A 56,244-nucleotide genomic window follows, 5' to 3' on the forward strand; every position below is an offset into this window, starting at 1 on the left:
ACGGTGACGACGTCGGCATGGACGGGCTGCCGGGTGATGAGGGTGACTTCCTCGTCTGCGCGTTCTGGCTGGCCAAGGACCTTGCGATGATCGGCCGCTACGCCGACGCACGCACCCTGTTCGAGCGCCTTCTCAGCCTGAGCAACGACGTCGGGCTGCTGGCCGAGGAGTGGGACTCGAAGCTGCAGCGGCAGCTCGGGAACTTCCCGCAGGGCTTCAGCCACCTCGGCGTCGTGGAGGTGGCCCTCGAACTGGAACTCTGTGACCAGCGTGCATCGCTCCCCGCGCTCGAGGGAGCGGCCCGATGAGTCGGAACGCTCTTGCCGAGGGCTCGCCCCCAAGGGGCGCCGCTCCCGTGCCGGGTTCCGCAGGCGGCAGCTTCGTGGCCCCCCGGGACGTCGTGGTCGTGACCGCCGACCGCATTGATCGAGCCTGCCATGACGCTCTGAAGTCCCACTACGAGCGCCACCCCAACGTCCCGGTCGTCCTGATGGCCGACCTCGTCGGTGCTCACGACATCGTCGCTGTCGCGCCGTACGGCGTGGCAGCGGTGGTGCGCACCGCCGAGCTGCACGGCGACCCGGACCTCCTCCAGCGCGTGAAGGCCCTGGCCGCCGAAGGCGGGCACCGCCTCCCGCCTGGACTGGGAAGCAGCATTCGGACCGCCGCGGCCGAGCCGACGCGTCAGCAAACGCTCGGGCAGCCCGGCATCCTCTTGAAGCCCTCGGAGGTCGACGTCCTACTCCTCGTGGCTGAGGGGCTGACGCGTATGGGCATCGCCCGGCGGCTCGGGCGAAACCCCGAGCAAGTCCGGTCCACGCTCAAGAACATCTTCGTTCGGCTGGGCGTACACCAGCGGGCCGAGGCAGTCGCTTACGCCGCCCGAGCGGGCCTTTTGTGGACCATGTCCGAGCGGGAGGCACGGTGAGTCCTCTGCCCCCTCAGCCGGCACGCGTCGATGCTCCCGTTGCCCCTTCCTCGGCACCGGCGCCCTCCCTGCGCGGACACCGCAGCTTCCGGACCTACTGGCTGGGCGAGGCAACAGCCCTGGCCGGCTCGTCGGTCTCCGCAGTCGCGCTCCCGGTGATCGCAGCGATGGAGCTCGACGCCGCCCCGGGCCAGGTCTCCATGCTCGCCTCCGCCATGATGGCGCCCGCGTTCCTCCTCGCGCTGCCCGCCGGCGTCGCGGGCGACCGCTTCTCCAAGAAGCGGCTGATGGTGGGCACCGACCTCGCGGCGGCCGCGGTGGTCACGGTGGTCCCCGCCTGCTGGGCCACCGGCACGCTGTCCATGCCGGTCCTGTACTGCGTGGCGCTCCTGCTGGGGGCGCTGACGGTGCTGCACCAGGCCGCGGCGATCGCCATCGTGCCCGAGCTGGTGGAACCCGAACTCGTGCCCGATGCCAACGCCCAGGCGATGGCGGCCTTCGCCGTCGCCGGATCCGCCGGAACCTACGTCGGGACCGCCGCGGTCAGTCTGCTGGGCGCCGCCCGCTGCCTGCTCCTGGACTCCGCGTCCTACCTGATCAGCGCCTGGTACGCCTCACGCATCTCCACCATCCACGCTGACCGGCATTCAGCCGTCCCGCGCACCGGGATGATCACGTCGATCCGTGAGGGCATGGCGCACGTACTGCGAGATCCGCTCCAGCGGCCCCTGGTCCTGACGATGGCCTACCACGCGTTCGCCGAGGCCATCGTCACGACGTACTTCGCGTACTACCTGCTGACCGAACTCGACTACGGCGACATCGGTCTCGGACTGGTGCTGGGCGCGGTCGGGGTCGGCAGCCTCGTAGGCGCCCTGGTCGCCAGCCGGATGGTGCGCCTGCTGGGACCCGGAATGGTCCTGCTCGTCGGCTTCGCCGCGTACCCCATATGCGGGATTCCGCTCCTTCTCGCCCGCTCCGGACACGGGTGGTTGATCACCTTGGTCGCCGCCAGCGCCGTCAAGGCGGTAGCGGTCACTGCGGCCGCCTCCACACAGCGGTCGCTCCGCCAGCAACTGTGCCCATCTCACCTTCAGTCCCGTGTCCAGCAAACCTCCGTGTGGCTGGTTGCCGGGGCCCGGCTCCTGGCGACCCTGGCGGCCGGCGCCGTCGCTGCCGTGGTCGGTGTGTGGGCCGCGCTGCTGACCGGCACGGTGCTCCTCCTCAGCCCAGTAGCGCTGCTGTGGGTCTCGCCCGTCCGCCATTTGAAGGTCATGCCCGACGGCGCCACCACAGTGCTGCCCGCTCAGATCAGTCGACCGATGGAAGAAGGCGCAGACCGTGTCCACTGATCGCGCTCGGTACGACGCCGCCTCTTCCCTCGTGCGGCTGCAGAGCCCTCGCCAAGCCTTCCCCACGTCCTGTGTCCCCGCCTTGAAGGAATCTCCCGTGAAGGTCTCGATTCCACCAGACCGCATCCCCCTGGGCCGCCAGCAGCAGGCCTTCGTTCCGCGACAGCGTGCGCGCGCTGAACGCCGTGGAGATGTGTCGGCGGCACTTGCCCTGCGCGATCTGTCCTTACGCATCTCGGTGGCGGTGGCGGGCCTTCTCCTCGCCGTGCGTGCTCCCCTGCCGGGGCTAGCCCCGACTGGGCAGTACGCCGTCTTCCACACCCCCTCCGCACGGCCCCAACCGGTTCGGCCGTGGGCTGAGTTCACGGTCGCTGGGGGCCTGGCATGACCACGGTGACGACTGCTTTGGACCGTGACGCCGCAGCGTCTCGCCTGGGCTTGCTGCGTCGCGTGCAACTGGAGACGGTCCTGCGACGTGAATCGGGCGACAAGCGGATCGCTCTGTACGTACTGGTCGGCTCCCGGCAGGATCCCGCTCCCCGTCTCGCCGCCGCGCAGGCCCTCGCGACCCGCCTGGGCTGGACGGTCGCCGATCGCACCTTCGACGTCACGGGACCGACCGACCCGGCCACACGCCCACAGCTCGCCCGGCTGCTCGCCGCGGCCCGGCGCCGGGAGATCCACGGCATCCTCGCCGCCTCCCGGGTCGATATCAGCGACGACGACAAGGAGTACGAGGCGATGCTCGAGCACATCCGAACCCTGGGCGCCGGACTCGCCCTCGCGCGCGAGGAGAACGTCCTGTGACCGCACCGAGAATGCTCGCGGCGGAGGTGACGACAAGGAGCCCGGAGACGATCCCTCCCCCCGGACGCCTCGATCTGCCCTTCATCGAGACAGGTAAAAAGCTCACCGGCGCCGCGCGGGCGGAGTTCGCGAAGAAGGTCGTGGCCGCCTACCGCACCCCGGGCCGCACGGTCACCATCCGGGAGATCTGCGAGGCGACGAACCGGTCCTACGGAGCTATCCACTCTCTCCTGAACGAGGCCAAAGCCACCAAGCGCGGGCGCCGCACCGCCGGCACGGAAGAGCAGGTGAGCTCGTGAACGAGCCCCACCCGTCCGAACCGGGCTACCCCGCTCTCGCGGAGGACTTGCTGGGCCGCGCGCAGCGGGCCAAGGAGCACTGGCGTAAACCCGGCGCCGAACGTTTCGATCTGTCACCGCATGCGCTCGCGGCCCTCGCCCAGACCCAGCACGACAATGCCGCCGGGCTGAAGCGGATCGTCGAACGGCTCGGGCAGTGGCCGGGCCGCAGCACCGTGGGGGCGGACGCCTGCCAGGCCGCCGTGGACATCGCGGTGCACAGCGACCACAACCCGGCGCTTCAGCGGACGCTGCTTGGTCTGCTCCGGAGAGCCGTGGAAGCCGGTGACGCCACCAGCGCCCAACTTGCTCACCTGCACGATCGCTGCTTGGTCAACGTGGGGCAAGCCCAGCTGTACGGAACCCAGCACTGGTACCGCCCCGACGGGCTCCTCGAACCGCACCCGATCGCCGATCCCGAACAGCTCGACACCCGCCGAGTCGGCGCGGGCCTGCCGCCGTACACCGACCAGGCCCGCCGCCTGCGCGAGCGACACGGGCCGATCGCCTCCTTATCCGCCCCCGCCGCGGTGAGGCCCACTCCTGCACCCGACACACGCGCGGCGTGACCGCGCCACGAACCCAATCCACCCGAACCGTTCCTGCGTGCCGCCACCCGTCCAAGGAGATGCCCCCTTGTCCCTTGCACAGCCCACCTTCGACAACGAAATCCGCGTCGTGTGCTGGAACATCGAGCACAACGGTCGCGGCCGACACGGAGGGGAGGACCACCGCGAGCTGGCCCGCGACATCCTCGCCTCCATCAAGCCGCACGTGGTGCTGCGCCAGGAGCTGACCGGCGCTTGGGACCGCGGGAAGGCGGACCTGTACGCCGAGGCCAACCGGCTCGGCGGCCTCGCGCCGTTCATGTCCGCCCCGCGGGAAGGACGCAGCCGCAACCCGGTCGGCGTGATGGTCGACCCCAACGTGTTCTTCGTCGACGGCGACTTCGAACACGACATGCCGTGGAAGCCGATCTGCAATCCCCGCGTCCGCCTCAAGGGCTACCCGAAGCCGATCGACCTCGCCTCGGCACACCTGTGCCACTTCGACCCGGACCTGCGCGCGACCGAGGCACGGCGGCTCACCACCCTCGCCGACAACAGCCGCAGTGCCCTGTTGGGGATGGACGCGAACAGCTACCCGCACCGCACGGACCTGGAATCCGTGGCGCTCCCGGACTGGGACAGGGTCGAGGACCGCGTGCACTACCAGCACCGGACCATCGAGCGCGCCGGCCGACGTGTCTCGGACACCCGACCGGACGAGATCCTTTCCGGCGGAAACCCGGTCTTCACCGACCTCGGCCTGCACGCCGCCACGGTCCTCGGCCAGCCCGGCGCCCTCGCGGCTACGGCGAGCCTGAAGCGCACCGACCAAGGACCCGCCCAACGCATCGACCGCATGTACTGCACCCCCGACCTCGTGTCGGCCCTGACCGCCTTCGAGGTCCTGGCAACCGACGACGTCCGAGCGGTCTCCGACCACGCCCTGCTCCTCGCGCGATTCGACCTCGACGTCCTGCGCCGAGCCCTCACACCCACCCGCTGACACCTCAACCTCTGGGGGGACCTTCGTGCTCATCAACGCAGCGATCTGCAACTTCGAGAACAACGGCGGTGGCGACCGCGACCTGTGGCAGCGCATGCACGACCGCCTGGCCTCGCTCAACCTGCATCTGCTCCTGCGGCAGGAGATGTGGAACGCACAGGACAACGGCAACGAGCTCGCGGACGCGGCCGAAGCCGTGCTGGGCATGCCCGGTTTCATCGGCCGTGAGTGCTGCACCGCCGTCTACCACGACCCGGACCTCTTCACTCCGGTCAGCGAGTACCCGAAAACCGGCCCCGTGTGGGCGCTCCCGCCGACCGTGTGCAGCTTCCAGCTCGCCGGAACGGCCCCCGGCGCCGCCCCGCTGATCGTGGGCTCCTACCACCTCAACTACTGCTCCACCACGACGCGCCTGGCGGAGGCCGAGTGGTTGACCAAGTGGAACGACCAGTGGGTGAAGGACGGCGACCGGTACGTCCACTACCCGGCACTGCTCGGCGGCGACAACAACAGCTACCCCGTCGTCGGCACCCCGGGAGACCCGGCCCTGCCCGTTCTGGAGGAGATCCGGGACGAGCCCCACCGGGCGCATCGCTCCTACCTCGGGGCGGACGGCGTGCGCCGGATGGACGACCGACCCGACGACACCCTGCGCACCGCCGGCCTCCAGGACGTCGCCCGCCATCTCGTCGCGGCCACGGGTGACACCAGCGCGGTCGCGCCCACGGTCGACGCCTGCGACACCCACGGCCCGAAGGCGCGCATCGACCGGATCTACGCCAGCCAGCAGCTCCTGCCCGCCGTCCGCGAGGTCGAGGTCGTCGACATGACGGGCCTGTCCGACCACCACACGGTCGTGGTGCGCCTGGACCGGGACACCCTCAGCGAGATCCTCAACCACCCGCTCACCCGGGTGGCGTGACCGATGTCCACCTCCCAAGGAAGGACCGCGGCATGAGTGACCCTCGTCCCGTGCAGATCGATCTGCTCCCGGACCTTGATGGCGATGTGTGTGAGGAGCTCGCGCTTCTGGCTCAGCGATGCATTAGCGGGTATAGCGACGATCGGCCGGTCAGCGCCTCCCTGGTGCGCTCGCGGCTGACGAACGCGCTGACCGGCGTGCCGCCCGTCCTCGCGGTGGCCCGTAACGGGCAGGGCCTGGCCGGCTGGTGTGCCGTGCGGCGCCCGGAGCCCGGTGAGGCGAGGGCGCGGCTGTGGGGTCCGGTCGTGGAGCCGTCGGCGCGCCGAGCACATCTGGGTCGGAGGCTGCTGCAGACGGTGGTGGACGCGGTGCAGTGGCCGCTGGTGACCACGGACGTGCCCGTGGACCGGGATGGCGCCGGCATGTTCTTCACCAGGTCCGGGTGGGAGGTGCTGCACACCATCACGGTGTTGCACGGCGCCCCGTCCGCCGACGGGCCCGGCGCCGTCACCGCAGTCGGCCTCACCGGGCTGGAGGCGTACGTCGCCGCGGCCGGCCGCCGGTTCGCCGGTCTGGAGGCGTCGTTCGCCGAGGCGACGCTGCCGCGGTGGCGGGACGACGCACGCTTCAGCGCCGAGACGCTGCTGCTCGACCCTCCGACCGGGTCGCTGCTGCTGGCCCTGGTCCAGCGAAACACCACCGGCAGTGAGCTGCTGGTGGCCGAGGTGTGGGCCGCCGATACGGAGGTCCGCAGGCGGCTCATCGCCCAGGCGCACGCCCTGGCCGCCGAACGACAGGTCGCGACGGTGCGCGCGGTGACGCGGCAGGACCCGGCCGACTTCACCGCCAGCGGCATGCGCGTCACCGGCCGCTGCCACACCTACACCCTTCCCGGCGAGCGTTGAGCCCCGGGCATCCCCTACCCCCTGACAGGAGGGCGTCCATGTCCACATCCGTGAAACCGCCGCTCGTCCACGCGGTCGACATCATCGGCACTCAGGATGAGGCCCGGCATCTGGCCGGTGAACTCGCCGCCCGCCTCGCTCTCACCACCGGCGTGCAGAGCATGGACTGGGACGAGACCTCAGCATCGTGGCAGTGCACACTCGCCGACGGCGGCCGCGGCCGGTTGACGCTGGCCGCCCCGGCGGACCCGGCCGCGGCCGCCGCTCACACCCACCGGATCGTGGCGACGTTCGAACAGGGCTCCCCGGCCGCGGCTGAGGCGTTCTTCACGGCCGTACGCCATCTGCCGTTCACCGCCACCGAGGTCGCCGCTGCCGTGACCGAGCTGCCGCTGACGAGTCACCTGGCCGACCGGTGGGCCGACAAGCCGCTCTCCGGCGTCGGTGTGCTGCTGACGATCCACCACATGCGCGACTTCCTCGTGCTGGTCGACAGTCTGCTCGCCCTCGGCGTGGACCCGGGGCACATGACCGTGATCGACAAGGAGTACCCCTACGCGCACACCCACCGGGTGGACGCGCACCTGGTGCAGCGGCACGGCATCGCCGTGTGGCGATACCGGGACCTGCGGGCGGGGATCGAGGACCACACCGCCCGGGTCGCGGCCGCAGGCAAACGCACCGTGGTCATGGACGACGGCGGCTACGTGATGCCCACCGTCCTTCGCGAACTGCCCGCGCAGGCGGACCACTTCGTCGGGCTGGTGGAGCAGACCACCTCCGGTATTCGCAAGGTGGAAGGGCTCGACCTGCCGCTGCCGCTGCCGCTGTTCAGCGTGGCCGAGAGCGACATGAAGTCCATGATCGAGTCGTACGGCATCGCCGACGCGGCCGTCCGCAACACCCTGCGGCTGCTGCCGGACGAGAAGCTGGAGGGTCAGGCCGCGCTCGTGCTCGGCTTCGGCCGGATCGGGCACGAGGTCGCCCGCGTCCTGGAGATGCGGCGGATGCGGGTCGCGGTGTTCGACTCCGACATCACCCGCCTGGTCGCCGCGCATGAGGAAGGGTTCCTCACCGGTAAGTCGCTGGAGCAGCTGGTGCGTACGCACCGGCCGAGGCTGGTCATCGGCTGCGTCGGCAGCCGCAGCTTCGGCGCGCGCGAGGCCCGGCTCCTGCCGGAGAGGTCCTTCCTGGTCAGCACCACCAGCCGGAACTTCGAGTTCGCCCTCGACGAGCTGCGCGCCGCGAGCACGGCGGTGACGGACCGGGGCGTGCTCGGAACCGGCTACCAGCTCGCCGGCGGCCCCGAGATCGTCGTCCTCGGGCACGGCATGCCGATCAACTTCCACTACGCCGAGTCCCTGTCCAACCGCTACGTCGACCTGGTCCTGGCCGGACTCGCGGTCGGCGCGGTGGCCCTGGCCCGCGGCGACGAGCGGCTGCAGCCCGGACACAACGTCGCCGCGACCAACCTGATCCTCGCCGAGTCGGGCATCGTCGATGACTACTACCGCCTCTACGGCCCGGCCGCCGGCGGCGGACGTGGCTGAACGGATCTTCACCCTCGACGACCTCACCGGAGCCCACTCCCGGTGCGGCTGCCTGGCCTGCAACCTCAGCGCCGTGTTCGCCGAGCACCTCACCGCCCTGCGCACCGGCTATCCCGGCGCCGTCATCACCCTCGGCCACCGCGGCCCGTCGCCCGGGACGACCGCGGTGCCGCACTTCCTCGCTGTACGCCTGGGCAGCGGGATCGCGGACGTCGTGGTGTGGGAGGAGATGCGCCCGCACCAGCTGACTGCATGGCTGCCGGCCCCGGATGCCCGGGCCCGGGTGCCGCAGCTGGCCGCCCGGATCCCACGCCTGGTCCGTATCCGCCAGGCCATCCGCACCGGCACCTTCACCCCCTCCGGAGCGGCCGGAGATGCCTTGTCCGCCGGAGGCCGTTACCCCTCGTTCCGCTTTCTCGTCGAACACTGGCCCACTCTCAACAAGGAGTTCACCTCATGACCGCTGCTTCCTCCTCCACCAGCCCGGACTTCGCGACCGTCGGTTCCGGTTACGCCGCGTACTCCGGCGGCGGCCGTGGCCGTCTGCGCCACGACATCACCGCACGCCGCGTCCTGACCGAGCTCGGTGAGCGCCCTGCCCGCGTCCTGGACGTCGGATGCGGCGACGGGGAGATGGTGCTGCGCCTCGCGGCCGCCGGACACCACGTGTCCGGCGTGGAGAAGTCGCCCGGCATGCTCGAGGCCGCCGCCAAGCGGATCGCCGCCGTCCCCGAGATCGCCGAGCGAGTGACCCTGAGCGAGGGCGACATCTACACCCTGCCGTTCGACGACGCCGCGTTCGACGCGGTCGTGTGCCACGGCGTCGTGATGTACCTGGCCGACTCCGTCGCCCCCGTCGCCCACCTCGCCCGGCTCGTCGCCGACGGCGGCATCCTCAGCGTCCTGACGAAGAACCGGCTCGCCGTGGGCGTGCGCGAGGCGCTGTCCGGCGACTACGCGTCGGCCCGGGCGCAGATCGAGAGCGGGCAGGCAGCCAGCGTCGGCAACCTCGGCATCACCACCCGCGGCGACACCCCCGACCACTTGGACGACCTCGCCCGCGCGAACGGACTCACCCCCCTGCCGTGGCAGGGCGTGCGGATCTTCCACGACCACCGCACCGACTGGAAGCCCACTGAGGACGAGTACCAGGCGGCGCTCGAGACCGAGTGGGCCGCCTCCAGCCGCAGCCCGTACCGGGAGCTGGGCCGCCTGGTGCACGCCGTGGCGCGCCGCGAGGCCACCGCATGACCAGCGGGGTCATCCGGCCGCTGACCATCGCCCACCTCGCCCGGTCCCTTGAGGCCCGGGCGGGGCAGCCGATGGAGGCGCTGCGCTGCTACGAGTCGCTGGCCGCGCTGTGGATCCGCTGCTGCGACACCGCCACGCCGGGGGCCCGGGCGCTGCGGGAGATGACGTTGCGCGCCGCCCGGCGGCTCGCGGCCGGCGAGACCGCCCTCATCACGCCCGAGTTCGACCGCATCCCCGACCGGCTGACCAGGGACGCTTCCCTCGTGCGCCTGCCGGCCTCCCTTGCCGTCCAAGGTGTGGAGTGCCCAGACGCCCTCACCCTGGCCGAAGCATGGCTGGGAGCCCGGCGGGACGCCGGGCCGGTTCTCGTCGCCGGGGTGCGCACCGGCGGGGCGTATCTGGCGCCGCTGGTCGCCGCCCGGCTGGAGGCCGCGGGCCTGGATGTCCGGGTGACGAGCGTGCGGCCCGGCGAGGACCTGGACGTCCGGGACCGGCGGGTGCTGCTCGTGGACGACCCGCCGCTGACCGGCCGCACCCTGCTCTCCCTCGCCCAGAGCGTGCCGGGACCGGCCGGCGGCGAGGTACTGGTGCCCGTCTTCGACCCCGCCGACGTGCAGGGACTGCGTCAGGAGGGGATCACGGTCACCGTGCTGCCGCGCGAGCGGTGGCAGTCCACCCGCCGCCTTCAACCGGACGCCCTGTCCGCCTACCTGGACGCGCACGCCGATTGGCAGGACGCCGGGCCGGCGCCGGTAGTGGAGGGTCTCGTGCCCGGGCGGGAGAACTCCGCCCTGACCCCGTGGCCGGGCGTGCGGCGTCGTTCCCCGGCCCGGGCCGCCGTCCGGCTGACCACCTCTGGGGGCCTTCGGCACGCGGTCGCCGGATGGGTGCCGCCCGGGATCTTCGGCGACACCGCCCGGGCCGCTGCCACCTCGGTGCGCAGCCCCGTGGTCCCGGCCACGCTCGCCGTGGCGCCCGCGATGGTGGTCAGTGAGGGCCTCGCCCCCGCCGCTCCCCTCGGTCCCCAGCCGGCGCCCGGGAAGCTGGAGGAGGCTGTGGACTACGTCCTTGCCCGCGCCCGGCAGCTCCCGGTGGAATCCGCGGTCCCCGGCGGGCCCATGCCCGCGGTTCTGCAGGCGGTGGCCGGGGCCCTGACCGGAACGGACGCCGCGGTGGCGGCGCCGGCCGCCGCGCGGATGCTGCAGCTGCTGTCCGCGCTGGCCCCGGCGCTGCCGGACAACCGGTGCGAGGCGGAGAAGTGGTTCCTCGACGACGCCGGACGCCTGCGCAAGACCGGGCACCTCGCCCACGCCTACCGTCGCGACAACGAGCTGCTCACCCCTCTGCTCGATCTGGCCGCGCTCTGCGTCGCCTTCGGCAGCAACCTGGACACCGTCGCCGACCGTCTCGCCCGCCGCCTCCCTGGCAGCAGGCCCTGGTATGCGCCGCTCGCTGTGGCGCTGCTGTGCTACGGGACGGCACGGGGCGCGCAGCTGCCGCGCACCTACAACCCGCAGCGGGCGGCCGAGACCGCCGTGGAGGCGTACCGGCTTCAGCGCGGCATGTCGAAGGCGGCTGAGGCCGTACAGCGCGTCCTGAGTGACCTGGTCGGCGGTCCGGAGACGGCCGTGCCTGGCGTCGTGCACCGGTGGCAGGAGCCGCCCGGGGCTCTGGTGCAGCCCCGGCTACCGTTCGGCGGCACCGCCGCCCGCCCGATCGGCCCCGGCCCGACGGGCGAGGAGACGCAGATGGCGCTGAAGGCCGTCGCCCGCTGGGCCGAGGGCCGCGCCCAGGCCGTGCGCGAAGGCGACGTGCTGCTGCTCGCCCCGCTCCAGGCGCCGTCGGCCTGGGACCGGGCCGCGCTGGAGGACCTCGCCCGGCTGCTGCCCCGCCCCGGACTGCTGGCCTGGTGCGGTGTACCGGTCGTAACGCTGGGCGAGGTGAGCTGATGCTGGTGTTCGACTTCGACGGTGTCCTGCACGACTCCCGCGCCCGGGCCTGGCGCTGCTATCAGGACGCCCGCGAGGAGATGGAGCTGTGGGAGCTGCCTGACCTGGCCGGGCCCGGCGACCTGCCGGTCGTCTACCAGGGCGTGCTGAGCGCTTCGTTGACCCGCTGGATCGACTTCGAGATCGCCGAGCGGTTCTGGAAGCGGCACGCCGAGCTGACCGCCCGGGCCGCCGCCGGCGAACCGTACGGCGTCATCCCCGAGTTGGCCGGCCCGCTGGCCGGCCTGGCCGCCGGGCCCGGGTACGCGGTGGTCACCGGAAGCCATCACACCACCGTCCGCACCCTGCTCGCCCGCACCCTCGCCCCGGAGGCGATGCCCCGGATCCTGCTCTCCCGCGACGAGCCGGGCAGCAAGACCGACAAGCTCCGTGACCTTCGCACCCGGTGGGAAGCGACGGCGTACGTCGGCGACACCGGCAGCGATGTCCGGCACGCCCACGCCGCCGGGCTGCGCGCGATCGCCGTCGCCTACGGCTACGCGAGCCGTGAGGACCTCACCCGAGCCGAACCTGACCGGCTGCTGGGCACTCCGGCCGATCTGGCCGCCTGGTGCCGGATTCAAGCCGCCGGCCCCACCACCGCATCGGAGCCGTCCACCGCCACCTGACCGTATCCCGAACACCGCCCGCCCTCCCCTGGGGACCGCCTGCACACCCCGGGGGCCGGCAGGCCCTACCCAAAAGGACCCTTCCCCATGGCCGACACCACCACTGCGGCACTGGACCGGCTGGCCCGCGCCGTCACCACCGCACACCCCGCCAGCCGCCCGCTGACCGATACCGACAGGGCCGCCCTCGCCCCCCTGCTCACTTCACCCAACGACCTGCGGGCCCGCCTGGAGGCCCACCTGGAGGGCGCGCCGGGGCGAGTGAGGGTGAGCGGCACCCTGGACCGGCGCCTGCTGCTCCTGGAACGCCCGAACGACGGGTGGGTCGCGGCCGACCTGTCCGGCGCCGAGCACGCCTCCCGCCACTGGCCGCGGTGGAGCGAGGGGCACATCCGGCTGGACACGCCGGACTCCTGGCTGTCGCACGCCGAGCTGACCGAGACCGCCGCGTACCGGCTGACCCGGCCGGACGTGCACCTGATGGCCCTGTACCACCCGGAGTTCTTTCCGCTGCCGCGCTTCCCTCTCGGGATCAGCGACGTGGCCCGCGCGGCCCGCTCCACGCTGATGGGCACGGTCACCCTGTCCGACATGCAGTTAGGCGTCACGCTGGAGGACCTGCTCAAGCAACTCACCACCCAGGCGCCGGACATCGTCGGCATCTCGGCGACGTTCGGCCAGCACGACCTGATGCTCCAGCTCCTGGACGCGGCCTTCGCCCTGCCCACACCACCGCTGGTGGTGGCCGGCGGAAGCCTCACCGCCCGCAACGAACGGCTGCTGCTGGAGCGCTACCCCGACCTGCTCGTCGCCCGCGGCGGCGGCGAGGCCACCATCGAAGCTGTCCTGGCCCACTGGCACGGCGACATCCCGCGCCAGGAGATACCCGGCATCGGCTACACCGGCGCCGCCCGCGGCGGCGGCATGACCATCGGCCGGCGCCGCACCGCCAAGCCCGTCGCCCGCGACACCGCCAACGACATCCTGCCCGAGCTCGACCTGCTGCCGGCCACCTTCGCCCACCACGGTGTGGCCCAGCTCGAGACCAGCCGCGGCTGCACCAACACCTGCTCCTTCTGCCCGCGCGGCCACAAGGGCCTGTGGGCCGGCGCCGCCCCCGGGCAACTGCCGTGGATCCTCGACGAACTGGGCAAGGTCTTCGACCGCCACCCCGACATCTCCCGCACCCTCTACCTGGTCGACGAGGAGATCATCGGCGCGGGCGACGACGCCGTCAGCCGGGTCCTGGAGCTCGCGCGCACCCTGCACGAGGCCGGGTTCGCCTGGGAGTCCAGCTGCCGCATCGACCAGACGGTGCGCACCGACCAGGACGAGGCGTGGCACGTCGAGCGGGCCCGCATGTGGCGCACCCTGGTCGCCCTGGGCCTTCGGCGGATGCTGTTCGGTGTGGAGTCGGGCGTCGACTCGATCCTGACCCGCTTCAACAAGGAGACGACCGCCGAGCAGAACGCCCTGGCTATCCGGACCCTGTCCGCGCTCGGCGTCCCCACCCGTTACACGTACATCACCTTCGACCCGCTCATGAGCCTGGACGAGCTGAAGGCCACCCACGCCTTCCAGGGGCGCACCGATCTGCTGCTGCGTCCCGAGCCCGGCCTGGGGGCGCGCCAGATCGTCCGCGGTGTACGCGACGAGGAGTGGGTGGCCGCGCACACCACCGGCCGGCCGCTGCACACCGGGATCAGCTACATGCTCGTCAGCATGGAGTGCCTGATCGGCGCCGCCTACACCCGGCAGGCGAGCGCTGAAGGGCTCACCGGGCAGCCGGAGCCGCTCATGGGCCGCGTCGCCTGCCGCTACCGGGACTGGCGCATCGGCGTCGCCAGCGGGTGGGCGCAGCGGTGGGTGGACCGCCACTTCGCCCTCGACTACACCTTCAAGAGCCTGGAGAAGGTCCTCGACGGCCCGCCCAGGCACGCCGTCCGGCAGGCGCGCGTGGTGCTGAAGGACGCCGCCTACCAGGTCCTCGGCGACATGATCCACGCCATCGAGCAGCACGACCTCGAGCGGCCCGAGCACGAGGCGGCCCTGTCCGCGCGCATCGAGACGGCGCTTCAGGCGCGGGCCGGGCTGCTGCGCGACCGGATGGCCGCCACGGCGGCGCAGGTCGGCCGCCATCTCTCCGGTGAGCACGCGGCCACCCTCGCCCGGGAGCACGAGCGGTGGACGTCGGCGACGAGCTGGGAGCTGATCAACGCGGGCGAGTCCTGTGCGTGAGCGTCCGGCCAGGGTCCGGGTACCCCGTCACCGCGTTGCGGTCGGGGCGCCCGGCACCCCGTGCTCAGGCGCCGGTCTTCTCCGGGATCGGCACCCAGTTGAACTCCGGGCAGAAGCGGGCGTACGTCGTCAGCTTCCACGTCGCGTACTCGTCGGTGCGGCCCGAGCTGCGCAGCAGGTGCTTGACCCAGGTGTGTGCGATGCGCTCGTCCAGCGTCATGGTCGTGTCGATCTGGTCGAGCATCCGGCAGGCGACGGCGTAGTCCTCAACCGTCAGCGCGCTCAGATCGATCTCGATGCCGTCCAGGGTGAAGGAGAACACCAGCCGCGAGGTGGAGAAGCGGGTCTTGCGCTCGCCCAGGAACGCAGTGTGGGGCGCCAGGACCTCGCGCAGGCGGTCGCGGTCCTGGACCGGGTAGCCGATGCCCAGGTCCAGGTCGGAGCTCTCCAGGTTCAGCCGGGTGCCGAAGGAGCCGACGTCGCGCGGCTTGTGCCCGGTCCACTCCATGATCATCGCGGACGCGTCGGCGCGCACCCGTTCCAGGCGGTCGTCGTGGACGCGCATCTCCTCGTAGAAGGCGCGGGCGCGGTCGAACTCGGCGTCGGTGAAGTCGCCGCGGTCGACCCAGCGCCGCTCAGTGATCGCGTTCAAGTCAAGTTCGGTGAAGGGAGGTTGTGTCGTCACGCGAGGCACCATACTCACTCCCGTACACGATTCATCAGTGTTTGCTACTAATTGAGAGGTAAGAGGTACTTCCTGTGAGTGCTCCGACTTCCCCCGCGCGCCGCACGCTCGCCCGCGGCTTGTCCGTTCATCCGATCGGGATCGGCGCCTGGGCCGTGGGCGGTGCCGACAACAACCTCGGGCTGCCGATGGGCTGGGGCACGGCCGACGACGCCGCCTCCCGCCGCGGCCTGGAGAGGGCCTACGAACTCGGCGCGAACCTCATCGACACCGCGGACGTGTACGGGCACGGGCACTCCGAGCGGATCATCGGCGACTTCGTCGCCACTGTCCCCCGCGCCACCGTGGTGCTGTCCTCCAAGGTCGGCTACCACCGCGGCACCGCCCGGCACGCCTACCTGCCCGCTGCCATGCGCCGCCAGCTCGAGACGAGCCTGGAGAACCTGCGCACCGACCGGCTCGACATCTACTTCCTGCACAACGCCGACTTCGGGCCCGACGACCGCTACCTGGAGGAGGCCGTCGCCCAGATGCGCGACTTCCAGCGCCAGGGCCTGGTCACCGCCGTCGGGATGCGCGGCCCCCACCGCCACGCCACCGAACGGGTCACCGTCGCCAGGGACCAGCGCGGCGACAAGTACGCCCGATTCGCACACCTCGCCGAACAGATCCGCCCCGACTACCTCGCGGCCCGCTTCAACGCCCTGACCCCGCCGCCCGCCGCCGGCCGGCCGGACATCTTCGCCCTCGCCGCCTCCCTCGGCGCCAGCGTCCTGATCAACAAACCGTTGGCCCAGGGCCTGCTCACCGGCAAGTACGACCCCGACCACCCGCCCGTCTTCGCCCCCGGCGACCACCGGCTGCGCAAGGCCTGGTTCACCCCCGAGGCACTGCGGATCATCTCCGAGGGCCTGCGCCCGCTCCGCGAGCGCTTCGGCGACAGCCCGGCCGCGCTGACCCGCGTCGCCCTCCAGGTGTGCCTGCAGCGAGCCGAGAACGCCGCCGTCCTCGTCGGCTTCACCCGCCCCGAGCAGGTCGAAGCGAACCTGACCGCCGTCGGCACCCCGCTGACCGACGACGAGCTCGCCTTCGTCCGCACCACCCTCGGCCGCCTCCAGCAGAACCTGGACGCCAACAGCGAGGTCTTCCTGGACGAGAAGGAAGCCGGCCGATGAACCCCGCCTCCGAGCAGCTGTCCCTGCTCGCCGCCGACGAGCCCGCCCACCAGCCGGCCACCGACGCCGTACGGCTGCTGTTGTTCAACGCCCAGCATGCCTCCCCGGAGCGCTCGCGCCGGCAGGCCGAATGGATCGCCGGCCGGGAGGGCGCCGATATCGCCGTCCTCACCGAGGTGTCCTCCACCCAGGGCGGCGACGCCCTCGTCACCGCGCTCACCGAGCGCGGGTATGCCACCGTGATCGCCCCCCAGCCGTCCACGCCCGACTACCGCACGGTCATCGCCTGCCGCACCAGTGCCGTCCGGACCGTCCCCAGCCCGGTCACCGTCACCCCCCATCGCGCCCCGGCGGCCCGCGTCACCGTCGGCGGCCACGACATCGGAGTGCTGGGCCTGTACGTGCCCTCCCGCGGCCCGAAGGACCAGCGCAACGTCGCCAAGCGCGCCTTCCAGGAGTCGGTCACCGAGAGCCTGCCACGGCTGCTCGCCGCCTTCCCGGACATGCCCGTCATCGTGGCCGGGGACCTCAACGTCATCGAGCGCGGCCACCGGCCACCGCACAAGGTGTTCGGCGACTGGGAGTACGACTTCTACGACTCGTTCCAGGCCGCCGGCCTCACCGATGCCTTCCGCCACCTCCACCCCGACGAGGTCACCCACTCCTGGTTCGGACGCAGCGGCAACGGCTTCCGCTTCGACCACCTCTTCGTCTCCACGCCCCACACCGAGCGCCTCCTGGCCTGCGACTACCACCAGGAAGCCCGTGAAGTGGGGCTGACCGACCACGCGGTCATGACGCTGCGCCTCGGCCTGCCGCCCGCCCCGGGCGAACAGGATGAAGCCCCAGGGAGGGGGGCCAGCTGACAGCTGGCCGCCGCAGCGATCGAACGTCGGCGTTTCGGCCAACCTCCCCCGAGCCGCAGGCCCTTGCGTGGCAAGGGTCGATGCACTGCGCACCCTCGGAGAACCGCTGAATTACAGGGTGCGCAACGCGTCCGAAAGGAACAGGTGCTCGAAATCGTGCGGCGTCGTTGAGCACGGCGACGCCACCGACACGTCCACGAGAGGGGAACACATTGACGCCAGTCGAACCAGGCGGCGACAAGACCCACGAGGACCTGATCTCCCGTAAGCGCGGCGCGTACCGGGGCGTGTGCACCGCCGAGGCCCCCCAGTACGAGATCGCGCCGTCGACTGGCGGCGCACCCGGCCCCCGAGGCGCCAAGCCGTCCGGCAACGGAACGGCGACCTGAACCACTGGAGCTTCCTTCCCCCCGCCTCCCCTCCCCCGACATCGAAGGCGAGACGACGTCCATGCCACCCAGCTCCACCGCGATCCGCAAGACCGTCCAGGCGTACCTCGGCCGCCACCCCGGCGAGCGTGACGCCCTGGCCGAGCTCCTCGCCGCGCTGGACCGGCCCGTCGACACGACCGCCCGGACGACGCTGCCCGGGCACGTCACGTGCAGCGCCGTCGTCATCGACCGGCAGGCCCGGGTCCTGCACATCCGGCACCGGGCCACCGGCGGTCTTATGCTCGCCCCCGGCGGCCACATCGAGCCCCAGGACCGCACACTGCTCGCCGCGGCGCTACGCGAGGTGACCGAGGAAGCCGGAATCCCGCCGGACGCCCTGTGCCTGACCCGGCAGCTGCTCGGTTCTCCGATCGACATCGACGTCCACGACATTGACGCCAGCCCTTCCAAAGGGGAACCGGCCCACCGCCACTACGACGTCCGCTACGTCTTCTACCTCTCCGGCGAGGAGTCGCCGACGATCGCGCTGCAGGACGAGGAGGCCTCCGGCGCCCAGTGGCTCCCGCAACCGGAGGTCACCTCGCCGACACTGCGCGCCAAGCTCCTCGCGGCGGGCCTGGACGGCCGGCCGGAGCCGGTAAACGCTTCCGCCCTGATCCACGACGGGAACGGCCGGTACCTGCTTCATCTGCGTGACCACAAGCCCGGCGTTATCTGGGAGTCGGGGGCGTTCGCCCTTCTCGGCGGCGGCCGCACGCACGACGACCAAAGCCTTGAGGGCACCCTGCTGCGAGAACTGTCCGAGGAGGTGCCCGACCTCCGCCTCGAGGACGTGAAGCCCTACGCCGTGGAGGCCGCGACCAGCATCGACGGCCTCAGCGTCCCGGTCCGGGTCTTCGCCGGCCGGTGGCGCGGCAACCCCGACCGGCTCGCGCTGCACGAGGGGGTGCTGCTGCGCTGGTTCACGCCCGAGGAGCTGGACCGGTTGCGCCTGAGCCCCGCCACCCGGGACCTGATTCGCCGGCATGCGGCCGAGAACCCCCCGGACAACCAGCCGGCCGCGGCCCCGCCCGTGTGGGACGGGGGCAGCCGGACCGTACTGAACGGCGTCGGAGTCCATCTCCACCTCGAAGACGCCGAAGGCCGGGTGCTGCTCGGCTTGCGTCACCCCGACTCGAAATATGCGGGGAACACCTGGCACTACCTCGCCGGGCGCTGTGAGCAGGAGTCTGCGCTCTCCTGCCTGGTCCGCGAGGCGCGGGAGGAAGCGGGGCTGGTCATCGAACCCGCCGATGTGGAGCTCGTGCACGTCGTGCACGTCGTCGACACCCCGGGCAGCCTGCCCCTGATGCAGCTCGTCTTCCGAGCTCGCCGGTGGGAGGGCGTCCCTAAGGTGCGCGAGTCCGACAAGTGCCTGACCTGGCAGTGGTGGCCGCGGGACGAACTGCCGGACCCGATCGTCTCCTACACCCGCACGGCCATCACCGCGATCGCCGAAGGCCGCGCCTATTCTCAGCTGGGCTGGTGAGCAGGGTGAGCGCACCCACCGTCAGCGGGCCCGGCCCGCGGGCCGAGACCGAGCTCAGATACGTGCTGCGGGGGCTCCCGGCGGAGCCGAGGGAGGTGTCCTGTGCCGCCTTGCACTGAGCCCCTCTCCGCCGCCGGCACCTCGCTGTGGCGGCACCGGGACTTCCGTCGGTACCTGACCGGCCAGGCTGCGAGCGTGACCGGCAGCTCGATCACGCAGATGGCGCTGCCGGTGCTGGCCGTGCTCCACCTGGACGCGAGCACCGCCCAGGTCGCCTGGCTGGCGTTCCTCGGACAGCTCCCTCCCGCGCTACTCGCCCTGCACGCCGGCGCGCTCGCCGACCGGCACTCCAAGCGACGGCAAATGATCTTGGGCGACCTGGTGAGCGCGACGGTGCTCGCCACCGTCCCGGTCTCGGCCGCGCTGGGCACCCTCACCCTCACCCAGCTCATGATCGTCGCCGTCGTACAGGGGGCGGCGAGCGTGCTCCACGACGCAGCGGCCATCAGCCTGCTGCCCAGCCTCGTCGACCGGTCCTTGATCCAACGGAGCAACAGCCGGGTCGGCGCACTGTTCGCGGTCGCCGCGACCGCCGGAAGCCACCTCGGCGCCGCGCTGACCGCGCTCCTCGGACCCGCCCGGGCCCTGCTCGGCGACGTCGCCTCCTACCTGATCAGCGCCGTGTGCACCGCCCGCATCCAGACCGCCGAACCCGCCCGCGCACGCCCCGAGACCCGCCGGCTGCGCGGTGAGATCGGCGAGGGCCTGCAGTACGTGCGCGGCGATCACCGGCTGTGGACCCTGACCCTGGTCAACGCCACGACCTCGTTCGCCCTCGGGCTGCTCAACACCCTCTGGGCCCTCTACCTGTTTGTTCCCGCTTAACGACGGTGTTGCTTACCTTCTGATGTACCGCTTGACCTGCTCGTTTGTTTGTTGCAGTCAGCCGGGTTGCATTGATACTCATCGGCCATGCACCAATCGACGTACTCATCAGCAGGCTGGAAGTCCTGGGGACTTGTGTTCAGGCCGGCGATCCCGGAGGGGATGCCGTTACTGTTCGACGACGACCTTCTCTTCGAAGACAGCAGCGGTGTCCGTCCCACCACCGTGATCAACTGCTGGGCCTGCGAGCTGCCAGCGAATGGATGCCCATCTCCAAATTCGTGGCCCTACTACGTGCGTACGGTGCGTGAGTGGCTGGAGTTCATATCCGGGCACGGGGTCGCCCTGTTCGACACGCGGCGTCGTCTGAAGGCGGCGTTGGGCGCGTACTCCGTCTATCGGGCCCAGGGCCCCATCGAGCATCGTTTCGAGGCGTCCACGTGGAACCAGAACATGGCGATTCTGGCGGGGTTCTACAAGTGGGCGAAGGATGAGGAGTACGCCGACTCCGAGCCGTTCACGTACCGGCAGGCGGTCTGGGCCTTCAAGGGACAAGTCCGTCGCGGACAGGTAAACCAGTCACGGCGGCGCCAGGCGAAGCCTCATGTGACGATCAAGTATCTCGACGACGACTTCACGGACATGTTCCTGAAGGGGTTGGCGGGCTTGAGTCCCGACGGCGAGCGAGATCTTCGTTATCGAGGACGGGAGTTGGCCCGGAACTCGGCAGTCGGTCGAATGATCGTCTCCAGCGGACTACGCAGTCAGGAGTACACGTATCTGCTGGTCTGCGAGGTGCCCCTGCTTCCCTCGCGACGGACTGCGGTGCCGGTCTCTTTCCCGGTCCCGTCCGGGATTACCAAGGGAAGCAAGTACCGCGAATCGTGGATCGATTACGACTCGCTGGCTGAGCTGCACTCCTACATCGCCCTCGACCGAGCAGCGGCGACGTTCGGATCGTCGTGGCGTCCGCCGGCCCGCTGGGGCGAGCCGCTGTTCGTGACGGACGCCGACCAGCGGGGCGGACGCGTCAACGGGGTCCGTGTGCAATGGAGCTCACTCGGCCCTGACGAGCGGCGGCGTCTGGTCGCTCCGGAGGGGGGTTCGATGTTGCTGTCAGTGTGGGGCCAGGGACGCCCGTTCACCGGATGGTCCACGGTCTTCGCCAGAACCTCCGACCGCATCCGCGAGCGATACGAGCCACGCTTCCCGCACGTCAACCCCCACCGGCTACGACACACCATGGCCATGGCGACCATGGCACGGCTGATGCGCGGCTGGTACGAGCAGGCTGCTCGACAGATTCGCGACACCGATGACGATGCCGCCCTGGCGCACTACCTGCGGACCCAGGAACCGCTGCTGATTCTGCGCGATCTGCTCGGACATACCAGCTCACTGACCACGGAATCGTACCTCCACCGTCTGGACGTGCTCCGCCTGTTCACGTCCCTGTATCGACGGGTCGGCAAGGAGTACGGGCTGCTGAACGAGGACGTCGAGCTGGAGCTCGAGACTGAGTTCAACGACGAACCGGCGGTGGTCTGATGCCGGCCACCGTCACTTTTGACCCGCTGGGTGTGCACTGCATCTTCAGCGATGGGTCGGAGTACCGCCGTCGCCTACGCGTGCGGCGGCCAGTGGAGCTCCCGGGGCTGGCACGCACTCTGCTGGAAGGCGCTACGGACCTTGTCCATCCGCACGGGCAGGTCGACAGTGCGGGAGGCTTCGATCTCTACCTCACGGCCGTCCGCGGCTTCACCGACTGGCTGGTCGAGTTCGGGTTCTCCGGCGGGGCCTCCGACCTGACGCGCGCGCTCCTCGCCCGGTACTGGCGGCAAGGGGTGCGATCCTCGCAGGAGAGCGCGCTGCGGGCGATGTTGCGCTGCGCGGATGACCAGGATCAGATTCTGGCGCCGGATGTGCGCGCGTTCGTCGATGGCCGGCTGTTCAACACAGGCGAGCGGTACGGCTCGCACCAGCCGTACAGCGAGGCCGAATGGGCTCGGCTCATCCGTACCTGCCGGGACGAGGTCGATGGCGCCTTCCGCGCGTTCTGCGCGGCCCGTGATCACGCTTCGTCAGCTGACGGTCCAGGGGCTTCGCTCCGTGAGCGCACTGCCCATCACTGGCTGGTGCTTCACGACGGGCCCGACCCGCTCGTCACCGAGATGGCAGACCGCGGCTCGTTCCCCTTCCGGCAGAGATACGGGGGCGGTCTTCGCGCGGTCCTGGATCCGCTGATCCCGACCCTGGACGTGATCATCGCCTATCAGCTGCTGTTCGGCGCCTACACCGGGATCGTGCCGGACGGGATCGCGGACCTGGGACTCGACGACATCGAGTGGGCGGGTGACGAGAAGATCCTCCTCAGCTACGTCAAGGGCCGCACTGCGGCAGAGAGCCTTGCTCTGTCACGTCAGGCCACTCGCCTGCTGGAACAGTGGATCGAGCACTCTGCGGTGGCCCGCCGCTTCGCGCCCGAGGAACTGCGCGACAAGCTCTGGGTGCGTTTCACGCCGGGCGGCACGCGGTCAGGAGAGCGATGGCTGGCCAAGCCGGCCACGCGCCTGTCCATATGCGCTTGGGTCGAGCGGCGCCAAGCCGTCGACGAGGACGGGCGCCCCACGCAGATGACTGGCGACGACGGTCGCCCCCTGTTCCTTCACCGGCACCGCATCCGCACTACCCACGATGCGCTGAAGGACCGGTCACACTGGCGCGGCAGCCGCCGGTCCACGCTGGATCCGAACCGGTCCCCCGGCGTCGAGGGGGACCACTACCTGACGAACACGACGCCGGCTCAGCGCGAGGCGGCTGAGGACATCATCGCCCAGGCGCAGGAGGACCTCGTTCGCCGGGCGCTGCCGCCCTTGGTGCTGGCCACCGCTGAAATGGCCGACCTGGTGGAGAACTACCCCGAGCACATGAAGCGGCTCGGCCTGGATGACAACGCCTTGGCGCAGCTCCTGTCCGGGGAACGCGACGTATTCACCGCGGCATGTGGAGATCAGCTGTCGGGGCTCCACGGGCCGAAGGGCAAGCCCTGTCCGGCACGCCCGTGGGTGTGCCTGCTGTGTCCGCTGGCCTTGTTCGCCCCTCGCCATCTGCCGAACCTGCTGCGGCTACGGGCGTTCTTCTCCCGCCAGTGGCAGCAGATGACCACCGCCGAGTTCATTCCCGTCTTCGGCCCGTACGCCCACCGTCTGGACGAGATCCTGACCCCTGACCGGTACTTCCCTGAGCACGCGCTACGGGCAGCCACTGCCGAGGTCACCGATTCCGATGGCGAGCTTCCCCTGCGCCCTGAGGAGCACACCATATGACCACCCCGCACCGGCCCACGGGCCTCCCGGCTGCCTTTTCGCGTTCCGTCTTTCGAGGCGAAGACGTATGCGCTGCGGCCGGTCTGCCGGTCCACGGCGCGGGCCCGCATCCGCACTTCGACGACGCTATCTGGGACTTCACCGGTGTCATCGGGATGCCGCGGTACCTTGCACGGCACGCGCGGATCCTGTCCTTCACCGAGATCCTCAACCCTCAATGGAGGGAACTCGCGAAGGAGTTCATCTTCGCCCGGCTCGCACCGGACCACCGCGCTGTGCGGGAACTTGCCCACGCCTACCGAACACCCGTGCAGATAGCCACGGTGCACGGGCGGCTGACCGTGCTCGCCGGCTGGCTCAACTGGCTCACCGAACAGGGCGTGGACAATCTCGCGGAGGTAACCCAGCAGCACTGTGCTGCCTACCTGGAACTTCGCAAGAAGGTACGGGACAAGCACGGCGTCGTGATCCGCGACAGCAGCCCCGGCTACCGCATGGACGTAGTGGCGGTCATCCAGGAGCTGGGCTACTACATGGAACTGTTCGCAGCCGACGGCTATGTGCCGGCCTTCCGTCCGTGGGGGCGACGCACGGCGTACTCCGTCGCCGGGATGGTCCGTAGGACGGGCAACACGACACCGCCCTTGAGTAACGACGTCTTCCAACCGCTCGTCGCGGCGGCCCTGTACGTGGTGGAGGTGCTGGCGCCGCACGTCGTGGAGCTGCAGCAGCAGTTGCAGGAGATGGTTCCGAACCGGCCGGGCCGCAACAACCGGGAGCGTCCGGTCTGGAGGGTCGAGGTCGTGCAGGCCATCGACCGCCACATACAGGAGGGCGATCCGTTCGATGTCGCCCTTGATCACGTCGTAGCCGAGCGGCTGGCGGACGGCTGGGCTCCGGACGATCCGCTGCTACGGGTGAACCTGATCTCCCTCGCCCACGAGACTGGACGGCACGCCTTCCACTACACGTGGCTGCCCACGCTGCGCGGCCACCTGGAGAAGGCCGTCAGAGAAGTCGGCCTGTCCAAACGCTGGGGCCGTGCGTCCGCCCTGGTCGAACGCGCGGACGGACGGGGCAGTGTCCCCTGGACCTTGCCGATGAACACCACCGAGGCCCGGCTGCAGCTCTCCCGGGCCCGCACAGCCTGCCTCATCGCGCTCGCCGCACTGACCGGAATGCGGAAGAGCGAACTGGCTGAGCTGACCCACGACTGCCGCCTGCCTCCCGAACAGCTCGGCGAGGGCCGCGTCCGCTACCGCCTGAAGGGCAAGGTCATCAAGGGGCGGAAGGTGGGTGGTGAGCTGTCCCGAGTTTCGTAGAGTCCGGTGATCTTGTTTCAGGCGGACTGCTGGGTGGCTTCCTGCTGTCGCCACCAGTCGCGTTCGTACTCGGCGGGCGGTACATAGTCGAGGGCGGAGTGGAGCCGTTCCTCGTTGTACCAGGTGACCCACTGGAAGATCGCCCGTTCGACCTGGTCGAAGCCGGTCCAGGGGCCTTGCATCTCGATCAGTTCGGCCTTGAAGGTGCCGTTCAGCGCCTCGGCCATCGCGTTGTCATACGAGTCCGCGACCGAGCCGACGGACGCGGCGGCCCCGATTTCGGCGAGCCGGTCGGTGTAGCGAATCGACACGTACTGCGACCCCCTGTCGCTGTGATGGACCAGCCCGGAGTCCTTCTTGATCCGCCGCCTCCACAGCGCCATCTCCAGCGCGTCCAGCGGGAGTTCGGTGCGCATGTGGTTGGCGACCTGCCAGCCGACGATCATGCGGGAGAACACGTCCAGGACGAACGCCACATACACCCAGCCCGTCCAAGTGCGGACATACGTCATGTCCGCCACCCACAGCTGATCCGGTCGGGATGCGGTGAAGTCGCGGTCAACCAGGTCCGGCGGCCGGGGCGCCGATGGCTCAGACACAGTGGTCCGCCGCCGCTGACCGCGGATGACGCCCTCCAGGCCCAGCTCTTCCATCAGCCGCTCGACGGTGCAGCGGGCCACCTGCACACCCTTGCGCTTGAGGGCGCGGGTGATCCGGCGGACGCCGTAGGTGCCGCCGGACTCGGCATGGACCTGTTCGATCAGCGGCATGAGCTGCTCGTCACGCAGCCGGCGGGCCGACTTCGGCCGCTTCTTGCGCGCGTAATACGCCGACTCGGACAGCCCCAGCACCCGGCAGGCGAACCCGACCCCGAGGCCCTTGTCCCTGAGGTGCTCGATCACCTGGTCGGCCTCGTCCGGGGACGGTCGAGTTCCGCCGCAAAAAACGCGCTCGCGGCCTTCAGAATCTCGTTCGCCCGCCTCAACTCCGCGTTTTCCCGGCGGAGTTGCCTCAGTTCTTCCTGCTCGGCGGTGGTCAGCCGGTCGTCGCGTTCGCCGGTGTCCGCCTCGGCTTGGCGGACCCAGCCGCGCAGGGCCTCCTTGTGGATGCCAAGGTCCTTGGCGACATGCGCGATCGGACGGCCGGTGGTGCGGACCTCGCGGACGGCCCGCTCGCGGAGCTCGTCCGGGTACTTACGTGGTGCTGGCACTGCTCGTGGTTCTCCTTCGGGCCAGGATCATAAGCCTGGCTTCAGGGACTCCACCAAACCGGGGTCAGCTCATCCACAAGATCAATCTGAGGAAGTGCCCGGCCACCTTGCGGAGCGAGGTCCGTCGTGTCCTCTGGGTCCTGATCAACGGCGAGCTGCGCCCCACCTACATACGGGAACGCGGCTTTCAGAACCGGACACGCGACGGCGTGACCAGCATGCGCGACAACATCATCCAGTGGATGAAGTTCGTACGCTGGCTCGACCGACAAGGCGTGTCCCAGCTCAGCGACTGCACCACGGAGCACTGGAAGGCGTACGCCGCCAAGTACGCCAGCGGCTGTACGCGCGGTCATGCCCTGACGATTCTGCGCTGGCTCTCGGACCTGTGGGCCTTCGACCAGCTCTCAGCCAGCCCCTGCGGCATTACGCGTCCTCCCTGGGAGGACGAGGGCATCGACGACTATCTACCCGCCGAGACGGGAGAGGCAGGCGGGGAGAACAAGACCGAGCCGCTGGATCCGACCGTGATCGGCCCTCTGCTCACCTGGTCCATCCGTCTGGTCGAGGACTTCTCCGGCGACATCCTGGCCGCCTGGGACGAACGCCGCCGCATGCACGCACAGGTGACAGCCGCCAAGACCACCCGCGAGGGCCTGGCAGCTCTCAAGAGCTATCTGCTGCCTCTGATCAACTCCGGTGCACCGCTGCCCGCCACCGTGAGCCGACTGCACGGCGTCACACTGTCCCACCACTACGTCGCCGCGGTCACCGGGTGCAGCCGCACCCAAGTCCAGACTATCGTCGCCCGGCGCGGACTCTACCGACTCGCGGCTCAGCGGCCTGGCCCCAGCCCGATGCAGGTGCCGGTTACGGGCCGGATCGAGGGACGGCCATGGCGCGAGTTCATGGACTACGAGGAGACGCCGATCCTGGTGCGACACCTGGCTACGGCAGCCGCAATCGTGATCTTGTACTTGACTGGGATGCGCTCCCAGGAGGCACGGTCGCTGCGATCCGGGTGCTGCCCCGACCCGCAACCGAATCCCGACGGCTCCACGCCGCGGCATCTGATCCGCTCCCACCACTACAAGAACGTCCGCGACTCTGACGGGCACCATGTCTCCGCCGGCGAGGAGCGGGCAGTCCCATGGGTCGCGATCACTCCGGTCGTCAACGCCATCCGCGTCCTGGAACGCATCGTCCCCAAGGACGAGCTCTTGTTCAGCTCCACCCACCACGACATCGTCTCCCAGCGAAGGCACCACGGTGCGCTGAAGCGGGCCACGCTGGATCGCCGCGTCGAGAACCTCGTGTCGTGGATCAACCAGGAGGCCACTGCTCAGGGCCTGCCGGCTCAACGGGTACCGGATGACCCGCACGGCAACCTTGGACTGAGCCGTCTGCGCAGAACCCTGGCCTGGCACATCGCCCGCCGGCCCGGTGGCCTGGTCGCCCTCGCCATCCAGTACGGACACATGCGCACCGCCCTGGATGCCCGCACCTCCAGCGGCTACGGCAGCCGCGAGCGCAGAGGCTTCCACGGAGAACTCGACGTCGAGACCGCCCTCGCCGCAGCGACCACCGCTGCACGTCTGCGCGACGCCACGGCGGCCGGCGAGAAGATCTCCGGCCCGGCAGCGCGGCGGGCAATCGTCGGAGCGGCCTCGATCCCCAGCTTCGAAGGTGCCCTGACCACCCCGAAGGCCGCCGCTAAGTTCCTCGCGCGTGATGGCCTCGTCCTCTTCGACAACCCGGACTCGTTCCTCATCTGCGCCTTCAAGCGGGACACGGCCCTGTGCGATCCGGATCCCGGAGCGACGGCACCCAACCAGTTCGCCTGCCAGCTCGGCTGCGGCAACGCGATCCGCACTGACAGCCACGCGCGGGCAGCACGGGAGCACGCTGATCGGCTCGATGCGAAGGCAGCCCTCGTGCCCCAGCCCCTGGGCGACCGGTTTCGCCGAACAGCCGGCCGCTTCCGTGCACTCGCCGACGCCCACGACGCCACCGCACAGTCCGCCGAGGAGGCCATCGCATGAACCAGCAGCACGGGGACGAACGCTCGCGCATCCGCGCGGCCATGGACCGTCTCCTGGCCGGCCAGCCCACCAGCTCCAACGGCAGCCTCACGGCGGTCGCGCTCGCCGCAGAAGCCGGTGTTCACCGCATGGCTCTGCAAAAGCGCCACGCCGACCTCAAGGAAGCGTTCTACGCGCGAGTGCGCGCAGAGACGCACCAAACGCCGGAAGTTGAAAGGCGACTCCGTAAAGAAGTGGTCCGCCTAAAGGAAGCCCTCGGGGAGTCCCGGGCTGCCGAGGCCGAATCCCGGCGCCGAGCGGAGCAGGTAGTCCTCGCAGCCGCCGTCCTCATCCTCAGGAAGTCCACTGACCAAGACCAAACCGTCCCGGAGAACGTCATTTTTCTGCGCCCGTTCCGCGACTGAGAGCTCTGGACGGTAGGTGGTGGAACCGAGTTCTTTGCTGGTGTGGGTGGCGGTCGTCCATGACGCTCACGAGTCCGCGGATCTTCCACAACGCCCTGGACATGGCTGGGATCGTCCTGGCGCTTGCAGCAGCCACCCTCGTTGACTCTTCGAGTCATCGCAAGCGGTCGTCGTCCAACCCTGCCATGGCAGGCACCTGGCATCGCCGACAGTGCTGCCCTCCGCTGCCAGGGACGGCGGTTGGCGTGAAGGCTACGGGGTGCTGGGCGGATGGGCCCGGGCGGCTCCGTGACCATGCCGGGTGGGTCTTCCAAGGCTGCTTCGCCTGTGCTCTGCCTAGGCGCTCTCAACGCTCTAGGTGTACTGCCCAGGGACGTTGGTCAACCTGGTGATGGGTGGTTTGCCGCCGGTTGCGGTGTGGGGGCGGTGGTGATTGTAGTGATGGAGCCAGGCCGGTAGTGCTTTGCGGCGGGCTGATTCGCTGGAGTAGAAGCGGCCCAGTGCCCAGCCGTCGGCGAGGGTGCGGTGGAAGCGTTCGACCTTGCCGTTCGTCTGGGGCCGGTAGGGGCGGGTCTTCTTCGGTGTGATGCCCAGCTCGGCGCAGGCTTGTGCCCAGTGCCGGGAGCGGTAGGCCGAGCCGTTGTCGGTCAGGACCCGTTCGATGCTCACTTGGCGGGCGGCGAACCAGTCGACCGCGTGGCCAAGGACACCGACCGCGGTGACGGCTGTCTCGTCGTCGCAGATCTCGGCGTAGGCGACACGGGAGTGGTCGTCGACGACGGTGTGGACGAATGCGGTTCCCAGCAGTGGTCCGCGGTATTTGTTGCGGGGTTTGCCGGGGGTCGCGGCACGGTTCTTGCGGCCCTGGGTGCGGCCGACGTAACGCCAGCCGCCGCCGTCGGGCACGTTACCGAGCTTCTTGACGTCGATGTGGAGCATCGCGCCCGGGTGGGGGTGTTCGTAGCGGCGGACCGGCTCGCCGGTGGCGCGGTCGATGTGGGACAGCCGGTTGATCCGGCACCGGGTCAGCACCGCGTGCACGGTGGAAGCCGGCATGCCCAGCCGTCCGGCGATCTGCACCGGTCCCAGTCGCTGCTTCCACCGCAGGTGAACGATCTTGCGGACCGTTGGTCGGGATGTGCGGGCCGGGCTGCGATGCGGCCGTGATGACCGGTCGTGCATGGCCGCCGGGCCAGCCTCGGCGTAACGGTCGGCCCACCGCTTGGCGGTGGGCCAGGAGACGTCGTAGCGCTCGGCCGCACGGGCCACTGGCCATCCCTCATCGACAATGAGACGCGCCAGGCGAAGACGTGCACGGGGCGTCAGAGCGGCGTTAGCGTGAGACACGAAGGCCTCCTGGTTGGCGGAGCGGTTCCTCGACAGCTCCACTCCACAACCGGAGGCCTTCGTCATCGGCCAGATTGAGACCGTGTCGTCACACAAACTCGACCAACCTGCCTGGGCAGTACATCTAGGGCAGCAGGACCAGGTTCTGCCTCTGGGGTAGACACTAACCGGCGCGCCCCTGTCGGCCTGGCCGACGACGGCTGCCAGGCCGGCAGGGATGTGAAGCCGTGGCTACCGGCGCTTTTCCTTCCAGACCGTCACGACGGACGGCCGAGGGATGCTGCCGGGTCCGTCGGGCCAGAGGGAGCCGGGGTTCTCGGCGGTGGAGCCGTCGGTCTCGCCCGGGTGCTGGGGTGCGACGAGTACGCGGTCCCTGGTGATGATGGGGCCGCAGCACTCGGCGCCCGTGGGGACAGTAAGGAACTGCTTGACGTGCCCGCGCTGGGAACCCTTGACGGGTACGGCGAAGAGGCCGTCGTTGAAGCCGAGGGCTGCGCCGTCGGTGGCGATCCACAGGTTGCCGTACTCGTCGAAGGCCACGTTGTCGGGGCAGGAGATCGGGCTGACCTGGCTCTTGTCGAAGCCGGCGAAGTACGTCGAGGGGTCCTCGGGATCGCCGCAGACCAGCATCAGACGCCAGCGGAAGCTCTCCGCCGCCGCGTTCCGGTGTCGTTCTTCGAGTTCGAGGACGTGGCCGTGCTTGTTGCCGGTGCGGGGGTTGGCCTCGTCCGGGCCCGCCTTGCCGGTGGCGCCTCGGTCTTTGTTGTTGGTCAGGGTGACGTAGACCCGGCCGGTGTACGGGTGTGGCTCCACGTCCTCGGGGCGGTCCATCTTGGTGGCGCCCGCCTTGTCGGCCGCCAGGCGCGTGAAGATGTACACCTCTTCCGCGCTCATCCCCGGCACGTGGGAGACGTTGCCGGTCGCGAGCGGGATCCACTCGCCGGAACCGTCGAACTCTCCGTCGGACGGGATGTTTCCGGTGCCGTCGATCTCGGTGGACGGGCTGTCCCCGGTGAACTTCGCGACGTACAGGGTGCCTTCGTCGAGCAAACGCAGGTTGTGCTCGCGTGCGGCCCGGCTGTGGCCCTTCTTGTACGCGTGCTTGGAGACGTACTTGTAGAGGTAGTCGAAGCGTTCGTCGTCGCCCATGTAGAGGGCGACCCGGCCGTCGCGGGTCAGGCGGGGCTCGGCTGCCTCGTGCTTGAAGCGGCCCAGCGCGGTGCGTTTGCGCGGCGTGGAGTGCGGGTCGTAGGGGTCGATCTCGACGATCCAACCGTGCCGGTTGGGCTCGTTGGGTTCCTTGGCGATGTCGAAGCGGTCGTCGAAGCGTTCCCACTTGCGTCCGCTCGCCCCGGTGGGCAGGCCGTAGCGGGCCAGGCGGGCCTTGGCCACGGGGTCCGTGACCGCGGCGGCGTTGGCGAAGTACTGGTTGAAGTTCTCCTCGCCGGACAGCACGGTGCCCCAGGGCGTGATGCCGCCGCCGCAGTTGTTGAGGGTGCCGAGCACCATGCGTCCCGTGGGGTCGGCGTTGGTCTGCAACAAGGCGCTGCCGGCCGCCGGGCCGGTGAGGGCGAAGGGGGTGGTTGCGGTGATGCGGCGGTTGAGGACGTCACCCACGACCGGCCACAGCCGGCCCGAGCGGCCGTCCTCGCGTACGACGAGGACGGTCAGGCCGTGGGCAGCCCAGGCGGTCTCGACCTGTTCGCGGGTGGGGGCGGCCGGGTCGTAGCCGTAGAACATGATCTCTTCGTTGGTGTACTCGTGGTTGACCACGAGCAGTTGCTGGTCACGCCGGTGAGGGACGTCCAGCAGGGCCATGTAGTCGGCGTTGTATCCGAACTGCCGTGCCTGCGCCCGTGCGCTCTGCTTACGGGCGTCGAAGCGGGGAGCTGCGGTGAGGACCGGGTCGCCCCAGCGGATCACGACCTGCTGGCCGTATCCCTCGGGAACGACGACGGCGTCGGCGGTGTTCGGGGCAACCGGGGCGAAGTCCAGGCCACGCGGGGAGCGCCAGCCGGACGGCCGTCCCTGGCCGGCAGCCGCAGGTGCCGTCGCCGCACCAGCGGCACCGCTCGCGAGAGCGATCACCGCGGCCCCCTTGAGGACTCCTCTGCGTGACAGCGCCCGTTTCACGACATCGCCGAAGTACGGATTCAGCGAACGGTTGGGTGCGTCGTGCGCGCACGCGTCGCCACAGCGGTAGCGGCAGGTCAGCGCAGAGCGAGCGGTGTTGTGGCTGGGGAGCACGGGCAGCTCGATGCCGCTCCCGGTGCGGTCGCCGGACTGGTCAAGCACGGTTGCCTCCACGCGATCGAAGTAGGGGTTCCCAGCCGCCTGAACATAGGCGGCGATCGATGCGTGACGCTAGAGGGCTGTCCTCCATCCGGGGGCGTCCGTAAGGTGAACCCCGGCCGAACACTGCCTGCCCGAAGCGTGCGCGTCGACCCGTGAGGCTAGCTTTCACTTACCTGCGCCTTACTGGTCCGGGCCGCCCGTGCCCCCATAAAAGGCCAGGTCAGGGGCTTGTAGTCATCTCCCGAATCTCCATAACAAGATCCTTCTATATAGATAAACCGCTATGATTCATGCGAGGGAAGGGTCTCGTACACCTTCTGTTCACATAGACTGGCTTCGATCCAAGTGTCCGAGCGGCGCGCACCGCGCACTCATCCAGACGGCCGGAAAGCTCCGGCAGACACGAGGATTGAGAGTCACGTGAACATTCCCACTTCGTTGCGCCGGGCCAAGGCTCCACTGGCCCTGACGGCTGCTGTGATGCTGGCCGCGAGTGCGTGTGGCGGCGGTGACGCCGGCGGCTCCGGTGATGGGCTGTCGGGCAAGGTGCTGATCGACGGGTCCAGCACGGTCGCTCCGCTGACGAGTGCGGCGGCTGAGTTCTATGCCGAGGAGCCGGGCAAGAACGAGGTCCGGGTTACGGTGGCCACGTCCGGCACCGGCGGCGGTTTCAAGAAGTTCTGCGTCGGTGAGTCCGACATCTCCAACGCCTCGCGTCCGATCAAGGACGAGGAGGTCAAGACCTGCGAAGAGAACAACGTCAAGTACGAGCAGTTCGCGGTCGCCAACGACGGACTCTCCGTCGTGGTCAGCAAGGACAACACCTGGGCCAAGTGCCTCACCGTCGAGCAGCTGAAGAAGATCTGGGAGCCCGGCTCCAAGGTCAACAACTGGAATCAGGTCGACCCCAAGTTCCCGAATGAGCCGCTGAAGCTCTTCGGCGCGGGCACCGACTCCGGCACCTTCGACTACTTCACCGAGGCCATCAACGGTGAGGAGGGCGCCTCCCGCACCGACTACAGCGGTACCGAGGACGACAACGTCACCGTGACGGGCGTGTCCGGGACCAAGGGCGGCATGGGCTACTTCGGCTACTCCTACTACGAGGAGAACAAGGACAAGGTGAAGGTCCTCGACATCGACGGCGGTGACGGCTGTGTCACGCCCAGCGTCGAGAGCGTGCAGGACGGCTCGTACAAGCCGCTCGGCCGGCAGCTCTACATCTACCCCTCGGACGCGGGTCTGAAGAAGAAGCAGGTGCTCGACTTCGTCGAGTACTACGTCGAGAACAACAAGAAGATCGCTGAAGACGCCCAGTTCATCCCGCTCAACGCCGAGCAGGAGAAGGAGCTCGAGGCGAACCTGGCGAAGCTGAAGGAAGCCGCCAAGTGACCGGCTCCACCACTCAGTCCGCCGCAGGGACTGGGCATCAGTCCCTGCGGCGGACACGCCCGCGCTACGGTGAAGCCGCGATCAAGGGCGTGCTGCTGACCGCGGCCCTGGTCTCGGTCGCCACCACGGTGGGCATCGTCGTCTCACTGATCCCCCCGGCCGTTGAGTTCTTCGACAACGTCGACCTGGGCGAGTTCTTCACCGGCACCAAGTGGACCCCGCTGTTCGCCGACAAGCACTTCGGTGTGCTGCCCCTGGTGGCCGCCACGCTCGTGATCACAGGCATCGCGCTGCTGGTCGCGATCCCGGTCGGTCTCGGCGCGGCGATCTACCTCAGTGAGTACGCCAAGCCCGGCCTCCGCAAGGTCCTCAAGCCCAGCCTGGAGATCCTGGCCGGCATTCCCACCGTGGTCTACGGCTTCTTCGCGCTGGCGTTCATCACGCCCCTGCTGCAGGACGTCCTGCCCAGCGACTGGTCGGTTTCGGTGCGCAACGGTCTCGCGGCCGGTCTGGTCATGGGCGTCATGATCGTGCCGACCATCGCCTCGCTCACCGAGGACGCGCTGTCCGCGGTGCCCCACGCGCTGCGCGACGGAGCGTTCGCGCTGGGCTCGGGCAAACGCACGGTCTCGGTCCGTGTCGTCGTTCCCGCGGCCCTGTCCGGCATCGTCGCCGCCTGCGTCCTGGGCATCTCCCGGGCCGTCGGCGAGACCATGATCGTTCTCATCGCGGCGGGTTCGACACCGGAGTTCACCGTGAACCCGCTGGTCGAGATGGAGACGATGACCGCCTTCATCGCACGTGCCGCCTCCGGCGACGTGCCGGTCGGCTCGATCGCCTACAACACCATCTTCGCGGTGGGCGCCCTGCTCTTCCTGGCCACATTCCTGATGAACATGATCAGCATTCGTCTGGTGCGCAAGTACCGGGAGGTGTACGAATGACCGCCCCCGTATTGCAGAAGCCGGCGCCGGCTTCCGGCCGCAGTCCGCTGGCCGGCCCCCGGTGGCGCCCGGGCGAGAGCCTGTTCCGCTGGGTGCTCCTGGCCTGCCTGGCCCTCGGTATCGTCTTCCTCGTCTCGCTGATGTCGTACATCCTGGTCGAGGCGTGGCCGCGGCTGGACTCGCGGCTGTGGGAGAACTTCCCCTCCATCCGCCGGCCGGAGAACGCCGGCGCCCAGTCCGCGATCTTCGGCACGATCTGGGTCATCTCCTTCACCGCACTGTTCTGCCTGCCGACCGGCATCATGGCGGCGATCTACCTGGAGGAGTACGCCGACTCGAACCGCTGGTACAACCGGCTGATCGAGCTCAACATCCAGAACCTGGCCGCCGTTCCGTCGATCATCTACGGCATCCTCGGACTGGGCCTGCTGGCCCGGCAGTTTGGGCTCGGCACCACGGTGCTGACCGCCGCGCTGACGCTGTCCCTGCTGGTGCTGCCCGTGGTGATCATCTCCTCGCGGGAGGCCATCAGGGCCGTGCCGCAGTCCATCCGGCACGCGTCCCTCGCGCTCGGGGCCACCCAGTGGCAGACCATCTGGCGCCAGGTGCTGCCCGCCGCCGTGCCGGGCATGGCCACCGGCGCGATCCTCGCCCTGTCCCGGGCGATCGGCGAGGCAGCCCCCGTGATCATGCTGGGTGCCGTCACGTTCGTCATGTTCAACCCCGAAGGGCTGCAGAGCGAGTACACCGTGCTCCCGGTGCAGATCTACAACTGGATCAGCCAGTCCCGCACAGAGTTCCACCACCTGGCCGCCGCGGCCATCATCCTGCTCCTTGGGCTCCTGCTGCTGATGAACGCCGCCGCGATCTGGCTCCGCAACCGCTACTCCCGCCGGTGGTGACCCGAATGCCGCAGACAACCAACAGCCTCGTCACCACCGCCACCTCTCCGCAGGAGACCGCCATGACCACCTCCTCCGACGCCCCCAGCGGCGGCACGAAGACCCCGCAGGTCACCTTCCGGGACGCCCCTCCGCTGACGAGCCCGGTCTTCGAGGTCGGCGGCCTGTCCGTCTTCTACGGCGACCACGAGGCCGTCCGCGACGTCAACATGACCATCGGACACCAGCAGATCACCGCGATGATCGGCCCGTCCGGCTGCGGCAAGTCCACGGTGCTGCGCTGCTTCAACCGGATGAACGACCTCGTGCCGACCGCGCGTGTGGCGGGTAAAATCCGCTACCACGACGAGGACCTGTACGGGAAGGACGTCGACCCCATCGAGGTGCGCCGCCGCATCGGGATGGTCTTCCAGAAGCCCAACCCCTTCCCCAAGTCGATCTACGACAACATCGCCTACGGCCCCCGGGTGGGCGGCTTCAAGGGCAACCTCGACGACCTGGTCGAGGAGACCCTCACCCACGCCGCGCTGTGGGACGAGGTCAAGGACAAACTCAAGACCTCGGCGCTCGCGCTCTCCGGAGGCCAGCAGCAGCGGCTGTGCATCGCCCGCACCATCGCGGTCAAGCCGGAGGTGATCCTCATGGACGAGCCCTGCTCGGCCCTGGACCCGATCGCCACCGCGAAGATCGAGGACCTCATGGAGCACCTCGCCCAGGAGTTCACGATCGTCATCGTCACGCACAACATGCAGCAGGCCGCGCGCGTCTCGCACCGCACCGCGTTCTTCACCGCGGACGTGGACGACAAGGGCGTACGCCACGGCCGCCTCGTCGAGTACGACGAGACCGAGCGGATCTTCTCCAACCCCTCCGACCAGCGCACCGAGGACTACATTTCCGGCCGGTTCGGCTGAGGCGATGTCCAGTCCGACGTCCGCCCCTTTGCGCGCATCACGTGAAGGAGTATTACGGGTGACACCCGACGCACATCGGCTGCCGGGGACCGCTGCGCAGCACGGTCCCGACGGCACGGAAGCCGACTCTGCCCCGGACCTGCTCCTGGCGGAGCCCGACAGGGATCTCGCCGAGAAGGCCACGGCCCGTTTCTCCCGTGCCGGCGTGCGCACCGTTGTGTGCCACGATGGTGCCGAGGCTCTCCTCCACGTGGGGGTGCGCCATCCGCGTACGGTGCTGCTCGCTGCTCCGCTGCCGGTCATCGGTGCGGCGAGGGTCACTGAACTGATCGCCCGCCTGCACCCCGTACCGGTGATCGTCGGCGCGGGCGCCGACGGCGCCCAGGAGGCCACCGCGGCGGTGGCGGCCGGCGCGGTCGCCTTCGTCGCCCGCCCCTACCGCGCCGAGGAGATCCTGCCCCTCCTCATGGGCGGACGCACCGGTGACGGGTCAGCGGAATCGCTGACTGTCGGTGACATCGAGCTTGACGTCGCAGGCTTTCATGTCTACGTCCGGGGACAGTCCCTGCAGTTGCCGGTCCGTGAATTCCTGTTGCTTCGCTACTTCATGGAGCGCCCCAACCGGGTCATCAGCCGCGCCGAGTTGACCAAGGCTCTGTGGGGCACCGAGGAACTCCCCAGCAACACCCTCACGGTGCATATCCGCCGGGTACGCAATAAGCTCCGAGACGAGGCGAAAAGCTGCTGCACCATCGACGCCATCCGCGGCATGGGCTACCGCCTGGAGTGCAGTTCCGCGGGCTCGGCGGGAACACAGACTCTGTCCTCCCGCCCGGCTCCGACACAGTAGCGGGCTCCGTACCGTGCCGGACACGCCGGAGGAAGACTCCTACCTCGACCTGCCGATCTGGGCCACGCGCTACCCCCGGTTCGGCATCGTCCACGGACGGCACCACATCCCCACCATCGGCACCCTCCTGCACCACAAAGGATGGTTCTCAACAAGCGTCAGTGTGCGGTTCCTGCCCACGGGACAGACCCAGTGGTTGACCTTCACCACTGACCGGGTGACCCTCATGGAGATCATCACCGCTCACAGCGCGGCCGAGGCACGGACACTGATCTCCCTGTGCCTTACGGACGCGTGTTCCCCCTAGACGCCGGCCGGCGGGCTGCATGGCGGTGCCCCGCCGGCCGGTTCAGTACTGCGCCGATGTCGCGCGCTTCCCGCCGAGCCGCTCGCCGTCGTCCCCTACGGAGGACGGAGGGCGACCTGGAGGAGCGGCCTGAGGCTCTGCGAGGGCACACCTCACCCCGGACGGGCCCTCAGGCGCGTGATGCCCCGGTCGGCAACAGCTCCCGCGCCAGTGCGTCGACCCGCGCGGCCAGCGCATCCCGCACCGAGCGCGCGGTCTCGATGTCGAGGCCCCTCAAATCCGGCAGGTCCCAGTCCAGATAGCGGCGGCCGGGGCGAACCGGACAGGCGTCACCACAGCCGAGCGTGACCACCACATCGGCGGCCGTCACCACTTCCGCGGTGAGCGGCTTGGGAAACTCCTCTCCCGTATTGAGCCCCTGCTCAGCCAGCAGCCGCTGCACCACGGGGGAGACCTCCGCGCCCGGAGCGGAGCCTGCGGTCAGCACCCGCACGGCGGCGCCGGCGCGGCTGCGCATCAGCGCTGCGGCCAGCTGGGACCGGCCGGCGTTCTCCGTGCAGACGAAGAGGACCTCCGGCACCGGCTTGGGCGACAGCCCCAGTCCCCGGGCCAGGGCGCCCAGCCGCTGGTCGGCGAACCGCTCGACCAGGACCGGCAGATGGGTCCCCACGCGCGCCCGGCGGCTCAGCAGGGCGGCGCACTCATCGACGTACTGAGACACGGTGGCACGCGAGAACGACCGACCGTACCGGTCCGACAGTCTGCTGGTGATCCGCCCCAGCAGGGCACTGGCGTCCCGGAGTGGCGGGGTCGGCCGGCCTAGGCCGCTTTGCTGCTCCATGGCGCACCTCCTCAGAGGGGGACTACTGGGCCCCCTTGAACTCGCAGCATAGGCAAATGTCTATGAATTGAGTAGGGTGCATCAAAAGTGAACGCTTGGTGAACAATGCTGCGTGAACCCCTCGGCCAGAGCTGGCCGCCCCGACCGGACCGTAGGGTGAATAGATGACTGTCACTACACAGGGCGCAGTGCCGGAGGCGGCGGCGAAAGAGTCGAGCGCCTGTACGCCTGCCCTGGCCTGCCTGCTCATCGAGCGGGAGGAGGCCGAGCGCCTGGCAGGCATGCTGAAGGCCATCGCGGACCCGACTCGCCTGCAGATCTTCCGTCTGATCGAACGGTCACCGACCGGTGAAGCGTGCGTGTGCGACCTGACCGAGTGCCTGGGTTTCAGGCAGCCGACCGTCAGCCATCACCTGAAGATTCTCACTGAGGCCGGGCTGCTCAACCGCGAGCGGCGCGGCACCTGGGCCTGGTTCTCCGTCAACCCCGACGGACTGCGCCGGCTCCGCGACATTCTTGAGCCCGCGCGCGACTAGCCGTCGCGCTTACGCGGAGACGGCCGGACGTACGTGCTTGGCGGTATGTCCGCGTGCTTCTTCGATGCAGCAAGCCAGAAGCCGGTACAAGGACCGGTCCGCCTCCCCGGGGGGCAGGGCGGCAAGTGTGCGCACCGCTGTTTCCACCGCCCGTCGCGCCGGACCATGCACACGTACCCAGCGCAGCACGCCCTCCGCTCGTCGCGCGGCCGCGTGAGGCGCCAGGGCCGTGTCCCGTCTCCTCCGGGCCCGGCGCTGTGCTGCACTGCCCGGGGGAGAGGCGGCAGCCACCGCATCCCAGCAGTGGTAGGTGATGCGGTCCTCCCCGGGCCGTTCCGGTCCGCTTTCCGCCAGGGCGGACGCGAGGGCAAGGAGCTCGCACCGTCCCTGATCGCTCATCGCGTCGTTGACCGCCCGCGCGAGCGCCCCCAGCAACGCGTCAGTACAGGCAGGGTGGTCGCTGAACTCTGTGCCGGCCAGGACGGAGACGTACTCCATCAGGCACATGCCGTCCTCCGGAGCCAGATGCGTGTACGGCTTCAGCAGGACCGGGTGTGAGTCGGGGTGGTTCATCGCACGCACCTCCATTGAGCGTCAGGTCCCGAGGGCCCAGTGAATGAGGAGATAGGAACCGGCTGCGGCCAGAGCGGCGCCCGGCATCGTGAGTACCCATGCGACACCGATGTTTCGGGCCACCCCCCAGCGCACGGCGGACAGCCGCCGGGTGGCCCCGGCGCCCAGCACCGCCGAAGTGATGGTGTGCGTCGTCGAGATCGGCGCGTGCCAGACGAACGCCGTCGCGTACAGCACCGAGGCGGCGGCCGACTCGGCGGCGAAGCCGCGGGGCGGGTCGAGGTGCACGATCCGCCGCCCGAGCGTACGGATGATGCGCCAGCCGCCCGCGTACGTGCCCAGCGACAGGGCGGCTGCGACCGCGCCGATGACCCACCACGGAACGTCGAAGTTGTCCTGGTGGCCGGCGGTGACCAGGGCGAGGACGATCACGCCCATGGTCTTCTGGGCGTCCTGAAGCCCGTGGCCGAGGCCCATTGCTGCGGCGGACACGGACTGCGCGATCCGGAAGCCGCGTGTCGTCCTGCTCGGCTTGGCGTGCCGAAAGATCCACAGGATGGCGGTGTGGACAAGGTAGCCGAGAACCACGCCGATCACGGGCGACAGGAGCATCGGCAGGACGACCTTGTCCAGAACACCGTTCCAGAAGACGCCGCTGGTGGCGGCGAGCGCGGCCCCGACCAGCCCGCCGATCAGGGCGTGTGACGACGAGGTGGGCAGGCCGAGGCGCCATGTCAGCAGGTTCCAGCAGATCGCGCCGATGAGCGCGGCGAAGACCACGGTGAGGCCGTGCGATCCGCTTGGCGTCGCGATGATGCCGCTGCCCACCGTCTTGGCCACCCCGGTGCCCAGGGCGGCGCCGACAAGATTCATGGTGGCGGCCAGCGCCAGCGCGGCACGCGGGGTCAGCGCGCGCGTGGACACCGATGTGGCGATGGCGTTGGCCGCGTCGTGGAAGCCGTTGGTGAAGTCGAATGCCAGGGCGATGGCCACCACCGCGACCAGAGCGGCCAGATCCGCGTCCATTGAGCAAAAACTCCGTCCGGGAGGAGCCGCGTCGACGCTCTGATCATAGATGAGCGTCGATGAACGGGAAAGTCGCGACTCCCCGGAACGGCAGATGCTTCTGGGACTGGAACGTCAGGGACCGATGAGCGCCCTGCGCTGCGAGCCGAGACGACGTTCCTGCACCCACGCCTGGGATGCCGTCTGGACGGCATCCCAGGGGGAGCCGAGCGGCGGGGTGTAGGAGAGGTCGAGGTCGCTGACGTCGTCGACGGCCATGCTGTGGAAGAGGGCGGTGGCGTAGGTGTCGACGCGCTTGGCGACCTCGGCGCTGCGGCGTCCCACGAGCTGGGCGCCGAGCAGCAGCCCGCTGTCTGCGTCTCCGGTGACACGAATGGAGATCGTGGTGGCGCCGGGGTAATACGCCTTGTGGTCGTCGGGGTGGCTGGCGGTCGTTGCTGGGGCCCAGCCCCGGCCGGCTGCTTCGGCCTCGTGCTGGCGCAGGCCGGTCCTGGCCGCGACGAGGTCGAAGACCTTCACGACCTGGGTGCCCAGACTGCCTTGGAATCGGCGGCTGCCGCCCAGCGCGTTCTCCCCGGCGACCCGGCCCTGCTTGTGGGCCGTCGTCCCCAGCGGCAGCCACGTCTTGCCCAGCAGGCGGTGTTGGGTGATCACGCAGTCCCCGGCCGCGTACACGTCGGGCAGTGAGGTGCGCATGTACTCGTCGACGTCGATCGCGCCCTTGACCCCGAGTCGGGCTCCGGCCGCGGCGGCGAGCTCCGTGTCGGGGCGAACGCCGACGACGACCAGGACGAGGTCGGCATCGCGGGTGAGGATCTCGCCGTCCGGTCCGGTGGCCTGGACCTGGAGCCGGTTGCCGGCGGGTTCGCGGGTGACGGCGGATACGGTGGTACGGGTGAGGACTTCGACGCCGTGGTGGGTGAGTTCGGCGTGGACGAGGGTGCCGAGTTCCGGATCGACGGTGGGCAGGACCTCGGGCAGGGCCTCGATCTGGGTGACCTGGATGCCGCGCGTGGTCAGGGCCTCGGCCATCTCCAGTCCGATGTAGCCGGCGCCGATGACGACGGCCGTTTCGGGGCGGCGCTCGGTCAGGGTCTGCATGACCTCGAAGGTGTCGCCCATGCTGTGCAGCAGGTGCACGCCGTCGGCCGGACCGAGCGCGTCGGGCCCGGCCAGCCCCTGGATGGGAGGCCGGGCGCTGACGGCACCGGTGCCGACGATCAGCGCGTCGTACGGCAGTCCCTCCGTCCGTCCGTCCGTGCCGCGCACCGCCAGCTGCTTGCCGGCCACGTCGATGCCTGTTGCCAGTGTGTCGGTGCGTACCTGCATGCCGGTGGCCTCGAGGTCCGCCAACGTGCGGTGGGCCAGGTCGCTCCAGTGGCCGACCTCGCCGGAGACGTAGTACGGGATGCCGCAGATCGAGAAGTTGGGGTAGGAGTCGGCCACCACCACGGTGACCTCGCTGTCGGGATCGAGCTCGCGGGCGCGCAGCGCGGCGCTGATCCCGGCGTCGCTGCCGCCGACGGCGACGATGCGTTTGCCGGCCATGATGTGCCTCCGTCCAGGGCGCCTGGGTGGGGTGCCTGGGCACCCCACCGTAGGCGGCCCGGCTCGTGCTGCTGGTCAGGTGAGGTGTTCGGCGAGTTCGCGTTCCAGGGCCGCCTTGGGCTTGGCTCCGACGATGGTCTGCACGACCACGCCGCCCTTGTAGACGTTCATCGTCGGGATGGACATCACGCCGTACTTCGCGGCGGTGTCCGGGTTTTCGTCGATGTTGAGCTTGACGACCTCGATCTTGTCACCGTGCTCCGCGGCGATCGCCTCCAAGGAGGGGGCGAGCTGGCGGCATGGGCCGCACCAGGCGGCCCAGAAGTCGACCAGGACCGGCTTGTCACCGGCCAGGACGTCCTGTGCGAACGAGTCGTCCGTCACGTTCTTGAGGGCCATGGCGGCCTCCTCTCATGCAGGTTGAACGGCTACGCAGACGCCGGTCAGGCGACGGCCGGGGTCTTCTCCGGCTCCGAGGGCCTGTCGTGGGCGAGTGCGGCCAGGTAGCGCTCGGCATCCAGGGCTGCCTGGCAGCCGCTGGCCGCGGCGGTGATGGCCTGGCGATAGGTGTGGTCGACGACGTCGCCGGCGCCGAAGACGCCCGGGAGGCTGGTCCGCGTGGAAGGGGCGGCCACCTTCAGGTATCCCGTGCTGTCCAGGTCGAGCTGGCCCTTGAACAGTTCGGTGCGCGGGTCGTGGCCGATCGCTATGAACAGGCCCGTCACGTCGAGGTCGCGGGTCTCGCCCGTGAAGACGTCGCGCAGGAGGACGCCGGAGAGCTTGCTGTCCTTCTCCTTGATTTCCGCGATCTCACTGTCGAAGGCGAAGGAGATCTTGTCGTCGGAGAAGGCGCGGTTCTGCATGACCTGGGAGGCCCGCAGGGTGGAGCGGCGGTGGACGACGGTGACCGAGCGGGCGAAGCGGGTGAGGAAGGTCGCCTCCTCCATGGCGGTGTCGCCGCCGCCGACGACCACGATGTCGCGGTCGCGGAAGAAGAAGCCGTCGCAGGTGGCGCACCAGGACACGCCCCGGCCGGACAGCGCGTCCTCGTTCGGCAGGCCGAGCTTGCGGTAGCCGGACCCGGTCGCGACGATCACCGCGTGCGCCCGGTGGACGGTGCCGGCGGTGTCGGTGACGGTCTTGATGTCGCCCGTCAGATCGACGGCCACGATGTCGTCGTCGATCATCTCGGCACCGAACTTTTCGGCCTGAGCCCGCATGTTCTCCATCAGTACCGGGCCGTCGATTCCCTCGGGGAAGCCGGGGAAGTTCTCCACCTCGGTCGTCGTGGTCAGTGCGCCGCCGACGAAGATGGCACCGCCGAAGACGAGGGGCTTGAGCTGGGCGCGGGCCGTGTAGAGGGCGGCCGTGTACCCGGCGGGGCCGGAGCCGATGACGATGACGTTCCGGATGTCGCTCACGCGGTGACCTCCGACTCGGGCGCGATCTCCTTGATCAGGCCCACGACCAGCACCTTGATCTCGTCGCGGATCGGGCGGACGGCCTCGACGCCCTGGCCGGCGGGGTCCTCCAGCTGCCAGTCCAGGTACCGCTTGCCGGGGAAGACCGGGCAGGTGTCGCCGCAGCCCATGGTGATGCAGACGTCGGACTCCTTGACCGCGTCCACGGTCAGCATCTTCGGCACCTCGGCGGAGATGTCGATGCCGACCTCGCGCATCGCCTCGACGGCGGCGGGGTTGACGTTCTCGCCCGGGTTCGAGCCGGCGGAGCGGACCTCGACGCGGTCGCCGGCCAGGTGGGTCAGCCACGCGGCGGCCATCTGCGAGCGGCCGGCGTTGTGGACGCAGACGAAGAGCACGGAGGGCTTGCCGGAAGTCTCGGACATCTGGGGATCTCTCTTGTCTCGCAACGAGTCAGGCCCGATTGATATCAGCACCTGGTGGCATCACCAGCCACTGATGTGAGATTATCAGTCCATGATGACGTCAGCCAACACTGACCTGATTCGGGTTCTGGCCGACCCGCTCAGGCTCCAGATCGTGACCTTGCTCGCCAGAGAAACGCTGTGCACATCGCACCTGGTGGAGGAGACGGGCGCGCGGCAGACGAATCTCTCCAACCACCTGCGGGTACTGCGCGAGGCGGGCGTTGTCGAGACCGAACCGTGTGGTCGCTTCACCTACTACAAGGTGCACCCGGAGATTCTGGATGCCCTCGCCGGCATGTTCGCCGAGCTGGCCGAGACCGCCCGTACCACCATCACCACCGACAAGAAGAGGTCCTGCCCGTGACCGGCACCGAAACGACGACCACACCCGGCCCTGATGCGGACCAGGACGGGTCCGTCGTCGCCAAACTGTCGACCCTCGACCGCTTCCTGGCCGTCTGGATCCTCGTCGCCATGGCCGTGGGCCTCGGCCTGGGCCGAGCCATCCCGGGTCTCAACGACGCCCTGGCCAAGGTCGAGATCGGCGGCATCTCGCTGCCGATCGCCGTCGGTCTGCTGATCATGATGTACCCGGTCCTGGCGAAGGTCCGTTACGACAAGCTGGACGCCGTCACCGGCGACCGCAAGCTCATGGCCTCCTCCCTGGTCATCAACTGGATCCTCGGCCCCGCGGTCATGTTCGCGCTGGCCTGGATCTTCCTGCCCGACCTGCCCGAGTACCGCACCGGCCTGATCATCGTCGGTCTCGCCCGCTGCATCGCCATGGTGATCATCTGGAACGACCTGGCCTGCGGCGACCGCGAGGCCGCCGCCGTCCTGGTCGCCCTCAACTCGGTCTTCCAGGTGATCGCCTTCGGGCTCCTGGGCTGGTTCTACCTTGACCTGCTGCCCGGCTGGCTGGGCCTCGGCGACGGCGAACACCTCGACATCTCCATGTGGAAGATCGCCCTGAACGTCGTCATCTTCCTCGGCGTCCCGCTGCTCGCCGGGTTCCTCACCCGCCGCATCGGCGAGAAGAAGATGGGCCGCGAGAGCTACGAGCAGAAGTTCCTGCCGAAGATCGGCCCGTGGGCGCTGTACGGGCTGCTGTTCACGATCGTCATCCTCTTCGCCCTCCAGGGCAAGACGATCACCTCCCAGCCGCTCGACGTGGCACGCATCGCGCTGCCGCTGCTGGTGTACTTCGCGGTGATGTGGTTCGGCACCTTCGTGCTCGGCAAGGCGATCGGCCTGGCCTACGACCGCACCGCGACCCTCGCTTTCACCGCGGCGGGCAACAACTTCGAGCTGGCCATCGCCGTCGCCATTGCCACCTTCGGCGTCACCTCAGGTCAGGCGCTCTCCGGGGTCGTCGGCCCGCTCATCGAAGTACCCGTGCTCGTCGCGCTCGTGTACGTCTCGCTGGCCTGGCGGCGCCGCTTCGCGCCCTCAGCCCTGGCCACGGCCGGCGACAACCGCTGATACACCGCTTCCAGGTGTAGGCCGCCTGCTGCCCGCAGGCAGCCCAAAGGGCGCCCCCCGGTCCTCGCCGGTGCCGGCCTGCTCAAAACGCCGGCCGGCACCGGCGAGGCCAACATCCAGACCACGTGGGAAGGACGGCTGATGCACTGCCTCGAATGCGACACCGACCACACCGAACGGTCCGCGGTCGCCGTGTGCCAAGGCTGCAGCGCGGCCGTGTGCGCCGAGCACGCGCACGTGCGCTGCCGCTCCGTGCGCACCGGACCGCCGCTCGGTCCCGCTGCAACGAGACAGACCCGGTCCGTGCTCTGCCCGGGCTGCGCGGCTGCGACCACAGCCGCATGACTCAGCATCTCGATGTGGTGGTGATCGGCGGCGGCCAGGCAGGGCTCGCCGCCGGCTACTACCTGCGCCGCCAGGGCCTCGACTTCGTCATCCTCGACGCCCAAACCACACCGGGCGGGGCCTGGCAGCACACCTGGGACTCCCTCCACCTCTTCTCCCCGGCCGCCTTCTCCTCCCTCCCCGGCCGCCTCATGCCGACGCAGCCGGGCGAGGAGTACCCCGAGGCCGGGCACGTGGTGGCCTACCTGAGCGACTACGAGAAGCGGTACGACCTCCCCGTGCAGCGACCGGTCCAGGTCACCGGCGTGCACGACGACGGACGGCTGCTGAGAGTCGAGACCGACTCCGGCACCTGGCACGCCCGCACGGTAATCAGCGCGACCGGTACCTGGTGGCGCCCCTTCCTCCCCGCCGTCCCGGGCCGGGCAGACTTCGCGGGGCGCCAACTGCACACCGTCTCCTACCGCAGACCGCAGGACTTCACGGGCCGACGCGTGATCGTCGTCGGGGGCGGCAACTCGGGTGCCCAGATCGCCGCCGACCTCGCCTACGACACCGAGCTGACCTGGGTCACCCAGCGCCCGCCCCGCTACCTCGCCGACGACATCGACGGACGCGCCCTCTTCGACGCGGCCACCGCCCGCCGCCGCGCCATCGACGGCGGCCGCACCGACACGGGAGGAGTCGCCTCGCTCGGCGACATCGTCGCCGTACCGCCAGTGCGAGAAGCCCGCGACCGTGGACTGCTCCAGGCCGCACCGATGTTCACCCGCCTCACCCACCACGGCGTCGAATGGGCCGACGGCACTCGCGCGGACCAGGACGTGGTGATCTGGTGCACCGGCTTCCGTCCGGCCCTCTCGCACCTTTCACCCCTGGGCTTGCGCGGCTCGCGCGGCCACATCGCCACCTACGGCACGCGGTCCGTGGAGGAACCCCGGTTGCACCTGCTCGGCTACGGTGACTGGACCGGCCCCGCCTCCGCCACCCTCATCGGCGTCGGCCGACCTGCCCGCGACGCGGCGCGCGAGATCGCCGAACTGCTCACTTCCGGAGGGTGATTCATGCGTCGTCAGCGCAATGTGCTGACGACCTTTCGCACTTCGGCGGTCACTGACCCCGGCAGTGGCGCGTAATGAATGCTGGACAGCGGCTTCTGGCCCGCATCGCTGGCCGTGTAGGTCAGGAATGACCTCAGAGCGGGCAAGGTGTCGGCGTCGTTGCCCTGGTCGCAGACGATCTCGTAGCTGACCAGGACGACGGGGTACGTGCCGTCGACGGAGGTCCGGTAGTCGAACTCCAGGGTCAGATCCTTGCCCTTGCCGACCACCGTGGCGGCGGCGATGCCGGCCGATGCCGTGGGCCCGCCGCTGCTTACGGGCAGGGGCGTCGGACCGCCTGTGCCTGCTGCACCTGCGCGGCCAGTTCGGCAACGCCGACTGTGAGGGTGCAAAAGACTTCAGGGCGCAGCCGGTAATAGGTAAAGCGGCCATGGGCCTCAGCCGCGACGAATCCGGCTTCCCGCAGGATCCGCAGATGGTGGCTGATCGTGGACTGGCGCGCTCCGGTCTCCTCCATCAGATGGCACGTGCACATCTGCTCGGCAGCCAGCAGCTGCACGATCCGGGCCCGCAGTGGGTCGCCGAACAGCTTCACGGTCGCCTCGGCGAGAGGAAGGCCCACGGTCGGGGCATCGGCTGACATCAGCATGCTTCGATACCACCATGCGCCCGCATCGTGGGTCAAGCGCCTCCCTTCCCTGCTGCCAGCGCAGTGGTCGCCTTGTGCGTCGGATGTACTGGGTGGAGGCTCGCGTATGTATCAGCATCCTTTGATGTATCAGGGCAGACTGATGTAACGTCGTAGCTGAGCGAGCCGCTGACCCGGAGCGGTCCGTCGTGGAAGGGAGCCAGAAATGTCCGCAGTCCAGGTGTACGACCCGGCGATGTGCTGTTCCACCGGAGTGTGCGGGCCGTCCGTCGATCCGTCACTGACCCAGTTCGCCGCCGATGCGGCATGGCTGGTCACCGCCGGGGTGGAGGTGCAGCGGTTTTCGCTGTCCACAGAACCCGGCAGGTTCGCCGAGGACGCCCAGGTCAAGGCACTTCTTCAGGACAAGGGCGAGAGCGCGCTGCCTGCCGTGCTGGTCGACGGGACGTTGCGGTGCTCCGGGCGGTATCCCACCCGAGTAGAGCTTGCCGAATGGACCGGCGCACGCACCGAGCGCCCCGGCCTGCCGATCGCTCCGATCGGCGACTCGGGCAGCGACTGCGGCTGCGGCCCGGAGGGATGCTGACATGACGGCGCAACCGCCCGTCGACGTCCTCGGGAGGCTGCGTGCCGCCGCGCCGCCGTTCCTCTTCTTCACCGGCAAGGGCGGCGTCGGCAAGACCTCGACGGCATCGGCCACCGCGATCGGACTGGCCGACGCGGGACGCCAGGTGCTCCTGGTCAGCACGGACCCGGCGTCCAACCTTTCCGAGGTCCTCGGCGTGGAGGCAGGAGGGGCCCCCGTGGCCGTTCCAGGAGCCGCGGGGTTGCACGCGATGAACATCGACCCCTCCGCCGCAGCGGAGCAGTACCGGGAAAAGGTCCTGGGCCCCTACCGCGGCACGCTGCCCGCCTCGGCGATCAGCCAGATCGAGGAGCAGCTCTCCGGCGCCTGCACCGTGGAGATCGCGGCGTTCAACGAATTCGTCGCCCTCCTGACAGACCCACAGGTCACCGCGCGCTTCGATCACATTATCTTCGACACCGCGCCGACGGGACACACCCTGCGGCTGCTCAGCCTGCCCGGTGCGTGGTCGGACTTCCTGGTCACCAACCCGGGCGGCGCTTCCTGCATCGGACCACTGTCTGAGCTGGGCGCACAGCAAACGCGCTATGCGCAGGCCATGGCGGCTCTCGCAGACCCGGACCGCACGACCGTCGTCCTGGTCACCCGCCCGGACGCGGGCCCGTTGGCCGAAGCCGGCCGAACGGCCGCGGAGCTGCGGGCGCTGGGCATCAGCGGGCAGCGGCTCGTCGTCAACGGGGTCTTCAGCGCCACCCGCCCGGACGACCCGGTGGCCGCCGCCTGGGAGCGTCGCGCCCAGGACGCTCTGGACGGCTTGCCGGACAGCCTGGCCGGCATCGATGAGGTGGATCGCGTACCCCTGCTGCCGGTACCGCCCATCGGTGTTCCGGCTCTGCGCGGCATGTTCGGTCCGCAGCCGGCGGTCGAGCCGGTCACAGCCGTCTCCGCCCTCCCTGCTGCGGAGGCGGACGGTGGTCTGGCCGCCCTGGTGGACGACATCGCCGAAAGCGGGCAGGGGCTGGTGATGACCATGGGCAAGGGCGGTGTCGGCAAGACCACCGTCGCCGCCGCGATCGCTCTCGACCTCGCACGCCGGGGCCACCCGGTCACTCTGACCACCACCGACCCCGCCGCACACGTGAACGCCGTGGCCGGAGCCGGAAGCAACAACCTCCGGGTCACCCGGATCGACCCCGCGGCGGAGACAGCGGCCTACACCGCATCCGTCCTGGCACAGGCCGGTGCCGCGCTGGACGAAGACGCCCTCGCACTGATGGCCGAGGACCTGGACTCGCCCTGTACCGAAGAGATCGCGGTCTTCTACGCCTTCGCCCGGACCGTGGCCGAGGCCACCGGCCGGTTCGTCGTCCTGGACACCGCGCCGACCGGCCACACACTGCTCCTGCTCGACGCCTCCCGCGGCTACCAGCGCCAGATCGCCCAGCAGACAGGGCAGACGCCCCCCGCCGAGGCCGTGGAACTGCTGAACCGGCTGACCGATCCCGACTACACCCGCACCCTGCTGGTCACGCTTCCGGAGGCGACGCCCGTCCACGAGGCCGCGGCGCTACAGGCCGATCTGTTCCGGGCAGGGATCAAGCCGTTCGCCTGGGTGGTCAACCAGAGCCTGGCCGCCGCCGGCCCCATGGACCCGCTGCTGCGGGCCAAGGCCAATGCCGAGCAGCGCTATGTCACCGAGGTCACCAGGGAGCACGCACAGCGCACCGCCATCCTGCCGTGGACTTCGTCCGCGCCCGAAGGCCCGGAGCAGCTGGCCCACCTGGTGGCCCGTAGCGGGTGAATCCCCCTGTGGGCCGGCCTCCGGCTCGGCCCACAGGCCCCCTACCGCTGAGGGAGAGCGAAAACATCGTGTTGCTTGTCGCCATCCTGATCTTTGTTGCCACCCTGACGCTGGTGATCTGGCAGCCCAAGGGCCTGGGCATCGGCTGGAGTGCCCTGGGCGGCGCGGTCGTGGCGCTGGCCACCACCGTCGTTCACTTCTCCGACGTGCCCACCGTGGTGGACATCGTCTGGAACGCCACCCTCACCTTCGTCGCGATCATCATCATCTCGCTGCTGCTGGACGAGAGCGGATTCTTCGAGTGGGCCGCCTTGCACGTCGCCCGGTGGGGGCGGGGCCGTGGGCGCACCTTGTTCGTGCTCATCGTGCTCCTCGGCGCCGTGATCGCGGCACTGTTCGCCAACGACGGGGCGGCACTGATCCTCACCCCTATCGTCATTCAGATCATGCTGGCGTTGAAGTTCCCGGCGAAGGCCGCGCTGGCGTTCGTCATGGCCACCGGATTCATCGCGGACACCGCCAGCCTCCCTCTGATCGTGTCCAACCTGGTCAATATCGTCACCGCCGACTACTTCGACATCGGCTTCTCCCGCTACGCCGCCGTGATGGTGCCCGTCGGGATGGTCTCCGTGCTGGCCAGTCTCGCTGTCCTGATGCTCTACTTCCGCCGGGCCATTCCCCGGCGGTACGAGGTCACCGCGCTGCGGCGCCCCGCCACGGCGATCAGCGACCCGTTGACCTTCCGCGCGGGCTGGGCGGTACTGGCCCTGCTGCTGGTCGGCTACTTCCTCGCCGATCCCCTGGGCGTACCTCTCTCCGCCGTCGCCGGGGTCGGCGCCCTCCTGCTCATCGTCGTCGCAGCCCGCAAGCCCGCCGCCCTCTTCACTGGCGCAGCTGCCCCTCCTGCGCCCGCCATGGCAGGAACAGGGCACAATGCCGCGCTGTTGCGCCACCCGGTCGGCGACGAGCGCAACACCGCGGACGCCGCCGAAGAGGCAGCACGCGACGCCCGTGCGGGCGGTGGGCAAGTCTTCCGGCACATCCAGGTCGGCAAGGTCATCAAAGAGGCACCATGGCAGATCGTGCTGTTCAGCATCGGCATGTACCTGGTCGTCTACGGTCTGCGGAACCAGGGGCTCACTGACGAGCTGGCTCGGCTGTTCGCCTTCTTCGGCGACCACGGCGTGCTGACCGCCGCGGTCGGCACCGGCGTCGTCGTCGCGATCGTCGCCTCGCTGATGAACAACATGCCCACCGTGCTCATCGCGGCCCTGGCAATCAGCGCCGCCGGCGCCCATGGTCTCACCCACGAGGCCATGGTGTACGCCAACGTCATCGGCTCCGATCTCGGCCCGAAGATCACTCCGATCGGCAGCCTCGCCACTCTGCTGTGGCTGCACGTGCTCGACCGTAAGGGCATGCACATCGGCTGGGGCCGCTACTTCCGTACCGGCATCGTCCTCACCGTTCCCGTCCTCCTTGTGACCCTGGCCGCACTCGCCGGATGGCTCACCATCCTCGGCACCTGACCCTCAGATTCCACCCAGCGAAAGGACACGACCGTGCACTGCTTCGACTGCACACAAGCCGGCCAACCCAACCCGGCCGCAGCCATCTGTCAGAACTGTGGCGCCGCCCTGTGTCAAGAGCATGCCCACCCCGTCCGCATCCCCGGGCACCCATCCGGTCTTGTCGGTCCCGCCCGGGGGCAGACTCGGCGCATCCTGTGCGCCACCTGCAGCGAGGGTACCCACCGGTCGCAAGCCATGCACCGCCCGGCACCAGCGCAGAGCGTTCCCGCCACGCCCGAACGGAGCTGACCTCCTGCAATTGTCCATCGCACGACGCTCCCGGGCGTCGTGCGACAGGTCAGACGTGGTTGGGCTTCGCTCGACGACCGGGCCGCGCCCACGGCCGACTGTGCGGTGGTGGCCTTCGGGGCTCCACTCCGTCTCGCGGAAAATGAGGACGATTGAGAGACCCGGGGCCCCGCCGGCCGGACTGGCACCGTTGATCGACCCCGGTCAGCACTCACGCGACACCGTCTCCCCGTAAGGCCACCGCTAGCTCGCCTACCCCGGACAGGGCATCTACCGCATCGGCTACCACCTGCGCCTCCAGAATTTCGACTTCGTGATCGACGCAGATACGGAACCGGGCGGGGCCTGTAGTACATGTGGGACTCGCTGCACCTGTTCTCCCCGGCGGAGCGCTCCTCGCTGCCCGGGCGGCGTTGGCCGGCGGCAGGGGCCGGCCTGTGCATGGGGCTGAGTCTCAGCCGATCACAGGACTGCGGCGCTCGACGAGGACCACGTCGCGCCGGACGCCGTGGTGGCGGCCGATGCGCTGTCGGGTGCCGATGACCCGGAAGCCGGCCCGTTCGTGGAGGGCGAGGCTGGCGGTGTTCTCCGGGAAGATCCCGGACTGGATGGTCCAGATCCCCGCTGCCACCGTGGAGCCGATCAGCGCCTTCAGTAGTGATTCCGCGACGCCACGGCCACGGGCGGCGGGGGCGACGTAGACGGAGTGCTCGACCACGCCCGCATACGCGCCCCGCTCGGAGACTCGGATCGCGGCCACCCAGCCGAGCACCGTGCCGTCCTCGTCGACGGCGGCGAAGCGGTGCTCGGCCAGCTTCGCCTTATCGAACGACTCCCAGGCTGGTGCGACGGTCTCGAAGGTAGCGTTCCCCTCGTCGATCCCACTTTGGTAGATCGCCAGCACCTGCTCGGCGTGCTCCGGCACGAGTGGCCTGATCATCGCGCTCGATGCCCTGCTGCCCACGGCTTTCCCTACCCTTGTCCGGTCAGTCAGGCCGCAGCCGGCGTGGTGGTGAGAAGCTTGCCCATCGCCGCCAGCACCGACGGCTCGACGCGGTAGTAGACCCAGGTGCCGCGCCGTTCGGAGGTGAGCAGCCCCGCCTCCTTCAGCTTCTTCAGGTGGTGGGACACCGTGGGCTGGGAGACGCCGACATCGGAGATGTCGCACACGCACGCCTCGCCGCTCTCGTGCGAGGCCACCGCGGAGAACAGCCGCAGGCGCACCGGGTCACCGAGCGCCTTGAACATCCGCGCGGCACGCTCGGCCTCTTCGGCGTTCATCGGTCGTTCGGTCAGCGGCGGGCAGCACGGCACGACGTCCTGAATGTGGGGCTCGGTCAGCGACAGCACCTCGGCATTCGACATGTATCTATGTTGGCACACATCGAATCAAAGAGAGGGGTGCCCGGAAGTCGGGTACACCGCCGAGGCTGTTCAGAGTCCGGCGGCTGCCGGTGCCCTGCGGACGTGGGCGGCCAGCGGCGGGATCACGTAGGCGGCATCCCGGGCCACGCCGCGCAGCGTGTTGGAGGCGAAGGATCGCTGGAACTCAAGGCCGAGGTAGACCAGGCCGGGGTGGGTGGTGGACAGGCCGCCGCTGTGCAGGGGCATGCCGTCCGGGGTGAGTGCGCCGAGGGGCGCGAGGTAGTCGAGGCTGGGCCGGTATCCGGTCGCGAGCAGCACCACGTCGACGGTTTCCCGCCTGCCGTCGGCCCGCACGATGGTGTCGCCGTCGAGCGCGGTGAACATCGCCCTTCGCTCCAGGCGGCCGGTAGCCAGGGCGTCCTGGTACTGGCCGGCGTCCATGACGAGGGTGCCGCCGACGAAGTGGATGAGCCATTCAGGCGGCAGATGGTCAAAACCCGTGCTGGTCAGCCAATGGTGGATGTCCTTGCCGTCGCGCAGTTGAGGCAGGAACCGGATCGGGTGGCGGCTGGCGAGCGTCACATGCGCGACCTCGGCGAGTTCATAGCCGACCTGGACGGCGGAGTTCCCGCCGCCCACGACCACGATCCGCTTGCCCGCGTACGGTTTGGGGCTGCGGTAGTCGGCCACGTGCAGCACCTCACCGCCGAAGCCCTCCTGTCCCGGCAGGTCGGGCCGCAGCGGGTTGGCGAAGGCGCCGGTGGCCGCGACGATCCCGGCAGTGGTGAGGCTGCGGCCACCGGCGGTTCGGATCACGAAGCCGTCGCTGGCGGACTCGACGGCCTCGACCCGGGTGCGGGTGCGGATCTCGACGTCCAGGCGCTGCGCGTAGCGGGCGAGATAGTCGACGACCTCATCCCGGTGCGGATAGCGGTCCGGGTCCCCACCCAGCGCCAGTCCCGGAAGGGCGCTGAACCGGGCAGGCGAGAACAGCGTGAGGCTGTCGTAGTAGTGCGGCCACGACCCGCCCGGCCCATTCGATGCATCCAGTACCACCGGGCTGAGGCCCTGCTCGCGCAAGGCTCCCGCCGCGGCCAGCCCGGACTGGCCGCCTCCGATCACCACTGCGTCGACGTGCTCCATGGACCCCTCGTTTCGACGAATGTCTATGTTGACGCTTATCGAAGCAGGTGCCATGCTGGCTGCGCAACCCATCGACAGGTGTCGAAACACGCAAGGAGTCGTCGTGAACGCGCCCGCCACCACCGAGCTGCCCGCCGTCGTGATCGGAGCCGGACCGACCGGCCTGGCCGCCGCCGCCCACCTGGTCGACCAGGGCATCGAGCCCCTGGTGCTGGAAGCCGGCCAGAGCGCCGGCGCCGCGGTGCGCGAGTGGGCGCACGTGCGCCTGTTCTCCACCTGGGGCGAGCTCGTCGACCCGGCCGCCGAGAAGCTCCTCGCCCCCACCGGCTGGACACGCCCCGATGCGGCCACCTACCCCTCCGGCGGCGACTGGACCGACCTCTACCTGCAGCCGCTCGCCGACGTCCTCGGTGACCGCGTCCGCTACGGCGCGCGGGTCACCGGCGTCTCCCGGGCCGGCCGGGACCGCATCGTGGATGCCGACCGGGAGCAGCAGCCGTTCGTCGTGCACGTCACCCACGCCGACAGCCGCGAGGAGCGGGTCTTCGCCCGCTCCGTCATCGACGCCTCCGGTACCTGGGCCACGCCGTCCCCGGCCGGCGGCAGCGGCCTCCCCGCCCTCGGTGAGAAAGCCACCGCGGACCGGATCACCTACCGCGTCCCAGACCTCAAGGACCCGGCGGTCCGCGCCCGGTACGCGGGCAAGCGCACCGCCGTGATCGGTTCCGGTGCCTCCGCCTTCACCGCCCTTGCCCACATCGCCGACCTGGCCAAGTCCGACGACGGCGCGCACACGAAGGGCGTGTGGATCCTGCGCCGGGGCATCTCCGGCTCCACCTTCGGCGGCGGAGAAGCCGACCAGCTCCCGGCGCGCGGCGCTCTGGGCCTGGCGGCGAAGGCCGCTGTCGACGAGGGCCACGCGGACGCGGTCACCGGCTTCCGCACCGAAGCAATCGAACGCGCCGCCGACGGCCGCCCGGTCCTGGTCGGCGAGGACGGGCGCCGCCTGGACGCGGTCGACGAGGTGATCGTGTTGACCGGTTTCCGCCCCGACCTGTCCTTCCTCAGCGAGCTGCGCCTGGCCCTCGATGAGCGTCTCCAGGCACCGGTCGATCTGGCTCCGCTGATCGACCCCAACCAGCATTCCTGCGGCACCGTTTACCCCCACGGCCACCGCGAGCTCTCCCACCCCGAACAGGGCGTGTACCTGATCGGGATGAAGTCCTACGGCCGCGCCCCGACCTTCCTCGCCATGACCGGCTACGAGCAGGCCCGCTCAGTGGCCGCCGCCATCGTCGGCGACCTCGACGCGGCCGACCGCGTCGAAGTCACCCTGCCCGAGACCGGAGTCTGCGGCGGCGCCGGCCTCTTCGATGCCCCCGACACCCAGGAGGCGGACGGCGGCTGCTGCACGCCCGCGCCGCAACTCGTCCAGCTCGGCGCCCCCACAGTCGGGACAGCTGCCAAGCAGGCCCCGGCCGGCGGCTGCTGCGGCTCATGACCGACCTCACCACCAGGGGCAGCGGGGCCGCGACCGGAACAGGGGACCGGTCGCGGCCCCGCGCCGCCCTGCCCGCCCTCTGCGCCACCCAGATCACCAGCTGGGGCATCGTCTACTACGCCTTTCCTGTCCTCAACCCGCAGATCACCGCCGCAACCGGCTGGCCGGTCGGGGCGACCACCGCGGCATTCTCGCTCGGGCTCGTCGTCTCCGCTATCGCCGGGATCCGCGTCGGGCACATCCTCGACCGGCGCGGCCCGCGTGCCGTCATGACCGCCGGTTCTGCGCTCGGCGTGATCAGCGTGGTGGTCGTGGCCGCGGCCCCCAACCTACCGGTCTTCATCACCGGTTGGGCGCTGGCCGGGCTCGCGATGGCGGCCACCTTCTACCAGCCCGCGTTCGCCGCTCTCACCCGTTGGTGGGGCCCCGACCATGTGCGGGCCCTGACCGTCGTCACCCTCGCCGGAGGGCTCGCCTCCACCGTCTTCGCACCCCTGACTGCGGCCCTCGCCGACGATCTGTCCTGGCGCCACACCTACTTGGTGCTCGCCGGCATCCTCGCGGCCGTCACCATCCCCGCTCACGCCCTGGCACTGCGCGCTCCCTGGCCCGATGCCCCAACGAGCCCTGCGCACGCGGCCGCAGGTGCTGCCGAGGTCGGGCGCAGCCGACCGTTCCTCCTGTTGGCCGCCGCCTTCACCCTGTCGGGCTTCGTGATGTACGCCGTTGTCGTCGCCCTCGTCCCGCTCCTCCTGGAACGCGGGTACACCACCAGCCAGGCCGCCTGGGCTCTCGGCATCGGCGGCGCAGGACAGACCCTCGGCCGTACCCTGT

The 56,244-nt window shown here is 69.7% G+C and carries 57 protein-coding genes and 2 pseudogenes (2 of these 59 cut by a window edge); 43 read left to right on the forward strand and 16 right to left on the reverse strand.

Annotated elements, in window-relative coordinates:
• The 15 genes from AB0C59_RS06255 to AB0C59_RS06325 form a co-directional block, all read left to right on the forward strand.
• Positions 1-308: the end of a glycoside hydrolase family 15 protein gene (locus AB0C59_RS06255; RefSeq protein WP_355273332.1), read on the forward strand. Its footprint begins 1,534 nt before the window's first position; only the last 308 of its 1,842 coding nucleotides appear in the window; the start codon falls outside the window, past its left edge; its stop codon occupies positions 306-308.
• 98 nt (positions 309-406) lie between these two features.
• The gene (locus AB0C59_RS06260) at positions 407-928 is read left to right on the forward strand and encodes a LuxR C-terminal-related transcriptional regulator (protein WP_355273334.1); all 522 of its coding nucleotides are present in this window, start codon (positions 407-409) and stop codon (positions 926-928) included.
• Positions 925-2,280, forward strand: coding sequence for an MFS transporter (locus AB0C59_RS06265; protein ID WP_355273337.1), 1,356 nt, complete (start codon positions 925-927; stop codon positions 2,278-2,280). The genes AB0C59_RS06260 and AB0C59_RS06265 overlap by 4 nt, the downstream gene beginning before the upstream one ends.
• A 450-nt stretch (positions 2,281-2,730) precedes the next feature.
• Positions 2,731-3,087: a hypothetical protein gene (locus AB0C59_RS06270; protein WP_355273340.1), complete on the forward strand. Its 357-nt coding sequence runs from the start codon at positions 2,731-2,733 to the stop codon at positions 3,085-3,087.
• Positions 3,084-3,386: a helix-turn-helix domain-containing protein gene (locus AB0C59_RS06275; protein WP_355273342.1), complete on the forward strand. Its 303-nt coding sequence runs from the start codon at positions 3,084-3,086 to the stop codon at positions 3,384-3,386. Before AB0C59_RS06270 ends, AB0C59_RS06275 begins: the two co-directional genes overlap by 4 nt.
• A complete protein-coding gene (locus AB0C59_RS06280) occupies positions 3,383-3,994 on the forward strand; it encodes a DUF6624 domain-containing protein (RefSeq protein WP_355273344.1) in 612 nt (203 codons plus the stop codon). Before AB0C59_RS06275 ends, AB0C59_RS06280 begins: the two co-directional genes overlap by 4 nt.
• Positions 3,995-4,061: 67 nt before the next feature.
• Positions 4,062-4,976 (forward strand): endonuclease/exonuclease/phosphatase family protein, encoded by a 915-nt coding sequence (locus AB0C59_RS06285; protein WP_355273347.1) that lies wholly within the window; start codon positions 4,062-4,064, stop codon positions 4,974-4,976.
• Positions 4,977-5,001: 25 nt separating this feature from the next.
• On the forward strand, positions 5,002-5,898 hold the full coding sequence (locus AB0C59_RS06290; protein ID WP_355273349.1) for an endonuclease/exonuclease/phosphatase family protein: 897 nt from the start codon (positions 5,002-5,004) through the stop codon (positions 5,896-5,898).
• Between the two features lie 32 nt (positions 5,899-5,930).
• The gene (locus AB0C59_RS06295; protein WP_363001361.1) at positions 5,931-6,803 is read left to right on the forward strand and encodes a GNAT family N-acetyltransferase; all 873 of its coding nucleotides are present in this window, start codon (positions 5,931-5,933) and stop codon (positions 6,801-6,803) included.
• Between the two features lie 38 nt (positions 6,804-6,841).
• Positions 6,842-8,353, forward strand: coding sequence for an NAD(P)-dependent oxidoreductase (locus AB0C59_RS06300; RefSeq protein WP_355273354.1), 1,512 nt, complete (start codon positions 6,842-6,844; stop codon positions 8,351-8,353).
• A complete protein-coding gene (locus AB0C59_RS06305) occupies positions 8,346-8,813 on the forward strand; it encodes a hypothetical protein (protein WP_355273356.1) in 468 nt (155 codons plus the stop codon). Before AB0C59_RS06300 ends, AB0C59_RS06305 begins: the two co-directional genes overlap by 8 nt.
• Complete coding sequence (locus AB0C59_RS06310; RefSeq protein WP_355273359.1) at positions 8,810-9,604, forward strand: methyltransferase domain-containing protein; 795 nt, start codon at positions 8,810-8,812, stop codon at positions 9,602-9,604. The genes AB0C59_RS06305 and AB0C59_RS06310 overlap by 4 nt, the downstream gene beginning before the upstream one ends.
• On the forward strand, positions 9,601-11,553 hold the full coding sequence (locus tag AB0C59_RS06315) for a phosphoribosyltransferase (RefSeq protein WP_363001364.1): 1,953 nt from the start codon (positions 9,601-9,603) through the stop codon (positions 11,551-11,553). The genes AB0C59_RS06310 and AB0C59_RS06315 overlap by 4 nt, the downstream gene beginning before the upstream one ends.
• Complete coding sequence (locus AB0C59_RS06320) at positions 11,553-12,221, forward strand: HAD hydrolase-like protein (protein WP_363001366.1); 669 nt, start codon at positions 11,553-11,555, stop codon at positions 12,219-12,221. Before AB0C59_RS06315 ends, AB0C59_RS06320 begins: the two co-directional genes overlap by 1 nt.
• Positions 12,222-12,308: 87 nt before the next feature.
• Positions 12,309-14,459: a radical SAM protein gene (locus AB0C59_RS06325; protein ID WP_355273367.1), complete on the forward strand. Its 2,151-nt coding sequence runs from the start codon at positions 12,309-12,311 to the stop codon at positions 14,457-14,459.
• A gap of 64 nt (positions 14,460-14,523) precedes the next feature.
• On the opposite strand, the gene AB0C59_RS06330 is transcribed toward AB0C59_RS06325, so the two are convergent.
• Positions 14,524-15,144, reverse strand: coding sequence for a hypothetical protein (locus AB0C59_RS06330; protein ID WP_355273369.1), 621 nt, complete (start codon positions 15,142-15,144; stop codon positions 14,524-14,526).
• Between the two features lie 119 nt (positions 15,145-15,263).
• Here AB0C59_RS06330 and AB0C59_RS06335 point away from each other — a divergent pair, with 119 nt between their 5' ends.
• The 8 genes from AB0C59_RS06335 (at position 15,264) to AB0C59_RS06370 (ending at position 24,638) form a co-directional block, all read left to right on the forward strand.
• Positions 15,264-16,319, forward strand: a complete 1,056-nt coding sequence (locus AB0C59_RS06335) for an aldo/keto reductase (protein WP_363001368.1) — start codon at positions 15,264-15,266, stop codon at positions 16,317-16,319.
• Complete coding sequence (locus tag AB0C59_RS06340; protein ID WP_363001370.1) at positions 16,316-17,185, forward strand: endonuclease/exonuclease/phosphatase family protein; 870 nt, start codon at positions 16,316-16,318, stop codon at positions 17,183-17,185. The genes AB0C59_RS06335 and AB0C59_RS06340 overlap by 4 nt, the downstream gene beginning before the upstream one ends.
• A gap of 212 nt (positions 17,186-17,397) precedes the next feature.
• Positions 17,398-17,574: a hypothetical protein gene (locus tag AB0C59_RS06345; protein WP_355273376.1), complete on the forward strand. Its 177-nt coding sequence runs from the start codon at positions 17,398-17,400 to the stop codon at positions 17,572-17,574.
• A gap of 61 nt (positions 17,575-17,635) precedes the next feature.
• Positions 17,636-19,105, forward strand: coding sequence for an NUDIX domain-containing protein (locus AB0C59_RS06350; RefSeq protein WP_355273379.1), 1,470 nt, complete (start codon positions 17,636-17,638; stop codon positions 19,103-19,105).
• A 102-nt stretch (positions 19,106-19,207) separates the two neighbouring features.
• Positions 19,208-19,990: an MFS transporter gene (locus tag AB0C59_RS06355; RefSeq protein ID WP_355273381.1), complete on the forward strand. Its 783-nt coding sequence runs from the start codon at positions 19,208-19,210 to the stop codon at positions 19,988-19,990.
• 162 nt (positions 19,991-20,152) lie between these two features.
• Positions 20,153-21,538: a site-specific integrase gene (locus tag AB0C59_RS06360; protein WP_260824234.1), complete on the forward strand. Its 1,386-nt coding sequence runs from the start codon at positions 20,153-20,155 to the stop codon at positions 21,536-21,538.
• Positions 21,538-23,316 (forward strand): hypothetical protein, encoded by a 1,779-nt coding sequence (locus AB0C59_RS06365; protein WP_260824202.1) that lies wholly within the window; start codon positions 21,538-21,540, stop codon positions 23,314-23,316. The genes AB0C59_RS06360 and AB0C59_RS06365 overlap by 1 nt, the downstream gene beginning before the upstream one ends.
• Before the next feature lie 155 nt (positions 23,317-23,471).
• A complete protein-coding gene (locus AB0C59_RS06370; RefSeq protein WP_363001373.1) occupies positions 23,472-24,638 on the forward strand; it encodes a hypothetical protein in 1,167 nt (388 codons plus the stop codon).
• Positions 24,639-24,655: 17 nt separating this feature from the next.
• On the opposite strand, the pseudogene AB0C59_RS06375 reads toward AB0C59_RS06370, so the two are convergent.
• Positions 24,656-25,848 (reverse strand): annotated as a pseudogene (locus tag AB0C59_RS06375) (IS3 family transposase).
• Here AB0C59_RS06375 and AB0C59_RS06380 point away from each other — a divergent pair.
• A complete protein-coding gene (locus AB0C59_RS06380) occupies positions 25,836-27,890 on the forward strand; it encodes an integrase (RefSeq protein WP_363001375.1) in 2,055 nt (684 codons plus the stop codon). The pseudogene AB0C59_RS06375 and the gene AB0C59_RS06380 overlap by 13 nt on opposite strands.
• The gene (locus AB0C59_RS06385; RefSeq protein ID WP_356583081.1) at positions 27,887-28,294 is read left to right on the forward strand and encodes a hypothetical protein; all 408 of its coding nucleotides are present in this window, start codon (positions 27,887-27,889) and stop codon (positions 28,292-28,294) included. The genes AB0C59_RS06380 and AB0C59_RS06385 overlap by 4 nt, the downstream gene beginning before the upstream one ends.
• 354 nt (positions 28,295-28,648) lie before the next feature.
• Here AB0C59_RS06385 and AB0C59_RS06390 read toward each other — a convergent pair whose 3' ends face one another.
• Both AB0C59_RS06390 and AB0C59_RS06395 read right to left on the reverse strand, forming a co-directional pair.
• Positions 28,649-29,641, reverse strand: a complete 993-nt coding sequence (locus tag AB0C59_RS06390; RefSeq protein ID WP_356583082.1) for an IS481 family transposase — start codon at positions 29,639-29,641, stop codon at positions 28,649-28,651.
• A 231-nt stretch (positions 29,642-29,872) separates the two neighbouring features.
• Positions 29,873-31,936, reverse strand: a complete 2,064-nt coding sequence (locus AB0C59_RS06395) for a PhoX family phosphatase (protein ID WP_356583083.1) — start codon at positions 31,934-31,936, stop codon at positions 29,873-29,875.
• Positions 31,937-32,356: 420 nt separating this feature from the next.
• Between AB0C59_RS06395 and AB0C59_RS06400 the strand changes: the two genes are divergently transcribed.
• The 6 genes from AB0C59_RS06400 to AB0C59_RS06425 all read left to right on the forward strand — a co-directional run bounded on the left by AB0C59_RS06400 (position 32,357) and on the right by AB0C59_RS06425 (position 37,245).
• Positions 32,357-33,328: a PstS family phosphate ABC transporter substrate-binding protein gene (locus AB0C59_RS06400; RefSeq protein WP_356583084.1), complete on the forward strand. Its 972-nt coding sequence runs from the start codon at positions 32,357-32,359 to the stop codon at positions 33,326-33,328.
• Positions 33,325-34,272, forward strand: coding sequence for a phosphate ABC transporter permease subunit PstC (gene pstC / locus AB0C59_RS06405; protein ID WP_356583085.1), 948 nt, complete (start codon positions 33,325-33,327; stop codon positions 34,270-34,272). The genes AB0C59_RS06400 and pstC overlap by 4 nt, the downstream gene beginning before the upstream one ends.
• Positions 34,269-35,174, forward strand: a complete 906-nt coding sequence (gene pstA / locus AB0C59_RS06410; protein WP_356583086.1) for a phosphate ABC transporter permease PstA — start codon at positions 34,269-34,271, stop codon at positions 35,172-35,174. The genes pstC and pstA overlap by 4 nt, the downstream gene beginning before the upstream one ends.
• 62 nt (positions 35,175-35,236) lie before the next feature.
• Complete coding sequence (pstB, locus tag AB0C59_RS06415; RefSeq protein ID WP_359654369.1) at positions 35,237-36,088, forward strand: phosphate ABC transporter ATP-binding protein PstB; 852 nt, start codon at positions 35,237-35,239, stop codon at positions 36,086-36,088.
• Between the two features lie 58 nt (positions 36,089-36,146).
• Entirely contained in the window at positions 36,147-36,938 is a 792-nt protein-coding gene (locus AB0C59_RS06420; protein ID WP_356583766.1) for a response regulator transcription factor, read from the forward strand.
• 13 nt (positions 36,939-36,951) lie between these two features.
• Complete coding sequence (locus AB0C59_RS06425; RefSeq protein ID WP_356583767.1) at positions 36,952-37,245, forward strand: hypothetical protein; 294 nt, start codon at positions 36,952-36,954, stop codon at positions 37,243-37,245.
• 169 nt (positions 37,246-37,414) lie between these two features.
• On the opposite strand, the gene AB0C59_RS06430 is transcribed toward AB0C59_RS06425, so the two are convergent.
• On the reverse strand, positions 37,415-38,086 hold the full coding sequence (locus AB0C59_RS06430) for a three-helix bundle dimerization domain-containing protein (RefSeq protein ID WP_356583768.1): 672 nt from the start codon (positions 38,084-38,086) through the stop codon (positions 37,415-37,417).
• Between the two features lie 164 nt (positions 38,087-38,250).
• Here AB0C59_RS06430 and AB0C59_RS06435 point away from each other — a divergent pair, with 164 nt between their 5' ends.
• Positions 38,251-38,622 (forward strand): metalloregulator ArsR/SmtB family transcription factor, encoded by a 372-nt coding sequence (locus tag AB0C59_RS06435; RefSeq protein ID WP_356583769.1) that lies wholly within the window; start codon positions 38,251-38,253, stop codon positions 38,620-38,622.
• A gap of 9 nt (positions 38,623-38,631) precedes the next feature.
• Here the strand turns inward: AB0C59_RS06435 and AB0C59_RS06440 are convergent, their stop codons facing one another.
• From AB0C59_RS06440 to AB0C59_RS06465, 6 genes are all read right to left on the reverse strand, one after another.
• A complete protein-coding gene (locus AB0C59_RS06440) occupies positions 38,632-39,195 on the reverse strand; it encodes a hypothetical protein (RefSeq protein WP_356583770.1) in 564 nt (187 codons plus the stop codon).
• A gap of 21 nt (positions 39,196-39,216) precedes the next feature.
• The gene (locus AB0C59_RS06445) at positions 39,217-40,221 is read right to left on the reverse strand and encodes an inorganic phosphate transporter (protein ID WP_356583771.1); all 1,005 of its coding nucleotides are present in this window, start codon (positions 40,219-40,221) and stop codon (positions 39,217-39,219) included.
• A gap of 114 nt (positions 40,222-40,335) precedes the next feature.
• Positions 40,336-41,769: an FAD-dependent oxidoreductase gene (locus AB0C59_RS06450; RefSeq protein WP_356583772.1), complete on the reverse strand. Its 1,434-nt coding sequence runs from the start codon at positions 41,767-41,769 to the stop codon at positions 40,336-40,338.
• Between the two features lie 75 nt (positions 41,770-41,844).
• Positions 41,845-42,168 (reverse strand): thioredoxin, encoded by a 324-nt coding sequence (gene trxA, locus AB0C59_RS06455; protein ID WP_356583773.1) that lies wholly within the window; start codon positions 42,166-42,168, stop codon positions 41,845-41,847.
• Positions 42,169-42,212: 44 nt separating this feature from the next.
• Complete coding sequence (trxB, locus tag AB0C59_RS06460) at positions 42,213-43,190, reverse strand: thioredoxin-disulfide reductase (protein WP_356583774.1); 978 nt, start codon at positions 43,188-43,190, stop codon at positions 42,213-42,215.
• Positions 43,187-43,615, reverse strand: coding sequence for an arsenate reductase ArsC (locus tag AB0C59_RS06465; RefSeq protein ID WP_356583775.1), 429 nt, complete (start codon positions 43,613-43,615; stop codon positions 43,187-43,189). The genes trxB and AB0C59_RS06465 overlap by 4 nt, the downstream gene beginning before the upstream one ends.
• A 91-nt stretch (positions 43,616-43,706) precedes the next feature.
• On the opposite strand from AB0C59_RS06465, the gene AB0C59_RS06470 reads away from it, so the two are divergent.
• From AB0C59_RS06470 to AB0C59_RS06485, 4 genes are all read left to right on the forward strand, one after another.
• Positions 43,707-44,021, forward strand: a complete 315-nt coding sequence (locus AB0C59_RS06470; protein ID WP_356583776.1) for a metalloregulator ArsR/SmtB family transcription factor — start codon at positions 43,707-43,709, stop codon at positions 44,019-44,021.
• On the forward strand, positions 44,018-45,139 hold the full coding sequence (gene arsB, locus AB0C59_RS06475; RefSeq protein ID WP_356583777.1) for an ACR3 family arsenite efflux transporter: 1,122 nt from the start codon (positions 44,018-44,020) through the stop codon (positions 45,137-45,139). The genes AB0C59_RS06470 and arsB overlap by 4 nt, the downstream gene beginning before the upstream one ends.
• A gap of 141 nt (positions 45,140-45,280) precedes the next feature.
• The gene (locus tag AB0C59_RS06480) at positions 45,281-45,484 is read left to right on the forward strand and encodes a DUF2180 family protein (protein WP_356583778.1); all 204 of its coding nucleotides are present in this window, start codon (positions 45,281-45,283) and stop codon (positions 45,482-45,484) included.
• Complete coding sequence (locus AB0C59_RS06485; protein ID WP_356583779.1) at positions 45,481-46,545, forward strand: ArsO family NAD(P)H-dependent flavin-containing monooxygenase; 1,065 nt, start codon at positions 45,481-45,483, stop codon at positions 46,543-46,545. Before AB0C59_RS06480 ends, AB0C59_RS06485 begins: the two co-directional genes overlap by 4 nt.
• An 11-nt stretch (positions 46,546-46,556) precedes the next feature.
• Here the strand turns inward: AB0C59_RS06485 and AB0C59_RS06490 are convergent, their stop codons facing one another.
• Both AB0C59_RS06490 and AB0C59_RS06495 read right to left on the reverse strand, forming a co-directional pair.
• Positions 46,557-46,814: a hypothetical protein gene (locus AB0C59_RS06490; protein ID WP_356583780.1), complete on the reverse strand. Its 258-nt coding sequence runs from the start codon at positions 46,812-46,814 to the stop codon at positions 46,557-46,559.
• A 44-nt stretch (positions 46,815-46,858) separates the two neighbouring features.
• Positions 46,859-47,194, reverse strand: a complete 336-nt coding sequence (locus AB0C59_RS06495) for a metalloregulator ArsR/SmtB family transcription factor (RefSeq protein WP_359654022.1) — start codon at positions 47,192-47,194, stop codon at positions 46,859-46,861.
• A 205-nt stretch (positions 47,195-47,399) separates the two neighbouring features.
• Between AB0C59_RS06495 and arsD the strand changes: the two genes are divergently transcribed.
• The 5 genes and pseudogenes from arsD to AB0C59_RS06520 form a co-directional block, all read left to right on the forward strand.
• Positions 47,400-47,780, forward strand: a complete 381-nt coding sequence (arsD, locus tag AB0C59_RS06500; RefSeq protein WP_356583781.1) for an arsenite efflux transporter metallochaperone ArsD — start codon at positions 47,400-47,402, stop codon at positions 47,778-47,780.
• Between the two features lies 1 nt (position 47,781).
• Positions 47,782-49,581 (forward strand): arsenical pump-driving ATPase, encoded by a 1,800-nt coding sequence (gene arsA / locus AB0C59_RS06505; protein ID WP_356583782.1) that lies wholly within the window; start codon positions 47,782-47,784, stop codon positions 49,579-49,581.
• A gap of 71 nt (positions 49,582-49,652) precedes the next feature.
• On the forward strand, positions 49,653-51,110 hold the full coding sequence (locus AB0C59_RS06510) for an arsenic transporter (protein WP_356583789.1): 1,458 nt from the start codon (positions 49,653-49,655) through the stop codon (positions 51,108-51,110).
• A 33-nt stretch (positions 51,111-51,143) separates the two neighbouring features.
• Positions 51,144-51,401, forward strand: coding sequence for a DUF2180 family protein (locus AB0C59_RS06515; protein WP_356583783.1), 258 nt, complete (start codon positions 51,144-51,146; stop codon positions 51,399-51,401).
• A gap of 268 nt (positions 51,402-51,669) precedes the next feature.
• A pseudogene (locus AB0C59_RS06520) lies at positions 51,670-51,821 on the forward strand (pyridine nucleotide-disulfide oxidoreductase); the annotation flags it as partial.
• A 34-nt stretch (positions 51,822-51,855) separates the two neighbouring features.
• On the opposite strand, the gene AB0C59_RS06525 reads toward AB0C59_RS06520, so the two are convergent.
• The 3 genes from AB0C59_RS06525 to AB0C59_RS06535 form a co-directional block, all read right to left on the reverse strand.
• Positions 51,856-52,341, reverse strand: a complete 486-nt coding sequence (locus AB0C59_RS06525) for an N-acetyltransferase family protein (protein ID WP_356583784.1) — start codon at positions 52,339-52,341, stop codon at positions 51,856-51,858.
• A gap of 50 nt (positions 52,342-52,391) precedes the next feature.
• Positions 52,392-52,766 (reverse strand): metalloregulator ArsR/SmtB family transcription factor, encoded by a 375-nt coding sequence (locus AB0C59_RS06530; RefSeq protein ID WP_356583785.1) that lies wholly within the window; start codon positions 52,764-52,766, stop codon positions 52,392-52,394.
• A gap of 69 nt (positions 52,767-52,835) precedes the next feature.
• The gene (locus tag AB0C59_RS06535) at positions 52,836-53,909 is read right to left on the reverse strand and encodes an FAD-dependent oxidoreductase (RefSeq protein ID WP_356583786.1); all 1,074 of its coding nucleotides are present in this window, start codon (positions 53,907-53,909) and stop codon (positions 52,836-52,838) included.
• Positions 53,910-54,012: 103 nt separating this feature from the next.
• On the opposite strand from AB0C59_RS06535, the gene AB0C59_RS06540 reads away from it, so the two are divergent.
• Both AB0C59_RS06540 and AB0C59_RS06545 read left to right on the forward strand, forming a co-directional pair.
• Complete coding sequence (locus AB0C59_RS06540) at positions 54,013-55,410, forward strand: NAD(P)-binding domain-containing protein (protein ID WP_356583787.1); 1,398 nt, start codon at positions 54,013-54,015, stop codon at positions 55,408-55,410.
• Positions 55,407-56,244, forward strand: partial view of an MFS transporter gene (locus tag AB0C59_RS06545; RefSeq protein ID WP_359654028.1) — the 5' portion only. It continues 404 nt past the right edge of the window; the window shows 838 of its 1,242 coding nt (coding positions 1-838); its start codon is at positions 55,407-55,409; its stop codon lies beyond the right edge, outside the window. The genes AB0C59_RS06540 and AB0C59_RS06545 overlap by 4 nt, the downstream gene beginning before the upstream one ends.

It is taken from the genome of Streptomyces sp. NPDC048664, assembly GCF_040650555.1.
Lineage (GTDB): Bacteria > Actinomycetota > Actinomycetes > Streptomycetales > Streptomycetaceae > Streptomyces.

Coding starts and splice junctions, on each gene's coding strand:
- AB0C59_RS06525 (WP_356583784.1), bottom strand. CDS start 52,341: ATGATCAGGCCACTCGTGCCGGAGCACGCCGAGCAGGTGCTGGCGATC.
- arsA (WP_356583782.1), top strand. CDS start 47,782: ATGACGGCGCAACCGCCCGTCGACGTCCTCGGGAGGCTGCGTGCCGCC.
- AB0C59_RS06470 (WP_356583776.1), top strand. CDS start 43,707: ATGATGACGTCAGCCAACACTGACCTGATTCGGGTTCTGGCCGACCCG.
- AB0C59_RS06295 (WP_363001361.1), top strand. CDS start 5,931: ATGAGTGACCCTCGTCCCGTGCAGATCGATCTGCTCCCGGACCTTGAT.
- AB0C59_RS06495 (WP_359654022.1), bottom strand. CDS start 47,194: ATGCTGATGTCAGCCGATGCCCCGACCGTGGGCCTTCCTCTCGCCGAG.
- AB0C59_RS06340 (WP_363001370.1), top strand. CDS start 16,316: ATGAACCCCGCCTCCGAGCAGCTGTCCCTGCTCGCCGCCGACGAGCCC.
- pstB (WP_359654369.1), top strand. CDS start 35,237: ATGACCACCTCCTCCGACGCCCCCAGCGGCGGCACGAAGACCCCGCAG.
- AB0C59_RS06385 (WP_356583081.1), top strand. CDS start 27,887: ATGAACCAGCAGCACGGGGACGAACGCTCGCGCATCCGCGCGGCCATG.
- trxA (WP_356583773.1), bottom strand. CDS start 42,168: ATGGCCCTCAAGAACGTGACGGACGACTCGTTCGCACAGGACGTCCTG.
- AB0C59_RS06435 (WP_356583769.1), top strand. CDS start 38,251: ATGACTGTCACTACACAGGGCGCAGTGCCGGAGGCGGCGGCGAAAGAG.
- AB0C59_RS06535 (WP_356583786.1), bottom strand. CDS start 53,909: ATGGAGCACGTCGACGCAGTGGTGATCGGAGGCGGCCAGTCCGGGCTG.
- AB0C59_RS06365 (WP_260824202.1), top strand. CDS start 21,538: ATGCCGGCCACCGTCACTTTTGACCCGCTGGGTGTGCACTGCATCTTC.
- AB0C59_RS06485 (WP_356583779.1), top strand. CDS start 45,481: ATGACTCAGCATCTCGATGTGGTGGTGATCGGCGGCGGCCAGGCAGGG.
- AB0C59_RS06440 (WP_356583770.1), bottom strand. CDS start 39,195: ATGAACCACCCCGACTCACACCCGGTCCTGCTGAAGCCGTACACGCAT.
- AB0C59_RS06350 (WP_355273379.1), top strand. CDS start 17,636: ATGCCACCCAGCTCCACCGCGATCCGCAAGACCGTCCAGGCGTACCTC.
- AB0C59_RS06480 (WP_356583778.1), top strand. CDS start 45,281: ATGCACTGCCTCGAATGCGACACCGACCACACCGAACGGTCCGCGGTC.
- arsD (WP_356583781.1), top strand. CDS start 47,400: ATGTCCGCAGTCCAGGTGTACGACCCGGCGATGTGCTGTTCCACCGGA.
- AB0C59_RS06360 (WP_260824234.1), top strand. CDS start 20,153: ATGCCGTTACTGTTCGACGACGACCTTCTCTTCGAAGACAGCAGCGGT.
- AB0C59_RS06325 (WP_355273367.1), top strand. CDS start 12,309: ATGGCCGACACCACCACTGCGGCACTGGACCGGCTGGCCCGCGCCGTC.
- AB0C59_RS06310 (WP_355273359.1), top strand. CDS start 8,810: ATGACCGCTGCTTCCTCCTCCACCAGCCCGGACTTCGCGACCGTCGGT.
- AB0C59_RS06445 (WP_356583771.1), bottom strand. CDS start 40,221: ATGGACGCGGATCTGGCCGCTCTGGTCGCGGTGGTGGCCATCGCCCTG.
- AB0C59_RS06430 (WP_356583768.1), bottom strand. CDS start 38,086: ATGGAGCAGCAAAGCGGCCTAGGCCGGCCGACCCCGCCACTCCGGGAC.
- AB0C59_RS06530 (WP_356583785.1), bottom strand. CDS start 52,766: ATGTCGAATGCCGAGGTGCTGTCGCTGACCGAGCCCCACATTCAGGAC.
- pstA (WP_356583086.1), top strand. CDS start 34,269: ATGACCGCCCCCGTATTGCAGAAGCCGGCGCCGGCTTCCGGCCGCAGT.
- AB0C59_RS06315 (WP_363001364.1), top strand. CDS start 9,601: ATGACCAGCGGGGTCATCCGGCCGCTGACCATCGCCCACCTCGCCCGG.
- AB0C59_RS06300 (WP_355273354.1), top strand. CDS start 6,842: ATGTCCACATCCGTGAAACCGCCGCTCGTCCACGCGGTCGACATCATC.
- AB0C59_RS06450 (WP_356583772.1), bottom strand. CDS start 41,769: ATGGCCGGCAAACGCATCGTCGCCGTCGGCGGCAGCGACGCCGGGATC.
- AB0C59_RS06465 (WP_356583775.1), bottom strand. CDS start 43,615: ATGTCCGAGACTTCCGGCAAGCCCTCCGTGCTCTTCGTCTGCGTCCAC.
- AB0C59_RS06370 (WP_363001373.1), top strand. CDS start 23,472: ATGCCGCGGTACCTTGCACGGCACGCGCGGATCCTGTCCTTCACCGAG.
- AB0C59_RS06320 (WP_363001366.1), top strand. CDS start 11,553: ATGCTGGTGTTCGACTTCGACGGTGTCCTGCACGACTCCCGCGCCCGG.